We start from the raw sequence: 57,347 nt of genomic DNA, 5'->3' as shown, positions 1-57,347 counted from the left end.
CCCTTGTATCCCCTGTTTTCAGATAAACATCCCACCTGACACTTCCACACGCTGGGCATTCATCCACGCCAGATCGTCGCTGAGCAGCGCCGCCATCGCATTACCAATATCATCCGGCAGCCCGACCCGGCCCAGTGCGGTTTGCGACGCGATATGCTGGTTGATCTGGGTATTGTCGCGCACTACGCCGCCGCCGAAATCGGTCTCGATGGCGCCTGGCGCAATGATATTGACTGAAATCCCGCGCGCCCCCAGCTCTTTGGCCTGATAGCGCGTCAGCACTTCCATCGCTCCCTTCATTGCCGCGTAGGCGCTGTAACCCGGCAGGGCGAAGCGCGCCAGCCCGGACGACACGTTGAGAATACGCCCGCCGTCTTTTATCAGCGGCAGCAGGCGCTGGGTGAGGAAAAACGGCCCCTTGAGGTGGATATTGACCAGCTCGTCAAACTGCTGCTCGGTGGTCTGCTCAAACGGGGTATTAATGCCGATCCCGGCGTTGTTCAGTAAATAATCGAAGCTGTCCCGCCCCCAGACCTCTTTCAGGGTCTCCTTGACCCGACGGACAAACCCTTCAAAACTTGCACTATCGGCGGCGTTGAACTGTAATGCCGCCGCTTTTACGCCTTTTAGCTCCATTTCACGTACAACCTGCTGCGCGTCCTGCTCGCGGCTGTGCCAGGTAATGATAACCCCGGTTCCACGCTCCGCCAGCTTCAGCGCTGCGTTTTTCCCCAGACCGCGACTTCCACCCGTTACGATTGCGATACGTTGTGACATAGAAACCTCGTTTATGGTGTTGTGGTGATTGCTGATGAGCTTATTAGCTGATACATAATCAATAAAGACGGGTAATTACGCTTCACTGTTTCATTATCAACAATAATGTGAAAAAAAATGGATAAAATTCACGCAATGCAGCTTTTTGTCCGGGTGGCTGAACTGGAAAGTTTTTCCCGGGCGGCTGACACGCTCGGCCTGCCAAAAGGGAGCGTCTCACGTCAGATCCAGGCGCTGGAGACGCACCTCGGTACGCGCCTGCTTCATCGCACCACCCGGCGGGTGCAGCTCACCCAGGACGGCATGGTCTACTACGAACGCGCCCGGGATCTGCTGGCCAATATCGACGAGCTGGACGGGCTTTTTTTGCACGATCCTGCCACCATCAGCGGGCGACTGCGGGTCGACATGCCGGTCGCGGTGGCGAAAAACGTGGTGATGCCCCGCCTGCCCGCGTTCCTGCAACAGTATCCCGGCATCGAGCTTGAACTGAGCAGCAGCGACCGGCGCGTGGACGTCATTGGGGAAGGGTTTGATTGCGTGGTGCGCATCGGCACCCTGCGCGACTCCGGGCTGGTGGCGCGTCCGCTGGGAAAACTCACCGTCGTCAACTGCGCCAGCCCCGGCTATCTGGAGCGCTTTGGCTATCCCCACTCGCCGGAGGATCTCGCCTCCCACGCGGTGATTCACTATGCGTTAAACCTCGGGGTTCGTCCTCAGGGCTTCGAGTATTTTCTCAACAATGAGACGCACTGGGTGAAAACCGGCGGCGTGCTGACGGTGAACAGCACCGAAACCTACCACGCCGCCTGCCTCGCCGGGCTGGGGATTATTCAGGTGCCGCGTACCGCCGTGCGCGAGGCGCTGCGCACCGGACAGTTGACAGAAATTCTCCCCCTGTACCGGGCACAGCCGATGCCGGTATCGCTTATCTATCCGCACCGGCGCAACCTCTCGCGGCGCGTCCATCTGTTCATGGAGTGGCTGGGGGACGTATTGAAGGATTACGTTGATGTGTAGCGGTCTATACTTCACTGAACGCTTGAAAACAGAAGGAACAGGGACCGGATGACCCCCGATAACGATAAACGCCCGACGCAGGATCTTGATTACAAACCCGTCGCGCAGCTTGATACCCGCACGTCGGACAGTGAACGGGCCAGCGAACCCAACCGGCAGCCGGAAGGCGCGATTGAAACCCTCACCGACACGGTAAAGAAAATTGAGCGCCGTCCGATGGTGGCGCACTTCCTGCGTGCCATAGAGCGGTTTAACGATCGGCTCGGCAATCAGTTCGGCGCAGCAATTACCTATTTCTCGTTTCTGTCGATGATCCCGATTCTGATGGTGTCCTTTGCCGCCGCGGGTTTTATCCTCGCCTCGCACCCCACGCTGTTGCAGGACATCTTCAATAAAATTCTCACCAGCGTCAGCGATCCGACGCTGGCGGGTACCCTGAAAAGCACCATCAATACGGCGATACAGCAACGCACCACGGTGGGCATTGTCGGCTTACTGGTGGCGCTTTACTCCGGCGTGCACTGGATGGGCAACCTGCGTGAAGCCATTCGCGCCCAGTCCAGGGACGTATTTGAGCTTACCAGCAAGGATAAAGAGAAGTTCTGGATCAAATACCTGCGCGATTTTATCTCGTTGATCGGCCTGCTGGTGGCGCTGATTATCACTCTGACCATCACCTCCGTGTCGGGCGCCGCTCAGCATTTGATCATCTCGGCGCTGTGGCTGGATAACATCGAGTGGCTGAAACCGCTCTGGCGCGTGCTGGGGCTGCTCATCTCCATCGGCGCGAACTACCTGCTGTTCTTCTGGATTTTCTGGCGTCTGCCGCGCCATCGCCCGCGTAAAAAAGCGCTGATGCGCGGTACGCTGCTGGCCGCGATTGGCTTTGAAGTGATCAAGATTGTCATGACCTACACCCTGCCCTCGCTGGTCTCTTCCCCGTCCGGGGCGGCGTTTGGCTCAGTGCTTGGCCTGATGGCGTTCTTCTACTTCTTCGCGCGCCTGACGCTGTTCTGCGCGGCGTGGATTGCCACGGCGCAGTACAAAGACGACCCGCAGATGCCGGGCAAATCACAGCCTTAACCGACAGGCGGACCCTGAAACCGGGTGTTTTTCGGTCCGCCGCCATCCTTCCAGCAGATAAATCCAGCCTGTAACTTTTATTTAACCAATATCTGGTGTTATCCACTGAAATATAAAATCTGTGAAGCATTTCATGGAAGAGAATTAGCAGGCACGAAAATTATCCGCTTTCCGGGCATTTTTTGAGCAGCCCGGCGATTTGTTACACATTGAAATGTCGCTTTTGCTATGCCTAATATGGCTTTTTGACGCCAATATATAAGAAAAGTCTATGCAAGCAACCGCCACCACCACACTCGACACAGAACACGATAGCCCACCGGTAAACTCACGTAGCAAGGTGCTTGTCGCTTCGCTGATTGGCACCGCCATCGAGTTTTTCGACTTCTACATCTATGCCACCGCGGCGGTTATCGTCTTTCCCCATATCTTCTTCCCGCAGGGCGACCCGACGGCTGCTACGCTCCAGTCGCTTGCCACGTTCGCCATCGCCTTTGTGGCGCGCCCGATCGGCTCGGCGGTGTTCGGCCACTTCGGCGATCGCGTAGGACGTAAAGTGACGCTGGTGGCCTCGCTGCTGACCATGGGGATCTCAACCGTCGTTATCGGCCTGCTGCCCGGCTACGAGACCATCGGCATTTTCGCACCAATGCTGCTGGCGCTGGCCCGTTTTGGTCAGGGTCTGGGGCTGGGTGGCGAGTGGGGCGGTGCCGCGCTGCTGGCGACCGAGAACGCGCCGCCGCGTAAACGAGCGCTGTACGGTTCCTTCCCGCAGCTGGGCGCGCCTATCGGCTTCTTCTTCGCCAACGGCACCTTCCTGCTGCTCTCCTGGCTGCTGACCGACGAACAGTTCATGAGCTGGGGATGGCGCGTGCCGTTTATCTTCTCTGCGGTACTGGTGCTGATCGGGCTGTACGTCCGCGTCTCGCTGCACGAAACGCCGGTGTTCGCCAAAATCGCCCAAGCGAAAAAGCAGGTAAAAGTGCCGATGGGCACGCTGCTGACGAAGCACGTGCGGGTGACGGTGCTGGGCACCTTCATCATGCTGGCGACCTACACCCTGTTCTACATCATGACCGTCTACTCGATGACGTTCAGCACCACCGCCGCGCCTGCCGGTCTGGGGCTGCCGCGTAACGACGTGCTGTGGATGCTGATGATGGCAGTGATTGGCTTTGGCATCATGGTTCCCATCGCGGGCGTGCTGGCCGACCGCTTCGGTCGCCGCAAGAGCATGATTACCATCACCTCGCTTATCATTGTGTTTGCGCTGTTTGTCTTCCCGCCGCTGCTGGGGTCAGGTAACGAAGCGCTGATCATGGCGTATCTGCTGATTGGCCTGAGCCTGATGGGGCTGACCTTTGGTCCGATGGGCGCGCTGCTGCCGGAGCTGTTCCCGACCGAAGTGCGCTATACCGGCGCGTCCTTCTCCTATAACGTCTCGTCGATTCTGGGCGCCTCGGTAGCACCGTATATCGCGACCTGGCTGCAGAGCCACTACGGACTGTTCTACGTGGGGATCTACCTGGCGGCAATGGCGGGCCTGACGCTTATCGCCCTGCTGCTGACCCACGAAACCAGCAATAAAGCGCTGTAAGCCTCACGGCCCGGTCGGGGCGCTACCTTATCCGCCCCGAACGCCACCCAACAAAAACGGCTGCATCATGCAGCCGTTTTTTATTGAAGACGCTATCAGAAGCCATCAAACAGAAAATCTATTCCTGCTTTGATCTGCGTACGCCAGGGCATGATGTTGATCCGAGAAATGGCCACAGGCGTCGGTTATCCGGTTGATCTCCTCTAACCCGTCGCGATTGGCCTCCTTCCACTGCACCTGCTCCACCGCGCTCAACTCTTTCTCCAGCGCCTCACCCAGCCGCTGCGAGAGGTTGATGCCGTGGGCTTTAGCGCGCTGGTATAGCGCTTCATCCACTGTCACACTCACCGTCCTTTTAGGTTGTTTCAGCATTGCGCTCATACGTCATCCTCACACTCACCCGTGCCATTAACACGGGTGAGTGACACGTTACGCCCGGGCACATAAAAGTCAATTAACGCTTCATCTGCGAGAGAATGTTCTGGCACTGATTCTCCTGGCCTTCCGACGGTGAGATGAGCGCCAGCAGGGCTGCGGCCGGTGTCACCAGCGCACCGAGGGCAGCAGCCACCGCACCGCGGGCAATCAGCGGCCCGGCTTTCACACCGTACTGCGGGTCCTTGAACGAGCCGCGCACGTAGAGCGGAGAGCGCAGCGTGACGATACGTACCCCTTTGCTTTCCGGGTCGATGGTCAAATCCAGCTGCTCCGAGGCAAAGCTCGCGCTACCGGTGATGTTAATCAGGGCGTTTTCGGTATCAAACGCGAAAATCTGCGGACGGGCGACGCCGTTTTGCAGATTGAGATTAGCCGCCGCGCAGTTTACCCGCACTTCGTCATCGCCGAAGATCTGCCCCACCACGAAGTTACCCACGTTAAGCCCGAGGATCTCCATCAGGTTGCGGCTGATAAGCCCGTCGTTCATCAGCAGCTTGATGTTGCCGTTACCGTTGCCGAGCAGTGCCGCCACCGAGTTGCCGGTGCCGCGGATCTCCGCATCGCCGTTCATCTCGCCGAGGGTTTTCTGCATCAGCTCCACGTCCGGCATCAGCTGCTTAAGCTTCAGCTTGCGGGCCTGAATATCGGCGCTGCCCTGCATCGGTTTCTTGCTGCCGTCGAGGTGGATGGTGGACGAGATCACCCCGCCCGCCATGCCGAACTTCAGCGGCTGAAGGCGCAGATCGCCATTCTTAAGCAGGATATGGGTGCTGAGATCGCTCAGCGGCAGGCTGGCGCTGTGCTCGATGCGCTGGCCTTTGAAGCGCACATCGGCGTCCATCACGTCCCACTTGTCGGTTTCAAAGCGGTCGTAAGGCAACACCTTGTCGGCAGGCTGGGCGCTCTTCTCGCCCTTCTTCGCTTCGGCGTTTTTGCTCCTTTCCGCGTCCTTACCGGAGTCCACGCCAATCAGCGGGCCGAGATCCGCAAGGCGTAGCTGGCGGGAAACCAGGTCACCCTCCAGCTTCGGTCGCGGTTTATTCTGGCTGTAGGTCAGGTTGCCGTGAATATCGCTGTCGCCGATTTTGCCGCTGAAATCGCGATAGTCATACACCGAGCCTTTTTCGCTGTCGATTTTCGCCACCAGGCGGCCATCGGTTTCGAACGGCGGGGTGTCAGGCAGCAGCACGCCGGTCAGCTCATACAGCTCCCCGAGCGAATCGCCGGAAAACAGCAGGCGCAGGTCAACGCCGCCCATGTTCATCGGATCGTTCACCGTGCCGCTAAACGCCACGCGGGTATTACCGGAGCGGAAGTCCGCCTGTACCGGGAACGGCGTTTTCTCGCTTTTCAGCGCCAGCATGCCGCCAATCTTCCCGTCGCCGGTAAGCGGCTGGCCGTTGTAACGCCCCTTCGCTTTCAGGCCGAATACGTAGTCGCCCACCTTCGTGCCCGCTTTCTTATCCCCGGTCACTTCGCCGAACGGCAACGGTTTCCCCAGCGGATCGACCAGAATTTCCAGCTGCGCACGGCTCACATCGTCATCGATCGCGATGCGTCCCTGGTCAAAAAGGATGTTATCGAGCTGAAACGACCAGGATGAGGGCTGCTGCGTGGTCTCTTTGTCGTCGCCCTTCGCCAGATCGAAGGTCCAGTTGTTGTGCTTCTCATCCAGACGGATCAGCCGGGCATCCGGCTTCACGAACTTGATCCACGGCAGATAAACCGTTTTGGTGAGCAGCGCCAGCGGGGCGATGGTGGCTTCCACGCGCGGGAGGTGCACCATGGTGACGTCAGGAATGTCCGGCGGGTTGCCGAGGATCACGTCTTCGGCATGAATGTGTGGCCAGGGTACCCAGCTGCGCCAGCCGGTTTCCTCTTTCTGACGCGCCCACTCCACGCCGAGATCGCCGCGAATAGCGAAGGGCCGATTGAGTTCAGCGGAGACTTTCTGGTTGATGGTCGGTTTGAGCCGATTCCAGTCAAATGTCGCAATCACCACGATAATGATGACGACCAGCAACAATAAAACCCCGGTAATGGTGCCTGCAATCTTGCCTGTTCTTGTCATACCCTTACTTCCTTAATGAACTACCTGCTGTAAAGATAGTTGAGGGAAGCGTAAACGGCATTCAGAGAAGGTTTATCAGCACATTTTCCAGGTTATCAAAGGGTACCGGACGCGACAGGAAGTAGCCCTGCGCGGCATAGGCGGGTGACACCTGCACATCCCGCCACTCTTCCACCGTCTCCACGCCTTCGACGATCACGCCCTGGCAGTAACGGTTCATCAGTTGCAGCAGCAGGATAAACAGGTTGCGGCCCTCGGGGGTTTTACGCAGCATCATGAACAGCTCACGCGCGACCTTGATGTAGTCGTAGCGCACTTCGCTCAGGGCAGAGAAGTTCGCCATCCCGGTACCGAAATCATCCAGCCAGATCGGGCCGAATTCGCTGATGGAGGCGAAGGTGGAGTCCTGCGGCAGGCTGATGTGCTCAACCAGCTCAAAGCGCACCCACGGCAGGCTCTCAATCAGCGCGGTCACCTTGGGCTGGCCGCGCATTGCCAGCAGCGTCGGGCCGTCGACGTTGACCGAGGCCAGAATATCGTGGCGCAGGAAAAAGGCGCTGCGCTGGGCCAGCATCCGCAGCTGCTCTTCCACCACCAGCACGCGATGGCGCACCGGGACGGACGTGAAATAGCGATCCGGGGCGATGCGCTGCGCCGGGTTGTCAGGATGCGTGACGATGGTTAACAGTTCCACCGCCATCAGGCGGCCATCGGTTTTGTAGATCGGCTGATAGGCATAGGATCGGACACACTGAAGCCAGAAGCGTAGCTTCTCAAGGCTTGCAATGTTCGCCTCGGGCGTGGTCAGCCGCTGCGTAACGGGGATTGAATTCATGCTAAGCGCCCTGTGTGTCCTGTGAATACCGACCTGGAATGGTCATAAGGTTATCGGCGCTGCCCCTGAGAACTTTATGTCATCCGCACCGCCAATTTCCGCTAAGAGGGTGCGGTTACTGTGCTGGATCACGCTTTATCGCAATAAAATTTCGAAACGCTGTTTTAGAAAGTCTGGCTCACATATAGTAGGCGAATTCCTCGTTCATTTATTTTAGTCAGGTTCACCACTATGTCTGAAAAGAAGATTGCCGTGATTGGCGAATGCATGATCGAACTGTCGCAGAAAGGCACCGAGCTGAGCCGTGGTTTTGGCGGCGATACGCTTAACACCTCCGTCTATATCGCCCGCCAGGTCAATCCGGCGGCGCTGACGGTGCAGTACGTGACCGCGCTGGGCCAGGACAGCTTCAGCCAGCAGATGCTCGACGCCTGGCATGCGGAGAACGTGAAAACCGATCTGACGCAGCGCCTGGAAAACCGTTTGCCGGGGCTGTACTACATCGAAACCGACAGCAGCGGAGAGCGCACCTTCTGGTACTGGCGTAACGAAGCGGCAGCCCGTTTCTGGCTGGAAAGCGAGCAGTCTGACGCCATCTGTCAGGAGCTGGCCCACTACGATTACCTCTATCTGAGCGGCATCAGCCTGGCGATCCTCAACCCACAAAGCCGTGAACGTCTTATCGCCCTGCTGAAAGCCTGCCGCGCCAACGGCGGCAAGGTGATCTTTGACAACAACTACCGCCCGCGCCTGTGGGCGAGCAAAGAAGAGACGCAGCAGGTCTACCGCGAGGTGCTGAAATGCACCGACATCGCCTTCCTGACGCTGGATGACGAAGACGCCCTGTGGGGTGAAAAACCGGTGGATGAGGTGATTGCCCGGACGCACGCCGCAGGCGTCAGCGAAGTGGTGATTAAGCGTGGTGCGGAGTCCTGCATCGTTTCTCAGGCTGGCGCAGAGAAACTGGAAGTGCCGGCGGTGACCCTCCCGAAAGAAAACGTCGTTGATACCACCGCGGCGGGCGACTCGTTCAGCGCCGGGTATCTGGCGGTACGCCTCACCGGCGGCAGCGCAGAGGAGGCGGCGAAGCGCGGCCACCTGACCGCCAGCACCGTTATTCAGTATCGCGGCGCGATTATCCCGCGCGACGCCATGCCGCAGTAACGGCGCTCCCGGAGCCGCCCATAAAAAAGCCCCTCAGCGAGGGGCTTTTTTTAGTTCTGCGCCGGTGGCGCGTCGCTGGTCTCTTCCGGATGATCGTCTGCCGGCGCGGGCTGCGGGGTTTCCGGCGTCATGATACCGTCCCACGTGGCCTGGAGATCCTTCATGTTGTACTCCGGCTCGCCCACCGGCTGGAGCAGAACCAGCGCTTTCTCCTGGGAAAGCTGCTGACGCAGATCCTGATTAAGCATATCGAGGGTCAGGGAGCTGAGGAATTTTTTGCGCAGCTTCTGGTACTGCTCGGGCGCGATATCGACCACCTGATTTTGCAGGGAGCGTAAGCGCTGGCTTATCAGCACGTCGGTATCGGTGCGGGCATAGGTGGCGAACAGCTTTTGCAGTTCAAGATTCTTTTGCGCAATCAGCGCATCAAACTCTTCCTGCTGGAAGCCGCTGGTGCGGATGCTGAGCAGCTCGCGGGCGATAAGCGACAGGTTGTTTTTCAGCTTGTCGGTCGGGGAGTCCACGTTGATCCCGCACTGCGCGCGCTGGAACAGAACGCGACAGTCGAAGCCGAGGTGCAAATCCTTAACGTTGTTTTTGCCGAGATTCTGCTGCACGTGCCAGTAGAGCGCTTCGCGGGCGAGGTCGGCGCGCCAGTAGCGTTCGAGCGCCGCCGAATCACGAATCGGCTGCCAGGCGGTGTCCCACATGATGGACAGACGGTCCTGGCGCACCATATCCGTCAGAATGCTGACCGCGTCATGCGGCAGCGGCGACAGCGTCGGCATCGGGGCCGGGCTTTCGCGCTTGCCCTTCAGCTCGCCGAAGCTTTTGTTGATCTGCTCCGCCACGCTGCGGCTGTCCACGTTGCCCACTACGATGAGCGTCATGGCATCCGGGGTATACCACTTCTCGTAAAATGCCTTCAGCTGGGCGATATCAACCGGCTGTTTAAGCGTATCGGCCGGATCGTGTCCGAGCAGCGGCGAGCCTTTCAGGCGGTAGCGCCACCAGGCGTCTTTGGTATTGGCAGGCCAGGTGGCAACCATCTCCGGCGCAGCCAGCGCCTGGTTAACGCTTTCCGGCGTGATGGCCAGATGACCGGTGCTGTTCGCCAGATAGCCCAGCGCCTCTTTCAGCAGATCGTTACGGCTGTTCGGCAGGCTGAGATTGAAGTGGGTGTAGTTGTAGGAGACGATCGCGGGCGGCAAAGGGCGTTTCGGATCCACGCTCTGCTGCCACAGCGAACGCGCCTGCGCCCCGGAGAGTGAACCGGGCTGCGTCAGGGCAAGACGGGGAATAAAGTGGCTGAAACCGCTTTGCTGCGTGCTTTCAATCAGGGAGCCGGTGTTCACCACCAGGCGAATTTCGATGCGGTCGCTCGGGCGCTGGGGCGTGGCCAGAACCTGCCATTTCAGGCCGTTGTCGAGCGAACCCTCTTGCCATGCCGGGTCGGGCTGAAGCTTCCGCCTGCACATGGCCGACGGTCGCCATCATCAGCAAGCCGCCCGCTAAAAGTCGAATTGTTGTGCCCTGCATGTGAACCCCTGAAAACGTTCCTGGTTAAATAATTCAAACAGGCCACCGCGGCGTCATCGGGTCGCCTGTATCAGCGTTTCAACACTCCGTTAGACCGCGGCTTTTTTAAAACGTCACCCGGCACAGAAAAATATCCTGTCAGGCGCGGGGTGACGGCGCGTCGTTTTTCGGGCGAAGATGCTAAAAAAGAAGCCAATTATGCGCAGGAGCCCGCAGCCAGGGCAAGCGGCTGCGGGCAATATCATGAAATCAGGAGGAAATTTCGCGGACTTCTGTGCGGTCGGTACGGTTATTGAGCGCATCGTGCAGCTGTTTTTCATCCAGCTCTTTCACCCACTTCGACACCACCACCGTCGCCACGCCGTTACCGACCAGGTTGGTCAGCGCACGCGCTTCGGACATAAAGCGGTCGATACCAAGGATCAGCGCCAGCCCGGCAACTGGCAGATGGCCCACCGCAGAAATGGTGGCCGCCAGTACGATAAACCCGCTTCCCGTGACCCCGGCCGCCCCTTTCGATGACAGCAACAGCACCACCAGCAGCGTGATCTGGTGGAAGATATCCATGTGGCTGTTAGTGGCCTGGGCGATAAACACCGCGGCCATCGTCAGGTAGATCGAGGTGCCGTCGAGGTTAAACGAGTAACCGGTCGGAATAACCAGCCCCACCACCGATTTGCGGCAGCCCAGCTTCTCCATTTTCAGCAGCATACGCGGCAGCACCGACTCTGATGAGGAGGTACCGAGCACGATCAGCAGCTCTTCGCGGATGTAGCGGATGAATTTGAAGATGTTGAACCCGGTAGCACGGGCGATGCTGCCCAGCACCAGCACCACAAACAGGATACAAGTCAGGTAGAAGCACAGAATCAGCTGGCCGAGCTGCACCAGCGAACCGACGCCGTATTTACCGATGGTAAACGCCATGGCACCGAACGCCCCGATGGGCGCCAGACGCATGATCATATTGATGATGCCGAAGATGACCTGCGAGAAGCTTTCGATGACGTTGAAAATCAGCTGCCCTTTATGGCCCAGGCGATGCAGCGCGAAGCCGAACAGCACCGCAAACATCAGCACCTGGAGAATATTGCCGCTGGCAAACGCCCCAACGACGCTGCCCGGAATCACATCCAGCAGAAACGCGACGATGCCCTGCTGCTTCGCCTGCTCGGCGTAAACGGCCACCGCCCCGGCATCCAGCGTCGCGGGATCGACGTTCATCCCCGCGCCCGGCTGAACGATGTTGACGATGATAAGCCCCAGAATCAGCGCCAGGGTGGAGACGATTTCAAAGTAGAGCAGCGCCACGGCCCCGGTGCGGCCTACGGCCTTCATGCTCTCCATCCCGGCAATACCGGTCACCACGGTACAGAAAATAACCGGGGCGATAATCATTTTGATGAGCTTAACGAAACCGTCGCCCAGCGGCTTCATGGCTGCGCCCAGATCCGGGTAGAAGTGACCGAGCAAAATACCAATCGCAATCGCGGTCAGGACCTGGAAATAGAGACTTTTAAAAATCGACAATTTCATACGGGTGTCCTTGAGAGGGGGGATCCACAGGCGCGGGATGTAATCGGGTCGCCAGGGCGCTAAAAGTACCACCCGCCACAGGCGGCAGAAATAAGATTGCTACCTGATTGAAATCAAAATGTAAAAAATTTGAGCTGGCTCGCACCAGCCCATTTTACTTATGGACAGGCGTGTGTGATGCGCCAGGCGCGGGGAGATACTCTTTTTCAAAGCGATCCGGCGGCACGGCGCGGGCAAACAGATAGCCCTGGGCAATCTCAACGCCTGCATCAATAAGCCATTGCCGCTGCTCGGGTTTCTCGACGCCTTCGGCGATAACGCTCAGGTGCAGACCGTGGGCCATACCGATCATCGCCGACACCAGGCTGCAGTCCTCAGGCAGGTCATCGATAAAGCTCTTGTCGATTTTAATCACATCGAGCGGCAGGGATTTCATGCGATGCAGCTGGCGCAGGCTGGCGTAGCCCATGCCGAAATCGTCCAGCGCCACCCGCACCCCGGCATTGCGCAGCGGGCGCAGGATGGCCACGGCGGCATCCGGATCGTCGATGCGGCGGCTTTCGGTGACTTCCAGAATCAGGGTGCCCGGCTCAATGTGGTAACGGTGCAGCAGCGCCAGCAGCGTATCCACCATGTCATCATCCAGCAGCTGAAGCGCGGAGAGGTTCACCGACAGCGGCATCATCACGCCGCGGCTCTGCCAGGCGGCCAGCAGGCGGCACGCTTCCTCCAGAATCCAGCTGCCGATATGCACCATCAGACCGGCATGTTCGATGCGCTCGATCAGATCTTCCGGCAGCGCCCAGCTACCGTCGGGCTGACGCTGGCGCAGCAGCGCCTCGGCGCTCACCACCTCACCGCTCGTCAACGCCACCTGGGGCTGTAGCCAGACTGCAAAGGCGCCGCTGTCCAGCGCGGCAAGCAAATCACTCTCCTCGGTGAGACGCTGCTTGGCCAGCGCCAGCTGCTGTTCATCGAAGAACTGAATCTGGTTCTTTCCGGCCCGTCGGGCGCTGAGCGCGGCGGAAACCGCACGCCGATAGAGCTGTTCGCCGCCGGTATCCCCAAAGTACATGGCGATACCGATGCTGGCGGTGGGGCGCAGCGCGCTATTCCCAAGGGCCACCGGTTCGTTGATCGCCGCCAGCAGCTTCTGGCTCAGGGACATCGCCTGCCAGGGTTCGCGCACGCCGTGGGCGAGGATGGCGAAGTCGTACTGGCTGACCTGGGCCAGCACCATGCGCGGCATCAGCTGCGCCTTCATTTTTTTCGCCATCCCGGTGAGCAGGGCTTCGCGCTGCGCATCGCTCAGTGCGCCGGCGGCATCGTGCAGGGTTTCACACGCCACCACGATAACGGCGCTGGGCTTATGGCTCAGCACCGCCTGCTCAAGCAGCGCCATCAGCAGCGCTTTATTCGGCAGGTCGGTCACCGGGAAACGCGTGGTCAGCGAGTTCATCTCGTCGTACTGGCGCATCACCATCTGCTGATTGCGGTTGTAGCTGCGCACCAGCATGCCTATCTCATCGTCATGGTGCAGCCGCGGAAGCGTAAGCTGATGATGGGCCGCATCCCCGGCGTCGAGCCCGTTCAGCTCCCGGGCAATACGGCGCAGCGGGTGTACGATCAGCCGGTTGATGCACCAGGTGATCGCCACGGTGAGGATCAGCGCGAGCAGGAAATAGGTGGTCACCAGCGTCGACAGGGTGCTGAGGATAAATTTGTACATGCGCCAGGAGTCGGCCTGCAGTACCAGATAGGCCAATGGCTGCGGGTTGCCGGGGCGTTCGGTCGAGTAAAGCGGCAGCGATATCTGCACCGGAATTTCAAACAGCCGCGCCACCATCACCGGAACCGGGCGTTCCGGCAGGAAGCGCACGCGCAGCGCCTGGAACTGGTTGGGTAACACGACATCCGCACGGGCGACGATGCCCGCGGGCTGAATACCGTTGAGAATGGCTTCCGCTTCGGGAATATTGGCTTTCAGAATCGCCGTAGAGAGCGGCTGACGCACCGAACGGGCGATGCTCTCCATTTGTACCGCCGTGTTATAGCGGCTCTGTTGCACAAAGTGAAAGAGCTGAATGACGAGAAAAATAAAAATAAACACCACGGCAACGGCGGCCACCATTGCCATCTGTTTGATCGTTAATGAACGACTGACTCGCAAGTTCACTCTCCATTGATACTCTGCCCGGCAGGAAAATCCTGCCGGGCAGAGTATATCGCATCGGGAAGGCTTTTTAGCGTGCGAAGCCGGACAGATTAATCCGTTTTACCAGTCGGCATACGGCACCAGCGGCTGCGGCGGCATATCCATGTCGCCCTGCCAGCCTGCCTGAGAGTATCGCACGAAAATCAGGGCGTGGCTTGGCGTATAGTCTTTCGCCTCCTGGATGTCGATTCCCGCACCAACGGACCAGTTCGACGAAATTCGCCGCTCGATCAGCGCTCTTGCGGTGTAACCGACGCCAGAGCTGCTGCTGCCCTCTTCCGGCGCGTACTTATCGGTGAAGCGGCGCAGGCGCGGATCGTCGTTTGACACCGGATCGGGGATCAGGCTTTTTATCGGATAACGCGGCTGGGTATCGGTTTTCGAGTGCGACCAGGAGACCGACCCGCCCAGTTCCCACGACCAGTTTTCGGTACGCTGACGCCACATGACCGGCACGGCAAACGAGACGTACTGCTGCGGGCTGTAGTAGCCCCCCTGGCCCAGGCTGTAACCGCTGAGATCCTTATCGTAGTGCCACACCATATTGTTGAGGCCTACCGTCACGCGGCGGTTGTTCTCGTTGATAAGCTTATAGTAGTAGCCGGACATCCAGCGCACGCGCCAGTTATCCTCAACGTTTTTACCGGTGAGCGTGTCGCCGCTCAGGCTTGACCAGACGCCGTGGGCTTCGCCTTTATCGTAGCTCAGGCTCACGCCGCCACCGCTGGCGCGTACCCCGCCCCAGGTGGTGTTGGTGTTGGGATCGGTCTGCCCGCCGAAAGCCAGCATCGAACTGGAAATCGGACGGCGGTGCGCGTTAAGCGTATAGCCCAGCGGACCGAGATCGCTGCTGTAGCTCAGGCTGCCGACCACGTCCACTACCTTAAAGCCCATCGGCGTGGTACCGATGTCCATATCCCAGGTGTCGTTGCGCCAGCCGACCGCGACGCTTGCGCCGCGCGCGCTCTGGTTGGTGCGACCGCTACAGTAAGTTTCGGCGCAGGTTCCCCAGTCTTCACGATACTGCCCGCGGCTGTCGGCGCTAAACTGCCCGACGTCCATATTGACCATATCGCTACGGAAGAACATGCGGCCGTCATACAGCGGCGCGTCGGCCTGCAGCATGGTGGTGTGGGCCTGCAAATCAGAGTAGCCCGGCGTACCGCTGGAGCCCCAGTAGTCGTGCATCAGCGTGACGTTCACGTCCTGCTGGCGATACTGGTCTGCCGCATCGCTGCGAATGCCGCGCTTCAGCCAGTCATCTTTGGCGTCGTTGCGCGTCAGGCGCGTAAAGGTGTCGTTGTCGGCCGGGCGCACCGGGGCAATCCCGCTCGCCACCATCGCATCGCGCCAGGTCTCCAGCGCCTGTTTACCCTGCTGATTCTGGCCCTGTAGCCGTGCCGCGTCGCGCAGCACCAGCGCGCTCTCCTGGGACGGCGGCAGCGCTTTCGCCTGCGGCACGATCCGACTGAAGGTCTGCTGGGCCGCGGCCTGCTCGCCGGTGGCGGCCTGCACCATGGCAATGCGGCGCTGGCTGTTAAGCGTCAGCGGTTCACCGCCCTGGCGTGACGTCAGTTTCGCCAGCTGCGCCTGAGCCGCGGCGTTCTGCTTCTCCTCTGCCAGCACTTCGGCCAGCCCCAGGCGGGCATCGTCACTCTCCGGGTTGCGGGCCAGCACTTTCTCAAACTGCGCCCTCGCCGCGGCGTTATCGCCACGCTGCTGCGCCCAGTCGGCGAGGGTCAGGTCGATACGATCGGACGTCGGCTGCTGCTGAAGCAGCGCGATGGCCTGGGCTTCCTGACCGCTGTCGCGCAGACGGTTGGCGTTAGCCAGCACCTGGCCATTGTGAATGCGGTCCGCCAGCTCAATGATGTTTGGCGTCCACTGGCTGCGCGGCAGCGTATTGAGGTGGTAGAGCGCGGCCCGATCGCGGTCGCTGCCGGAGAGATAGAGCCCGTAGGCATACACCTGCTCCGGGTCGCGAGGTTTTTGCTGGGCCAGCGCGCGGAACAGAGCGTCGGCTTCGCTGCGCTGACCAGCGGCGGCCAGGTCCTGCGCCAGGCGGTAGGTTATCCACACGCTGCCAGGGTCAAGCTGCAGGCGCTGGCGCTGTACCCGCGCGGCTTCGGCATAGCGGCCCGCCTTTTCCAGCGCGGCGGCCTGCTGCTCAAGGCGTTCGTTATTCAGGCTGCGGGTAATGTCGTCCACGCTGCGGCGCTGGCTGGCGGAAAGGGTCGCGAGAAACGCTTCGGCGCGCTCTGGCGACTGGCGACGATAGACGTTTGCCAGGCCACGCACCGCATTGCTGTTATCCGCATCCATACGCAGGCTTTGCTGGTAGAAACGCTCTGCGGCGGCGTCATCGTTACGTGCGACCGCCACATCCCCCAGCCCCAGCACCGCGTAGCTGTCGGTGTTATCCACGCTGCGCGCCTGCTGGTATTTACGTTCTGCGCCGGCGAGATCGTTCGCCTTCAGCGCGGCATCGCCCTGCTCGATCAGCAGCCAGTAGCGGTTAGTCTGGAGCAGACTGTCCCACTTGCTGCGGCTGCTGCTGTTGGGATCCATCGCAATGGCTTTTTCAAGCTGCTCCACGGCTTTCGCACGGTTGCCCTGCTGAGAGTAAGCCTGACCAAGGGCGCCCACGGTTTCGCTGTCGCTCTGCCCGGCTTTGATCGCCGTTTCAAGCGGCGCGATGGCGGTGGCACCCTTCCCGGTGTCAACGTCGGCCAGCCCCTGAGCGCGGGCGCGAAACGCTGGATCGGCCAGCTGCTTCTGCGCCTCCGCCAGCTGCGTTCTGGCTTTGTCTACACTCTGCCCGGAGGAGAACACCTGGAGGAAACGTTGCAGGTCGGCAACGCTCTGGGCGCTGGCAGGCGCCCCCTGCAGCTGCTGATACCACAGGTTGGCGGCACCCTCACGGCCCGCGCTGGACCGCGCCATCTGTTCCAGCACGGCGTAGCCTTCGTCGCGCCGATCGGCTGAAAACAGCAGCTGCGCCAGGTTGGCCTGCAGGGTGGTATTCCCCGGTTCGCTGGCGTTCAGCGCCCGAAGATGCGTAATGGCTTCAGCGCGCCGCGACGGCTCGCGCGCCACCAGCGTCCAGTATTCAACGCCTAAATCGCCGTCGGGAGGCGTGCCGCCGAACAGCTTGTCATAGGCGGCGATAGCCTCCTGATTACGCCCGGAAGTGGCGAGCAGGCGCGCCTGCTGCAACGCCTGGCGTCCATCCGGGGCGGCCAGCAGCAGGGCGGTCCGCGAGGTACGATACGCCGCGGAATCCGGGGCCAGTTCTTTCAGGCGATCCAGCTGCTTCTGCGCCTGGGCGGTGTCGCCCTGGCGCAGGTTATAGCGCAGCCGGGCGGCAATGACGTCCGGGTTGTTTGGATCCATCAGCTCAAGGCGATACAGCGACTGACGCACCAGGTCGTCGCGTTTCGTCGCCTCGCCGAGACGAACTTGTTCCAGCAGCTGTTGCTGCGGTGTGGGCGCGGCCATAGCCTTCGGCATCAGGCTCAGGCCCAGTGTGATAGACAAAAGCGTTAATGAGAACTTGCGCATTCCTGGCCCCACTGAGGTTGTAATTCACCCCGTGCAGTAAATCGATAACGGTACTGATCCCACCCCTGTCCGAAGAGGGTCAGCACAAAGTTGTAATAGGCGTCTTTCGCGGGGAAGTTATCTTCCACCCGCTGACGCTGTAGCGCCTGGGCATCCCGGTCCTGCAGGAACGGTAGCATCGCCGCCGAGAATCCCACCGGGCCATCGCCCTGCACCGCCCCGGTCGTGACGTTGGCCTTTTCCGGCGGCAGTCCGTGCTGGGTGGTGCGGTCGGCCATGCCTTTCAGGCGAGCCAGCAGGCGCCCCTTCTGCGGATCCTTATCGTGCATCATCCCGACCCAGAGGTAGACGCGGATCGCATCGTAGCTGCTGATAAGCGGCTTGTCGGTTTTCAGCTGCCAGCCTTTCCCTTTCTCCCAGCTTACCCAGTCAGGAGAGAACCCTTTGGGCGCCGTTTCACGCAGCAGCCTCAGGTTGGTTTCACGCAGCGTGGTCCATGGCAGGCCGAAACGCGTGAAGTACATTGCCAGCTGCGGCGGAAGATAGCTGGGATTGAAGCGCCAGGCGGTTTTATCGGCAAAGCCGACTTTACCCGGCAACAGCATCAGGCCCAGACCGGGCACATTAACCGTCTCCTCCCTGGCAATGCGTGCCAGCACGGCGCTGCCAAGCGTGGTGTACTCCGGATGTTTCCACAGCCGCCCGGCCTCCAGCAGAGACCAGGCGATCCAGATATCGCCGTCGGACGCGGAGTTGGTATCCAGCACGCCCCAGCTGTTGTCTTCCTTGTGGCCCCACAGCCAGGCGGGAAGATGCTCTTTGAGCGAGCCCTCGGCCAGATTGTCCTGCGTCCAGCCCAGCAGCCGGTCAAAGGTGGCGCGGTCGTTGGCCGCCAGCGCGAAGAACAGCGCATAGCTCTGGCCTTCGGAGGTGGTGATCTGCCGGGCATCGCTCGGGTCAATCACCCGTCCCCCCTCGCTGATGTAGTTCGCTTTGAACTGCTCCCAGGCAGGCCAGGTGCAAGCCGCACGCAGCGGCGCGGCCAGCATCAGGAGTACGGCGACCAACAGCCAACGCCCTTTCATCGTCAGGTCCTTAATCATGGTCCGGGTCGAGACGGCGACGGCTCAGGATACGCAGCAGACGCCACAGCACCCAGGCGAGCAGCAGCACGCTTATCGCAGCGAAGATCGCCAGCAGCACCGGATGGTTAGCAAAGGCATACCAGACGCGCTCGAACCACGGCAGGTGACCGACGTAATAGACATCCCCCACGCGCAGGCTGTTGACGCCCGATTCACGGATGACGGCAACCGAGCCGTACATCGCGGCGCGTTTGCCGCTGTCGTTCAGCGCGTCGTTGAGCAGTTCGTATCCGCGCGGGCTGTCCGCCAGCAGCGCGACCACGCTGCGCTGGTCGTTAAACGGTGACTGGAAGCCCACCACCGCTGCCATCGGCGCCGTGGAGGTGACGGTAGTCTGCACGTTCGCGGTGCGATCCTGATCGTCCGGCATGATGGACGGCAGGGAGGAGTCGCGCTGCGGCGTCTTCACCCAGCTCTGGGCGGCCTGCACCAGCAGATCGATACGCTTGTCGTCTTTCAGCTGCGCCGGCAGCGTGCCGATGATGAGGATATCGCGATCGCTGCCCTGTACGCTGGCACCGTCGTCGGTGATGCTGACGTTAGTGGCCGGCAGACCGGTCTGCGCGCCCACGTTAGCCAGCGTATCAAGCAGGGTTGTTACCTGCGCGGCGGTAGGTTGCTTCGCCACCACGATGGTGGTGTCGGAGAGATCCGCCATGCGGCTGAACGGGAAACTGGCGTTGGCAAAAGCGCGCAGATCCGGCATAGCGATAAAGTGGTGATAGTGTGAAAAATCGATGGTGGAGTCATCCCCGATCACCACGCGGTTCTGCACCGGCTGGAAGGTGACGCAGTTATTCACCGAGCCACCCGGCATCGGGTTGGCATACTGGAAGTCAAAGCGCAGCTGATTGAGCGCGCCCAGACGCAGCGCCGGAATCGACACTTCGGTTTTGCCATCCAGCAGGCCCTGCAACACCGGCAGACGCAGCAGCAGGTTGTTATTTTCTTCTTTCGTCGTCAGGTTGAACGACTGCAGGAACTGGTTGTTCAGGCTGATATCCATGCGCGAATTGTCATTCGTCGCCGGCGTGGTGTAGCGGTAGTTGAGATTCATATCAATACCGCTGCTGCGCAGCAGGTAGAGATCCGGTGGCAGGTTCAGCGCCAGGCTGATGGCCGACGGCTCCATACCGCTGGACTGAAGCTGCTCTTCATAGGTTTTCAGCTCACCGAAGGTGATGGCGCGGTCGGTGCGCACCCAGTTTGGCGCGTCGTAAGGCTTACGCGCAAGCAGCGGCTTAACATCGTCAATCACCACTTTCGAGCCGCGGAACAGCACGTTGCCCTGGGCGATACCTTTGGCGGCCTGCACCAGATCCTTATCGTTACGTCCCATCACCACCAGCAGCTTCACGTACGGGTTGTCCGGGTGGTTAATCATCTCAACGGTCGGCGCTTCTACCGCCGGAAGATCGCGCAGGAAGTCCGGGCGGTTGTCGTTGGTCGCGAAGACAATGGCATTGCGGTCCGGAAGCTGGTTGAACAGGGTCGGGAAGGTCTGCCCGCGCCACGCGGCACGGGAACCAAACCAGGACGCCACAATCGCGGCGGCGTGCTGCTGCTCCAGGTTCGGCGACGCGGCAAAGACCATCGGCAGTTCCACGGCGCGGGTATCGCGCGCGTCAAAGAACGGCACCGGGAAATGCGAGAGATCGTTTTGTACCGACAGGGTCTGGTAGGTCAGATTCAGGGCGCTGCTGCGGCCCACGTCCATCCACAGCGTGGAGCTGGCCGGGTTTTCACACACGTCGGTATAGTGGCTGACAAACTCCAGCCGCACGCGGTTGAAATCGGCGATATAGAGCGGATCGATGGGCACCTGGGCGCGGGTTTTCTTCCCGAGCTGCTCTTTGGTGACCGGCAGCACGTCCATCAGTTCGTCGTTGAGATAGACCTTCAGCTGGGACTGCACCGGCAGCAGGGACGGCGACGGGGTGTACTCCAGGTTCAGCATCGCTGAGGAGACCACTTCATCGCTGCGCATTCCAAATTCAATGGCACCGTTCGGATTAGTGCCGCGCAGCACCATGCTGCCCGGCGGAGGCGCGATCTGGGCAAAGCTCAGGGTGACATCCCGCGACGGGGCATCCTGCGCGACAATCGGAGCGTTGGCGCGTGGCACGCCCGGCTGCACCTGGCCAATCACCGGCGACGGGTTAACCGCCGCAGGCGTCGCGCCATTGGCAGCAGGGGTCGCCGGCATCAGCCGCTCTGTTCTTGTCTGATCGGGCGTCACAACGCCTTGCGTGGCGGTCGCGACGGCCGGGGCCGCGGGTGCCGCAGTGACCGCCGGATCCGCCGGGGTAACGCCCGGTGCTGCATAACTCATCATTGCGGGGAAAGCGCTCATCCCCACAGCCATTGCGTAAATCCAGGATATTTTTCTTTTCATCGCATTGTCATCATTGTTGAGCCATAACCGGGCCAGGAAAGACCTCTGTCACCGCGCGCGACGGGCGGCGGGGAATAAAAGAGACAATCCAGGCAACCAGCGTGGTAAGAGAACGGAAAATCAGTTTCAACGACGGAGGGGCAAACTCCGCGAGATGGCGATAGCCCCGGAACCCCATTTTTAGAATGTCCAGCAGGCTTTCCAGCGGTCTGTCTTCCGGGAAGCTGTCCTGCCAGAGTGCCCAGGTGTCAGCGCGCGCGAAGGTGCACTGCACAAAATCGATATGCTGCTGGGTGGTAAGTTGTCCGAGCTGCAGGCCCACTTCTGAACCGAACACGCGCACGACCTGCGCCGGGAAGGCGTATTCATGCGGCCCGCGCTTGAGCAACAGGCTGACGTGCTGGCCTTCCAGCATCTGCGCCCCGCCGTTGATCTGCACGCCAATACCGCCGTCCGAAAAGTCGTGAACCGTACAGGAGAACAGGTGACCATCCTCGCGGGCAATCGCCGCCGGCATGCGGATCTCGACGCGATGCGCCCGACGCACCTGCTTGCTCTCTACCGATACCGCCACCGCGCCGCCAAGAATAATCAGGTTATAGAACACCCACAGCAGGCTGACGAGCACGGTGAGGGTTTCATTCGCCGGCCCGGTGAAATAGCGCCAGATGCCGAACCCCACCCCAATCAGGTTAATGACCACCAGCCAGAGATAAGGACGGGAGATCACCCAGTCGACGTACTCGTTCTCGACCAGGCCACCCTTGGCGGTGACGTTGAACTTCCCTTTGTGCGGGTTAAACAGCGCCACCATGGTGGGACGGGCGATATACCAGGCCAGCACCGTTTCATAGATCTCACTCCAGAAGGAGTGACGGTATTTGCCCTGAATCTTCGAGTTGGTCAGGCTGGCGTGAACCATGTGCGGCAGTACGAACAGCGCAATCATGATCGCCGGTGCATAAATGATATAGGCGTGCAGCAACAGGAACGCCAGCGGGGCGGTCAGGAAGATCAGCCGTGGCACCCCGGAGAGGAAGTGGAACATGGCGTTGACGTAGCACAGACGCTGCGCCAGCTTCAGCCCCTTCCCAAACAGCGGGTTGTCGAGACGGAAAATCTGCACCATGCCGCGCGCCCAGCGGATACGCTGCCCGATATGGGATGACAGGCTCTCTGTCGCCAGCCCCGCCGCCTGCGGAATACGCATGTAGGCAGAGGTATAGCCCCGGCGGTGCAGGCGCAGCGAGGTGTGGGCATCCTCGGTCACGGTTTCCACCGCGATACCACCGATCTCATCCAGCGGGCCGCGGCGGATCACCGCACAGGAACCGCAGAAGAAGGTGGCGTCCCACATGTCGTTTCCGTCCTGCACCAGGCCATAGAACAGCGTGCCTTCGTTCGGCGTCTGGCGGAAACGGCCCAGGTTGCGCTCAAACGGGTCGGGCGAAAAGAAGTGGTGCGGCGTCTGCATCATCGCCAGCTTTTTATCCTTCATAAACCAGCCCATGGTGAGCTGCAGGAAGGAGCGCGTCGGCACGTGGTCGCAGTCGAATATCGACACGAAATCGCCTTTCGCATACTTCAGCGCGTTGTTGATGTTCCCCGCTTTCGCATGGTTATGCTCGGTACGGGCGATGTAGTTGACGCCAACCGTGTGGGCGAACGCCTTAAACTCTTCGCGACCGCCGTCGTCCAGCAGCCAGATTTGCAGCTTATCCTTCGGCCAGTCGATACCGAGCGAGGCGTAGATAGTGTTCTTCACCACGTTCAGATCTTCGTTGTAGGTCGGCACGAAGATATCCACCGACGGCCAACTGTTCATGTCCTTCGGCAGCGGCACCGGCTGGCGGTTGAGCGGCCAGATCACCTGGAAGTAGCCCAGCACCAGCACAATCCAGGCGTAGGTTTCTGCAAACAGCAGGATCAAGCCGCACACCAGGCTGACCGGATCGTTCCAGTTGAGCGTCGAGGTGTAGCGCCACCAGATGTAGCGGCAGGAGACGGTGAGTGACAGCACAATCAGCATCAGCGCCGAGAAACGCCCCGGGATACGGCGCACAAACATCGCCACTGCCCACAGCAGGATCAGGAAGGTAAACTGCGCCAGTGGGTTAAACGGTTGCGTGACGCACAGAATCGCGAGGATCAGCGAAAATGCCACTATCACACCGAGGATAATGCGCCGTACGCCCTGGCTGAGATGGCCCAGCTCCTTCTCGTTTTCCAGATGCTGCGTGTCATCGTTGAAACGCGTCGGCAGCGTATCGAGCCAGGTGTGGTAGCGCAGCATCCACCGTTGCACGAATGACACCGATCGCCAGTGAGGACCCACGCGGCTCTCCGCAGGACGCATCGCCAGCAGCCAGGCACCCTGCAACAGGTAGCGCACCGCATCCAGCGGACGCGGACGATCGGGATTAATATGGGGGAACAGGGTCGCGTGGCGCGCGCGGATGGCCGCCCAGCGGGAGTTCTCCAGCGGCAGCAGCGTCCAGGCCAGCGCCAGACACAGCGTACCCAGCCAGATGCTGAACAGGGGCGTACCGTTAGTGCGCCAGACCCGACACCGTTCCTGAAGCCGCTGGCTGACCTGCGGCTGTAACAGCCATTGGTTTACGCGGCTCATTCTGTTCTCCCGGAACAGCGCAGCAGGCACCAGTTGGCCAGCGTCATTATCTCTTCCGCGCCCAGGGAGTCCGGACGATACTCGCCCAGCGGCTGCTTCGCGGCGGCACACTCGGCCATGGCCTCGTCGCGGTGAATCAGTATCGGCAACAGGTTACGCTGGCTTTGCAGCCAGAGCTGGAAGATATCGTCCTGCACCTGGCTGCCAACCCGCAGGTAGTTGAGCAGCAGGTGGCTGTTTGCGGGCAACGCCTGCTGGTGCAGGCGTACATGGCAGTTGGCGTCCGGACGCACCACGACCAGGGTGTGGTCAGCGGTTTCGCCCATCTGCTGCGTCAACGGCGCCGCGCCGTGAGGCAGGTCGAGAAGGATCCACTGGTATTCGCCGCTGGATTTCAGCGTCTCCAGCGCCTCGCGAAACCCATTTAGCGCTGTCGATCCGGTGGATAACGCGGTACGCTCATCGTCGCTCATCTGCCCGAACGGCAGCACATCAAGGTGACGGGTATAACGCCATGCCGCGCTGCGCCAGTCCTGAGAATCGAGCAGCGCCCGGCCCCATCCGCCGCGATGCGCAAAGTCGATATTGAAGGAGAGGCGTAGCAGGTTGTCAGGCGAGCCGTCGATCAGCAGCACTTTTTCATCAAGCATTTGCAGCGCCCAGGCCAGCGCCGCGCTTACGGTGGTGGTGCCAACACCGCCGTGAATACCCTGTAAAGCCAGAATAGCCATGGTGTTTCCTGCTACTTATTGGTCAATTCTGCCAGCAATGGCCAGCGCTTAAGCGCTGATACCAGCTGTTCACGTTGAGAAATATCGGTGTAATCAATTTCTGGCAATGAAAATGCACGGCGTAAGGCCAGAATGTCATTCTGAAAACCATAAAGGCCGGGGTTATCTTGAGTATCGTTAGTATTGTGGTCTTGCATTCAGGCCGCATCCCTTTGAGAAAATCGCACGCTCAGATTTGGTAAGATTCTGCTCGGCGAATTATGATTTACATGCTAAATGCGATGTTCTTTAATTTCAATGTTAGGTTTATTTCCACGCTTTCGCTAGTAAACTGAGAGACAGACAATTTCCTTTCAAGAGGGATGCATGAACCCCATATTTCCGATTGGTATTCATTCGCTTTGGGATGAATTAAATCATATGCCTTCGGGCAGTCTGTGGTGGGTAAACACAGACCAGGATGTCGATGCTTATCGCCTTGCCAACCAGACGCTTGCGGCACAGCAGGCTGATGCACGTGTGGCGGTCATAACGATGGGGGCGCCGCCCCGAACCGTGATTCATGAACCCACCGTGGGCGGGCCAGATAACATTCGCTTATTTTCCGCGCGTTCTTCGCCGGATAGTCTACACTTTTTGACCCGCGATGTTATGTCATCCATAGATCCTTATCATTATTTAATAATTATTATTAACTCGATTAATTACTGGCAAAATATATCATCTTCTCTGATACATAACTGGATCAAAAAAACCAGTAGTTGGGCAAAAGAAAATAATTGCGCCGTGCTAATGATTAACCCCGATAATAACAGTGATAAGCAGTCCTCACTGTTAGTCAGCGAGCACCGTTCTTTAGATGGCCTGGCCACCTTGCGCCGTCAGGGTGAAATGCATCTTCTTGATATTGCTTACTGGTGTAATGAAAAAGGGGTGAGCGCTCAGCGCCAGATCATGCTGGAAACTACCGCCGCCGGGTGGAACGTGACGGCCGCGGAAGATCACGCCCCGCAGCCGCGCAGCGACGAAAAACAGGTACTCAGCCATATCGCCGTGCTGGAAGGTGCTCCCCCGCTCTCCGAGAACTGGCACCTGTACGACAATAATGAAACGTTATTTAACGATGCGCGCACCGCGCAGGCGGCGACGGTGATTTTTTCACTGGCGCAGAACAACCAGATTGAAGGGCTGGCCCGGCATATTCATACGCTGCGTCGCCAGCGCGGGACCGCGCTCAAAATCATCGTGCGTGAAAATCAGGCCAGCCTGCGTGCCACCGACGAGCGGCTGCTGCTGGGATGCGGCGCGACGATGATCATTCCGTGGAACGCCCCGCTGTCGCGCTGCCTGACGCTTATTGAGAGCGTACAGGGGCAGGTGTTTTCGCGCCACGTGCCGGAAGATATCACCCTGCTGCTCGACGCGATGCAGCCGCTCAAGCTGCGCGGTTACCAGCCGTGGCCAACGTTTTGCCAGGCGGTGGGCGCGCTGATGACCAACCCGCTGCTGCCCCTGGATGGCAAAGGCGTGATGGTGGCACTGCGCCCGGTGCCGGGTATTCGCGCCGAACAGGCGCTGACGCTGTGCCGTCCGGTACGTATGGGCGACATCGTGACGGTGGGCGACGGTCGGCTGGTGTTGTTCCTGTCGTTCTGCCGGATCAACGACCTCGACACGGCCCTGAACCATATTTTCCCCCTGCCTGTCGGCGATATCTTCTCCAACCGCAAGGTGTGGTTTGAGGATTCGCAGATCGCGGCAGAAATTGTGCAGATACGAGACATGAATCCAGAGAAATGGGGTAACCCCCTGAAAGGCCCCGGGGATATCAGCGCGGTGGTTAACGCCCAGCATGACAGCCACGCCTGGCGTCGCGTGCCGCAGCCCATCACCTTGTTAGATGCGTCAGACGAAGGAACGTCCGTATGATGTCGCTTACCGATATTATTCAGCTGATCGTGCTGTGCGCGGTAATCTTCTTTCCGCTCGGGTACCTGGCGCAGCGGCACGCCACGCGCATCGCAGCCTTTCTGCGTCTTATTTTTATAAAACCACGCTATGTTAAGCCGGACGGCATTTTGCGCCGGAACTCAGTCAAGGCAGACCATCGACATGACTAAACAGAATAAAACGGCCCCGGTGGCTACACCCCTTTTCCCATACTGGCGCGGACTTTCCGGCTGGAACTACTACTTTTTACTTAAGTTCGGCCTGCTGTGGACCGGGTATCTCAACTTCCACCCCATGACGAACCTGGTGTTTATGGCCTTCCTGCTGGTGCCGATCCCCAACTTTCGTCTGCACCGTCTGCGCCACCTGATCGCCATTCCGCTTGGCTTTGCGCTGTTCTGGCATGACACCTGGCTGCCCGGCCCGCAGAGTATGATGACGCAGGGCTCGCAGGTGGCAGGATTCAGCGCCGACTACCTGCTCGACCTGGTCACGCGCTTCATTAACTGGCAGATGATTGGTGCCGCCTTCGTGCTGCTGGTCGCCTGGCTGTTTCTCTCCCAGTGGCTGCGCGTCACGGTCTTCGTGGTGGCGATCATGCTCTGGCTTAACGTGTTGACCATTACCGGCCCGGTGATGGCCCTGTGGCCGAACGCAGGGGCAGCCAACCCCGCCACCGTTACCACCACCGGCGGCGGCGCGGCGGATACCGTGGCCCAGGCCGCGGGCACGCCGGTTGTCGGCGACATTCCGGCCCAGACCGCACCGGCGAGCAGCCAGAGCATCAATAACTGGCTGACCAGCTTCTATGCCTCTGAGGCGAAGCGCCAGACCCACTTCCCGGAGAGCTTGCCTGCGGATTCACAGCCGTTTGAACTGCTGGTGATCAACATCTGCTCGCTGGCCTGGTCCGATATCGAGTCCAGCGGGCTGATGTCGCACCCGCTGTGGTCGCATTTCGACATCCTGTTCAAGAACTTCAACTCCGGCACCTCCTACAGCGGCCCGGCGGCGATCCGTCTGCTGCGCGCCAGCTGCGGTCAGCTGTCGCACAAGAACCTGTATCAGCCCGCCGGTAATCAGTGCTATCTGTTTGAGAACCTCTCGAAGCTGGGCTTCTCGCAGCACCTGATGCTTGACCACGACGGCGTGTTCGGCGGCTTCCTGCAGGAAGTTCGCGAAGGCGGTGGGATGCAGTCGCCGCTGATGGACCAGACCGGTCTGCCGGTGGCCCTGCGCTCCTTCGATAACTCGCCCATCTATGACGATGCGGCGGTGCTGGATCGCTGGAACAAGTCCGAAGACCGCACTCAGAACCCGCGCAGCGCGACCTTCTTTAACCTGCTGCCGCTGCACGACGGGAACCATCTGCCGGGCGTGAGCAAAACCGCCGACTATAAAATGCGCGCCCAGAAGCTGTTCGACCAGCTTGATGCCTTCCTGACGGATCTGGAAAAATCGGGCCGCAAAGTGATGGTGGTGATTGTGCCGGAGCACGGCGCGGCGCTGGCCGGGGACAGAATGCAGGTATCCGGCCTGCGTGATATCCCGAGCCCGTCCATTACCCATGTGCCGGTCGGCATTAAGTTTATCGGTATGAAAGCCCCGCATCAGGGCGACATGATTCAGATCGATCGGCCCAGCAGCTTCCTGGCGATATCTGAACTGGTGGCTCGCTCGGTAGACGGCAAAAACTTCGTGGCCGATAGCGTGGACTGGGACGCGTTGACCAGCAACCTGCCGCAGTCTGCGCCGGTATCGGAAAATGCCAACGCCGTGGTGGTGCAGTATCAGGGTAAACCCTGGGTGCGCCTGAACGGCGGCGACTGGGTACCGTATCCGCAGTGATGATGGTGAGCAATAGCGCCTGCCGCTGAACACACAGCCCGACCCGTGAAAACGCGTCGGGCTTTTTTATTCCTGATTGTGAAGCGGTTTCCAGTTATCCCACTCTCTTGTATATCCCTTTGACATATCCCATTGCATCACTAAGATGATAAGGATAAAAAACGTACAACGCAGGAGGGGCGATGGAAAAAACCACGGTGTTTCGTAGTAATCGCAGCCAGGCCGTTCGCTTACCTAAGGCAGTAGCGCTACCGGAAGATGTGAAGAATGTAGAAATCGTTGCTGTCGGAAGGACCCGGATTATCACACCGGCAGGAGAAGGCTGGGACAACTGGTTCAATGGCGACAGCGTGACGTCGGACTACATGTCTGACAGGGATCAACCAGACGATCAAACCAGGGAAGAATTTTGATGCTCAAGTTTATGCTGGATACCAACATCTGCATTTTCACTATCAAAAACAAACCGCAGATTGTTCGCGAGGCGTTCAATAAATATTACGGGCAGATGTGCATTAGTACCGTCACGCTAATGGAATTGATCTACGGCGCAGAGAAATCACAAAATCCGGAAAAAAATCTCGCCGTGGTAGAAGGGTTTGCAGCCAGGCTGGATGTGCTGACCTTTGATAATGATGCCGCTACGCACACGGGTCAGATTCGGGCCGAGCTCGCCAGAAAAGGCACCCCCATTGGGGCATGGGATACGATGATTGCGGGTCATGCCCGTTCACGGGGATTGATCGTGGTATCCAATAACCGGCGTGAATTCGAACGCGTGTCCGGCCTGCGAACCGAGGACTGGATTGCTGGATTGCTGGAGAGTCCGTTATAAGCGTGAGCGAACGTATAATTTTCATCATCCTCTCACGCAGTAACTGCAACAACATGCGGTCTTCTTTGCAGGATCGTGTTACTGATTCCATAGTGCCCCAAAGAACCATCAAAAGTGATTACTGCTCTGGGGCGTTATTATTTACATCATCGGCGTTGCTTCCCGAAATAACCGCGTCAGTGAACCTGCGGCAGCGGCTCCCCTTCCAGCGTCACTAACCCGGTCGGCGTTCGCAAAAAACGTGGGGCTTTCAGATCGTGGGCCAGCAGGTCAATAAGCTCGTACAAAACACCGATGATCATCTTCTCCTGCTCCGGCGACTCCTGGTGATTAAGCAAAATCAGAATCAGCGCAGCGCAATATTCCCGTAGCGTTTCTGAATCACAGGCGATCAAGCCAGGCAGCTCCTGGGCATCTTCCACCGTTAAGCGAGCAATCAGATGGGGAGGTAATGGCGCGTTTAACAACCCTCGCATCACTTCCATCCCGGCGAGCAGGCGCCCGCACAGCGCCATACGCGCGGTAATATCGTGGGTTTCAATCAGTTCGTCAGCGTAGCGCTGACACCCTTCCAGCACCTGAAAAAGATCGTGCCTGGCGCCCAGCGGCGTAGCCATCAATGCGGTGAGTGTCGTGCCAGGGGTGTGATCCGGCAGGGTAAATTCAGGGCGAGCGTTTGTGTTACTATCGGCATTAGCCATAGCGTTAGTCCTCATAACGTTGTGGTCAGACGCTCCGGCGGTGTTGGCGCACTTCCGGGGCGTTGTTTATGGTGGCCTGATAAAGTATAAGTGGCCACTTAGATATGAAAATTAATCTTTAGGTGGCCCCTTGTCAATGATTAAAAGGGATAAAAAATCGACAATCGGGGGACCAACCCCGCAATTTAAAATGCGTATCGACCCTGCATTACGCGCGCAGCTTGATGCCGAGGCCGCTGCGCAGGGGATCAGTCTTGCCAACTGGTTTAAGAATCTGGCGCGGGAAGCGTTGAAGAAAAAAGGGATTGAACCGAAGGGGTAATGTAGCCTGAGTCTGTAACCCTGCAGCACTGACACGGCAGGTGCGCAGGCTTATCCGCCCTGCCCTATTCTGCGACTCATATGCCAACCATCTCCGCCTCATCCACGTTTATCATCCGCTTCAACCGCTGTTGATAGCACTGCAACACGCGCTCGCTGTCTCCGGCAGGCATAAACGAGGCGCGATACACCGCTTCGACAGTTTTTGCTTCGCTCAGCATCTGTGCAAACAGGCGCAGCACCACGGGTTTCGCCAGGCCCATTGCTTCACCGAGCACCAAAAAATCCTTTCCGAGATACTCCCCGTATTGCGTTTTCATGCCCGGTGCCAGCTCGCCATCGCCCTCTTCACAGCACAGCAGTGGCAGGGCCAGAAACCCGCTGTTAAATACCGGGGAATAAGGGGCGACGCTGACAAAATCATATACCGGTGCCAGTTCAGGCTTGCCGAGCGGCGGCAAGATCAGGCCGAAATTGCGCAGATGCATATCGTTGTTTCCCAGCAGGTAAGCATAAGCGATACGCCGGAACAGATCGATTTTGAACGCCAGGTTGTCGTTAACGTTTGCAAGTAAAAAGGTTGCCAGCCGTTCATAGCTGACGTACTGCTTACCATCCGCAGCGGTTTTTCCGTACTTTTCCCCAATATCCATTGCAGCGTCCAGCTGCTCCTGGTGCAGTGCATTGCCCTGCTGGTCACGATCGTAGCGGCGGATGACAAAGGCATACTCTTCGGGATCGTCAGGCTGCGCTTTGGCAAATCGCACCAGGCCGTGCGGTGGCACATCAAACCCAAGTCGCGCCATCAGGGTCATGGTGGCGTGTTCGTTTTCCGCTAAAAATGGGAACTCCGCCGGGGAAGGTTTGAGGATGTATTCCCCCTGATGTTCCACCACGCTGAAGATACCTTTCTCAAGTACCATTTGTAGCTTCGGCTGATAGCCGGAAATGCTCATCCCCGCCTGCACCCTCGGCAGTTCGCTAATGAATTCGCTACGGGTAAACGGAAGCTGTGGGCTGGCGCGCCCGGTGCCGGTAAGCCGCTTCAGACCACGCGCTGAGTAACCCGCGGCTTCATCCCGCCCAGTAAGCGGCGTTAACAGAATACGACATAGCGCCATTACGCATCCTCCGGTTCAATCTGAACGGCACCAATCAGGTTTTTACCGTTATGAATAAGCATCCCCAGCAGGTCTTTTTCATCAAGATGCTGTATCTGGCTGTAACGGCGATTCAGCCAGCCTTCCGGCGCGAGGGAAACAAAAAATGGATGCAGCGTGCCGCGCGGAAACCTGCGCTGACTCACCGGCAGGCTTAATGAGAGCGGCGGCCCCTGATAATCCGCGTGATAGGTAAAGCAGAACCCCGCGTCGCTCTGCTCCAGCACGCCTACCGGCTCACCGTAGAGCCACACGGTTACACGGCGGAGCATAGCGTCACACCCAGCGCGCGGGCCACCGCCATCACCGTGCCAAATTTCACCTGCTCTGGATTTTTAAATACCCTTTTTAATGTCGAAACCGACACCCCGGTTTGCAGTTCCAGCAGTGCCAGATCGATACCCAGCGCTTTACGACGCGCATTGAGCTGCGCACCAAACGCGGCCAGATCGTCAATCGATGCCGCATTGCCGGGTGCGCTTTCAGCTGCTGCCGTCAGCAATTCACTGCGCATCTTGCTCAGCTCCTCACTTACCGACTGCAGCTTCCATGTCAGCGACGTGATGACGTTATCGTTCATATAAGAACCTTGACGTTAAAAATGACTTCATAAAGTTCATACCTAAACTGAATGACTCTTAAAAGCTCAAATATGAGATATAAATAATTTTATAACAGAGTATAGCTCAATTACGAGCCAATCACTATTAAAAGCTCATTTAGTAGCCATTTAAATATTAATAAAAAAATATAGTTCAAATATGACCTGCAACAGATCTCGTGTTGCCATAAAAAAACCGGAGCCAGGGCTCCGGTTTTTTACGTCGTCTTACCGCGTTACTGCTGCGGCAGTGCTTTCTCGCCGTTCTCGTCCTGATCGACCGCGAAGCAGGCAACCAGCTGGCCGTTGTACTCTTTGAGCTGCGGTTGCAGCTGGGTGCACGGTCCGAAGCGGCGACGGCAGCGGGCGTTAAACGCACAGCCCGGCGGCGGGTTGAGCGGGCTTGGCAGCTCGCCGGTAAGCTTGATGCGCTCGCGGCGGTCGTCCGGGTTCAGGCGCGGCGTCGCGGAGAGCAGCGCCTGGGTGTACGGATGGCGCGGGTTCGAGAAGATCTGGTCCTTGGTGCCCTTCTCCACGCAGCGGCCGAGGTACATCACCATCACTTCATCGGCGATATGCTCCACCACCGACAGATCGTGGGAGATAAACACGTAGGAGAGGCCCATATCCTGCTGCAGATCCATCATCAGGTTCAGAACCTGCGCGCGTACCGATACGTCGAGCGCCGATACCGGTTCATCGGCAATCACCACGTCCGGATCGAGCATCAGCCCACGGGCGATGGCGATACGCTGGCGCTGACCGCCGGAGAACATGTGCGGATAGCGATCGTAGTGCTCGGTTTTCAGGCCGACCTTCGCCATCATCGCCAGCGCTTTTTCACGGCGCTCTGCTTTGCTCAGGCTGCTGTTGATTTGCAGCGGCTCTTCCAGAATCTGTCCGACTTTCTTACGCGGGTTCAGCGAGCCGTAGGGGTTCTGGAACACGATCTGGATTTTCTGACGGCGCAGCTTCTCCGCCGTGGCGTCCGGTTTAAGCAGATCCTGACCCTGATAGTACAGCTCGCCGCCGGTCGGGGTTTCGATCATGGTCAGCAGGCGACCGAGGGTCGATTTCCCGCAGCCCGACTCACCCACCACCGCCAGAGTTTTACCGCGCTCAAGCGTGAACGACACGCCGTCGAGCGCTTTCACCAGGCGTTCCGGGGCAAACAGCCCTTTCTTCACCGGGTAGTGTTTTTTCAGATCGATTGCGTTTAACAGCAAAGGGGCTGTGGCCTCATGCGTACTCATAATTAGGCCTCCCGGCGTCATCGAGTGGGTAGTGACATTTTGACTGACGGCCGTTGTCTACCGGGTTCAAGTCCGGTTCGTCAACGCGGCAGCGGTCGGTGGCGTACGGGCAGCGCGGGTTCAGCAGACAGCCGTTCGGGCGGTCATATTTCCCCGGTACCACGCCCGGCAGCGACGCCAGCCGCGCTTTATCCTGGGCAAATTCCGGCAGGGCTCGCAGCAGCGCCTGGGTATAGGGGTGACGCGGCGCGCGGAAAATATCGCGTGCGGCACCGGTTTCTACAACCTGGCCGGCATACATCACAATGATTTTATGTGCCGCTTCGGCCACCAGCGCGAGGTCATGGGTGATGAGCACCAGCGCCATGTTCTCTTTTTGCTGAAGCTCCAGCAGCAGCTCGATGATCTGCGCCTGGATGGTTACATCCAGTGCGGTGGTCGGTTCATCGGCAATCAACAGCTTAGGACGGCAGGCAATCGCCATCGCAATCATTACGCGCTGGCTCATCCCACCGGAGAGCTGGTGAGGGTAAACGTCCAGACGCGACGCCGGGTCAGGGATACCGACCTGATTCAGCAGGTCGATGGCGCGCTGACGGCGGGTCTTCTTGTTGCCGCCCTGATGCACCTTGATGGCTTCCATAATCTGAAAGCCCACGGTGTAGCACGGGTTGAGGCTGGTCATCGGGTCCTGGAAGATCATCGCCACTTCAGCCCCCACCAGGTTGCGGCGCTCTTTCTCAGAGATGCGGTTCAGATCCTGGCCGTTAAAGCCGAGGTTATCCGCCATCACGCGGCCTGGATAATCAATCAGCCCCATGATCGCCAGCGAGCTGACCGATTTCCCGGAGCCGGATTCCCCGACGATACCGACCACTTCACCCTGATCCACGCTGTAGCTCACACGGTCCACGGCGCGGAACGGTGCGTCTTCGTCGCCGAAGTGCACCGATAATTTATCTACATTCAATAACGCCATCTCGCGCCTCTCTACTGCTTGAGTTTAGGATCGAGCGCGTCACGCAGCCCATCACCCATCAGGTTAAATGCCAGCACCGTCAGCAGGATCGCCAGACCCGGGAAGGTCACGACCCACCAGGCGCTCTGTGCGAACTGCAACACGTCGGAGAGCATAGTGCCCCACTCCGGCGTCGGCGGTTGCGCACCCATGCCAAGGAAGCCAAGGGCGGCCATATCAAGGATGGCATTAGAGAAGCCGAGCGACGCCTGAACGATCAGCGGAGCAAGGCAGTTAGGAAGAATGTTCACGAACATCTGACGCATCGCACCCGCTCCCGCCACGCGAGAGGCGGTGACGTAGTCGCGGTTTACTTCCACCAGCACCGCGCCGCGCGTTAAGCGCACGTAGTGGGGGAGCGCCACGAAGGTCAGCGCCAGCGCCGCATTGGTGATGGAAGGGCCGAACACCGCCACCAGCACCAGGGCCAGCAGCAGACTTGGCAGCGCCAGCATGATATCGACGATACGCATGATGATGTTGTCCACCAGGCCGCCGAAATAGCCCGCCAGCAGACCCAGCACCACGCCCATGATCAGCGACAGTACCACCACCAGGCAGCCCACCAGCAGCGACAGGCGCGCACCGTACATCAGACGCGACATCACGTCGCGACCCACGTCGTCGGTACCGAGAATGTGCGCCCAGGTGCCGCCATCCTGCCAGACCGGCGGGGCGAGCAGCGCATCGCGGAACTGTTCCGCCGGGTTGTGCGGCGCAATAAAGTTGGCGAACACGGCAATAATCAGTACGGCGACGACGTAGATAAGCCCGATCACCGCGCCTTTATTGCGTTTGAAATAGTGCCAGAACTCCTGCACGGGCGTCATCGGCACCGGCGCAGAAACCACTTTGCTTTCTGTAACTTGTGACATGATGGCCCCTTACTTCTTGTGTCGAATACGCGGGTTCACCACGCCGTAAAGCAGGTCTACCAGCAGGTTGACGAGGATGATCATCGTCGCCACCAGCAGCACCCCACCCTGCACCACCGGATAGTCGCGGCGTTGCAGTGCATCGATCAGCCAGCGTCCCAGGCCCGGCCACGAGAAGATGGTTTCGGTGAGGATCGCCCCGGCCAGCATGGTGCCGACCTGCAACCCGATCACCGTCACCACCGGCAGCATGGCGTTACGCAGCGCATGAACGATGATGACGCGCATCCGGGTCAGCCCTTTGGCGCGTGCGGTGCGGATATAGTCCTCACCCAGCACTTCGAGCATCGCCGAGCGGGTCATACGCACGATAACCGCCAGGGGAATGGTGCCCAGCACCATCGCCGGCAGGATCATGTGCGCCAGCGCATCAATGAAGTTGCCCTCTTCGCCCCAGATGGCGGTATCTATCAGCATAAAACCGGTGAGCGGATTGGTGTCGTCCAGGAACACCATATCGCTGACGCGCCCGGAAACCGGCGTCAGGTTAAGCTGCACCGATACCAGCATAATCAGCATCATGCCCCACCAGAAGATAGGCATGGAGTAGCCCGTCAGTGCGATACCAACGGCCGTGTGATCGAAAATGGAGCCGCGTTTTACCGCTGCCAGCACGCCCACGGGGATCCCCACCGCAACGGCGAAAATCATGGCGCACACGCCCAGCTCAAGGGTGGCCTGGAAGCGGGGAACAAACTCTTCCCATACCGGGAGACGGCTTTTTAATGAAATACCTAAGTCACCGTGCATTACGCCCCAGATGTAGTGCAGATACTGCTGCCACATGGGCTTATCCAGACCGAGTTCGGCCAGCAGCTGCGCATGACGTTCAGGGGAGATGCCTCGCTCGCCGGCCATAATCATTACCGGGTCACCAGGAATCATATGGACGAAGGCGAAGGTGAGTAGGGTGATGCCTATAAACGTCGGGATGACAAGGCCCAGACGTCGGAGGAAGAACTGCAACATATCCCGGATTCTCTTTAAGGATGCCAGGCCAGACGGCACCGGGCATCGGTATTGCTCACAAATGTAAATCCCCCGCTCCACGGGGGCGGGGGCACGCCGTTATCCTTCCCGACAGCGGGAAGGATCAGGCTTCGTACTTATTATTCAACAGACACGTTTTCGAAGTGGTGTTTGCCCAGCGGATCGACCACGTAGCCTTTCACTTCCTTACGCACTGGCTCATACACGGTGGAGTGCGCGATGATCAGCGCCGGCGCCTGGTCGTGCATCACAACCTGAGCCTGTTTGTAAAGTTCGATACGCTTGTTGTGGTCGTCGGTGGCACGCGCCGGCTGAATCAGATCTTCAAACGGCTTGTAGCACCAGCGAGAGTAGTTGGAGCCTTGCTTGGCCGCGTCGCAGCTGAACAGGGTCGCGAAGAAGTTATCCGGATCCCCATTGTCGCCGGTCCAGCCCATCATAACGGCCTGGTGCTCGCCTGCTTTGGCGCGCTTCAGGTACTCGCCCCACTCGTAGGTCACGATCTTGGCCTGTACGCCGATCTTCGCCCAGTCAGACTGAATCATCTCAGCCATACGGCGCGCGTTCGGGTTGTACGGACGCTGTACCGGCATCGCCCACAGGTCAACGGTGAAGCCTTTTTCCATGCCCGCTTCTTTCAGCAGCGCTTTCGCTTTCTCAACGTCGTAGCCGTAATCCTGCACCGCGTCGTTGTAGCTCCACATGGTCGGCGGGATCAGGTTTTTCGCCGCGGTGCCCGCGCCCTGGTAAACCGCTTTGATGATCGCTTCTTTGTTCACCGCGTAGGTCAGCGCCTGACGCACTTTCACGTCGTCAAACGGCTTCTTCTCGGTGTTGAAAGAGAGGTAGCCCACGTTCAGACCGGCCTGCTCCATCAGGTTGATGTTTTTGTCCTGCTTCATGCGCGCGATGTCAGCCGGGTTCGGGTACGGCATCACCTGGCACTCGTTTTTCTGCAGTTTGGCGTAGCGAACGGACGCGTCCGGGGTGATAGAGAACACCAGACGGTCGATCTGCGGTTTGGTACCCCAGAAGCCATCAAACGCTTTGTACAGAATACGGGAGTCTTTCTGGTACTGCTGGAGCTGGAACGGACCGGTACCGATTGGGTTCAGGTCGACCTTCTCCGGGGTGCCGGCTTTCAGCATGTTGTCCGCGTACTCTTTAGAGAGAATTGACGCGAAGTCCATCGCCAGGTCAGCCAGGAACGGGGCTTCCGGACGGGTCAGCACGAACTGAACGGTATTGTCGTCCACTTTCTTCACTTCGGCGATCAGCTCCGGCAGCGCCATGCCTTCGAAGTATTCGTAGCTGCCGCCGGACACTTTATGGTACGGGTTCTGATCGTTTTTCTGGCGATCGAAAGAGAACACCACGTCGTCGGCGTTAAATTCGCGCGTCGGTTTGAACTCTTTATTGTCCTGCCACTTCACGCCTTTACGCAGGTGGAAGGTATAGGTTTTGCCGTCTTCGCTGATTTCCCACTTTTCAGCCAGGCCCGGAATAACTTCCGTGGTGCCGATTTTGAATTCAACCAGACGGTTATAGATAGGTACGGAGCTGGCGTCGTAAGTGGTGCCAGAGGTGAAGAGCTGCGGGTTAAAACCTTCCGGCGAACCTTCTGAACAGTACACCAGGGTCTTGGCATTTACGCTTGCTGCGACAGTCATGGCCACCAGGCTCAGGCCAAACTTCAGCATCCCTGACTTCTTCAAGGAAATACTCATTATTCTGCTCCAATGTGATATGTGTTGTGTTACCCGCCGTCTTTCGACTCGCAGCGTAAGGCTGTTATCCGAAATACTTGAGGTGGTCCGTCAGACCTTATTTTGTTTTTTACCCGGTCTGATCGGTTCTGCCCGAAGGCTCGAATGAGGACGGGGAATCCTTTCACAATGTCGACGCAGTCGCAGTACAGACTGTCCTTAAAGTGCCCCTCACGCCCTACAATCTGTCAACAGAATGTGAAAACGTCAATACAGGTGTCCGGGTTTTACAAGGAGTGTGAGAAAGGGCAAACAAAGATTAAAAAAACTTCAAGCTACTATTTCCAGCAGGGAAATTTATGCTAGCGGCATAATGCCAGAACAATTATCTGGTTAATCCACTCTGAGCAGTGGTTGTCGTTTGTGCAATTTGTGAAAAATTTCTTGAACAATGATGAAGAACTGAACGAATACGTTTCGAAATAGGTGGGGTTACAGCGAAATATGCTGAGGCGAACCATAAGGGAAGGTAAAACGAGAGTCGTGTTTTCATAATAATTTACAATGGAAAATGCCATAAAATGCTCATCAGGCAGCGAAATACGCAGCTGCCTGGCATTTGCCTGAAACGGCAATGCTAACCCCTTGTTGGCTAATAGATGAAAACCCGATGCCGCACGTTTTTAAGTTGGGAAACACTTTTGAATGAAACCTTCTTCTGCTGGCGTTTCATTTTCATAAACCCCAGATGCAAAAAACCCTGCTCATAGAGCAGGGTTTTGAATGTGGTCGGTGCCAGAGGATAACTCGCCACGCCGTGGCTCGCCCTGCGGGCCGTTGCTGCGCAACGTTCTCTCGCTCACGCTCGAGTCGAACCTCCTTGCCCCCGGAGGTTCTCATCCTCATAAACGCCAGATGCAAAAAACCCTGCTCGTTGAGCAGGGTTTTAAATTTGGTCGGTGATAGAGGATTCGAACCTCCGACCCCTTCGTCCCGAACGAAGTGCGCTACCAGGCTGCGCCAATCACCGAATGCGGGGCGCATATTACTGCGCACCACTTCGACCGTCAATCCCTTAACCTAAAAAAGCCTTTTGATCGCCTGGAAAGCCAGCAGCGCTAGGGTGTAGCGGCGGTTTTTGCGTCTCCGACGTGGCACCAGTTGTTGTTCTGGTTGATGCCGCCGTCCGGCGACGTGTAGCCAAGACAGCCAAGCACGGTGTCATACAGCTCCACATGGCGACGCGGCACTTTCATCTCCGCCTCTTTTTTCAGCTTCGCAAACGCCTGCGCGTGATCCGGGTTCGCCAGATACTTATCCGACATCCATACCATCATCGGTACGCGGAACTGCTCCGGGGGTGCCATATGGCGCGGCGTACCGTGCAGATGCTCGTTATCGTTGATGGATTCCCCGTGGTCGGCGGCGTAGAAGACAATCGCTTTCTTATCGCGCACCTGGTCAATCACCTTGTCGATGAAGGTGTCGACGTAGAGCACCGAGTTGTCGTACGCGTTGATGAACTCTTCGCGGCTGCACTTGGTATCAACGTTCACACACTCTGGCGTCCAGCGGGCGTAGCTGCGCGGATAGCGCTGTACGTAGTTGTAGTGCGAGCCTTTGGTGTGCAGCACGATCAGATGCTTGCCTTCCGGATGGTTCGCCAGCGAGTTCTGGATCTCTTCCACCAGCAGCATGTCATCCACGGTTTTACCGCGATTGCGCGGATCGGCACCAATCTGCTCACGGTAGGAGATGTTGTCCGCCATCGCGTTGCTGTAGAACCACATTTCGCTCTGCATCGCATAGAGATCGGAACTGAAGCCGAGCTGTTTCAGGACAGCAAACACGTTCTGCTCTTTCAGGGTACGCTGCGGGTTATCCGACGCGCCGCCCTGACGGACAAACATGCAGCGCAGCGACAGCTTGGTGGCGGTATCGCACGAGTAGCCGCGGAACGCCGCAAGGTTCGGCTCTTTGCCAAGCTTCGGCGTGGTGTCACGCTCGTAGCCCAGCATGCCCATATGATCCCAGCGCGTGGTCTCGCCGATGATAAACACCACGTAGGTGTCGTCGAGATCTTCCGAGGCGGTGTAGGTGAATTTTTTCGCCGGGTTCAGCAGCGAGCTGCTGTCCGAGGACTCATCGACCTGCGCCCAGGCATACAGCCCCAGCGCGGAGAGCCAGTTAGACGGCAGATAGGAGTTTGCTACTACCCCGCCGTAGCTCGGCATGTCGACGCCGGTCGCGCGCTCAACTTTCTTCTGCTGCATATCGAGCAGGCGAATCGGCGCCCATACCAGTATCCCCGCCAGCGCCACGGCGATGACGCTGCGAAAGCGCTGCCCGCGGGTGCGCAACTGGCGCAGCAGCGTATAGCGGCAGCGGTTATTCCAGATAAACAGCAGCGGCGGCGCGCTGATCAGCACAATCCACAGTGCGAAGCCCCAGCCCACCACCTCTTTCGACAGGTCGATATCCGTGGTCATCACCGAGGCCACGATGCCGTAACCGATCACCACGTTCAGGAAGGTCATGTAGTAGCTGGCCCCGGCGGAAAACAGCACGATAAGCGAGGTCAGCACCTGCCAGGCACGGCGTCCGAGCAGTGAAATCAGTCGTAACAGGAAGAAGGTGACTAAAACGGTGGCACACAGTTCCACGACAGCGGCGAATCCATTCCAGGCCGTAAAATGTTCTACATAACCGTCAAAGCGGCGGAAAAAGACCGCGATGTTCAGAAACAGGCCGATGTATACCGCAAGCAGGAAGCTGAGCTTCTGCTGGGTCATCGATTTTATGTAACTCATGCAAGCAATCCCGGAAAACAGAGAAAAACGAATCCACTGCTTTGATAGGCAAAGCATTCTTGTGGAAAAAGTAAGGTACGCACAGGAATCAGGAGGATTCAAACGTCAGGCGTGGTTAGTAGACCACAGCGGCGGGGAAAAGTGTCCTGGCGGAGTGAGATCCAGCTCATTATTTACAAACTGTCGAGCTGGATCCGCACGTTTTGCTCAACGCATTCAGGAATAGCGTACTAAGCGGTGATGACGTTGAGTTTCACGTCGATATTGCCGCGGGTGGCGTTGGAGTAGGGGCAGACGATGTGGGCCTTTTGCACCAGCGCATCGGCTTCGGCCTGGTCCATGCCCGGCAGGTGAACGTTCAGCTGCGCCTCAATACCAAAGCCGGTCGGCAGTGGGCCGATGCCAACTTCGCCCTCAATCCACGCGTCCTGCGGGATCTTTTTCTTCTCCTGGGCGGCAACGTGCTTTAACGCCCCGAGGAAACAGGCGGAATAGCCCGCGGCGAACAGCTGTTCCGGGTTGGTGGCCTCTCCGCCCGCGCCGCCCATCTCTTTCGGTACGCCCAGCTTCACGTCCAGCACACCGTCGGAAGAGACGGCGCGGCCATCGCGCCCACCGGTTGCTTTTGCTTTAGCGCGGTACACCACTTTTTCTAAAGACATCGCGTGTTCCTTCTGTTGTGAATGTTTAGAAAGCATAGTCGCGATGCGCGAGGTGGTGAAAAAAGCGCCGCTGGCATAAAAAAAACGCCACGCGGTAAGCGTGGCGCGGGAGAACATGGACAGTGATCAGGCGTGAGCGTGAGTGTGGCGCACCGCTTCACGACGCGGCTGGCGAATGGTGGTGGAGAGCGCCAGAGAGACAATCAACAGGGCAAAGATAACCACGAAGGTGACGTAGAAGCCGCCAAACAGCGAGGCGATAAGCGACCCGCAGATGCTGCCGATACCGAAGCCCAGGTAGATGACGCCGTAGTTTTTCGCCAGGTTATTCAGGCCGAAGAACTCGCTCACCAGCGACGGGTAGACGGTAATGGTGCCGCCAAAGTTAAAGGCCACGCAGGCGATTGCCGCAAAGAAGGTCACGGCGTTCAACGGGGCGAACAGCAGGGCCGCCATACCCACCAGCGAAATGACCTGGCCAATAGTGATGACGCGGATACGGGCGATTTTATCAGAGAGAATACCCAGCACCAGGCGGCCACTCAGGTTGGCGATGGAGATCACCGTGACGGCGTTGGCCGCATCCAGCGCGCTCAGCTTCACCATCCCCTGGGCGATATCTTTCGCCACGCCAATCACGTACAGGCCGGACATGCAGGCGGTCAGGAACATCAGCGCCAGCATCCAGTACTGCGGCTTACGCATTGATTCGGGGAGGGTAAAGTCCTGCGCCGTCTGCCCGCTGGCATTGGTCGCCGGCTGCATCGGCGCGTCTTTCATCATCATCGCGCCGAACACGATCATCACCAGCGCCAGGGCGCCCCAGATGACGAAGGTTTTTTCCAGCCCGACGGTATTGAGCAGATGGGTGTCGATGAACTTAAAGCCCAGGCTACCCAACCCGTAGGAGCCGATGGAGAAGGCAGAAATCAGCCCTTTACGCTCCGGGAACCATTTTACGCAGTTGGAGAGCGTCAGCAGGTAGCCGGCACCATCGGCCAGCCCCACCAGGATACCCGCGCACAGCCAGAGCATCATCAGGCTGTTGGCGTGCGCCGTCAGAAACAGTCCCAGACCAAGCAGCAGCCCTGACGCGATGGTCACGCGCTTCACGCCGAAGCGCTCCTGAAGCTTACCGGCTACCGACGACGAGAGCGCCAGCCCGAGGCTGAGCAGGCCAAAGGAAAAGGCGACCTGGCTGACCGGCGCGTCGAGTTTCTCGGATAGCGCGCCGTTAAACAGGCTCCAGGTATAAACGGAACCCAGTGCAAACTGGGTGATAATGGTCCCGATGAGGGTCAGCCAGCGAGTACGATTAGCAGTGGATGAAAGGTTCATGACGGTATTCCTGTAAGGAAATTAACTGTCCTTACCATAGCGAAGGGGGGGTTATTGCGGGTTGAAAACGGCATGAGATGCATCGGGGGCGGAATGAAATGCCACGAAGCGGGAATGAATGGCCTCGTCAGCACATCATGAAAAGCAAAAGTGAGTACCCACTATCGCTCAGGTTGTTGTTAATACTGTGATCGTCGCGTAACGCAAATGTTGATAACCGTGCTGCACGCCGCGTCGTTCATGCATCATCAGCTCGCTACAGCCACAGCGAACCGAATTTCCTGAGAATTTCCGCCGTACCGCTGCCTTTCTGACAAAAATGCGCGTAAAATCTGGACAATATTAACGTGTAAATTAATATTACCTTAAAAAGGTTAGTGGATATTCACATCAAGGACGGTGAGTGACGCACGCGGTAACATCAGTATCTTCCGGCAGCCACCGCATCATTCGTCAATCAGGCGAGCGCGGCGGCGTCTACGTTTTTTAAACCGAGCTTTAAGAACAATAAAACCGATACCCCCGGGCGGGCGACCCTGCGGATCAGGATCGGAGGAGATGGCATGGCAAAGGTAATCCCCTTTACCCACGATGCATTGATGGAACAACCCTACCAGATGACAAGCATGACGCTGAGCGAGGATGACATCTCTGAAGAGGTCGCCCTGCTCAGGCAGCTCACCCAGTGGCGCGAATCCGCAGGCCTGAGCCGCGCCCAGGTCGCTGAACGCATGGGCGTGAAGCCGCCCGCCATCTCTCGCCTGGAGCGCAATATCACCCGCGCCACCTGGAACACCCTGCGCCGCTACGCTGAAGCCTGCGGGGTGAAAATCGCGCTGACCAACCGCCCTTAACGCCGTCGGCCCTTAAAAGTTCGCGCTGACGCCCAGGTTATACATCATGACGTCTTCGCTGCTGGTCATGCCGTCGCTCTGCGACAGCGATGTCCAGGCCGCGAGATGCCGGGTAAGCGGCATATCCACCCCGACGCTGACGTCCATCCAGTTACCGTACTGGATGCTGGCGGGCATCAGGTGCAGCCCGGCCTGGGATTTCCAGACGTTATCGCCGAACTGCTGGTTGTAGCTCACCTGCGCCCAGGGGCGCACCGGCCCGATGCTGGAGTCTACGCGCCAGCCGAGCGTGCTCACCGGCGCGTGCCATAGCGAATCGCTGCTGCTTGCCGCTGTCGGGTCGCTGTACATCGCCGTGCTGCTGCCGTCCCAGCGCCAGCCCGCTACCGGGCCGGTGGTGACGCCATAAGGCATCGGCAGACTCCAGCCGACGTTCATCTGCGAAGCACGGTCCGGAGCAGGCGGCGAGGCGATGGCCTGCAGCGCCCGCTCCTGCGAGTGGATACGCTCGGCGAGCACATCTTCATACCGGGGTTGGTGATCGCTGTCCCAGGTGTATCGCGCAACGCTATCGCTGTGCGGGCCATCGGCGATATATTCCTGCTGCCAGGCATACGCATTTGCGGTTAACGTCAGGCACCACAATATCAACGCCCTGCGCATGCACGCAGAACGGCCACTGCATAAATGAGTCATCATTAACGCGACCCCAGAAGAGCCTGAACCGGCGGATTATCGTCGTTTTTTCGTCGGATGGGCGAAAGTCCCTGTCTTAACTATTGTCTCTTTATCAGACACGTCAAGCCGGGTGAACAGAATTCCACCGTCGCGTAACTGGAAGGAACGAGAAACCGATGCAACGATGCGGATGGGTCACACAGGACCCGCTTTATATTGCCTATCACGATAACGAATGGGGCGTGCCACAGCGCGACGCTAACGCGCTGTTTGAAATGATCTGCCTGGAAGGCCAACAGGCGGGGCTGTCGTGGATTACCGTGTTGAAAAAGCGAGAGAATTACCGGCGCTGCTTCCACCATTTCGATCCACAGCGCGTGGCGGCAATCGCCCCGGAAGAGGTGGATGTCCTGATGCAGGACGCCAGCATTATTCGCCATCGCGGCAAGCTGGAAGCCATCATCACCAACGCGCGGGCGCTGCTGGCAATGCAGGCAAACGGTGAGTCATTTTCAGATTTTGTCTGGGGGTTCGTGGATAACCAGCCGCAGGTCACCACCGCGAGCACTTCGAGAGAGATCCCGGTAACCACCCCCGCCTCCGACGCGCTGTCGAAAGCTCTGAAGCAACGTGGCTTTAAATTTGTCGGCTCCACCATCTGTTACTCGTTTATGCAGGCTTGCGGGTTAGTGAACGATCACATCACTACCTGCCATTGCCATCCGGGAGCGCGGGGATGATTCGCGAGGCGTCCCGCGACGACCTGCCGGCGCTGCTCGACCTGTGGCTGGTCAGCACTACGGCGGCCCATCCGTTTATTGACGCCAGCTACTGGCAGGAGAGCCTCGGCCTGGTGCGCGAAGTCTATCTCCCCGGCGCACAGACCTGGGTCGATGAAGAGGATGGACTGCGCGGGTTTATCAGCGTGATGGATGGGCGCTTCGTGGGGGCGCTGTTTGTCGCGCCGGACGCGCTCGGGCAGGGTATCGGCGGAGCGTTAATGCGCCACGTTATGGCGCGCGTTGACGATCTCAGCCTGGAGGTGTACCAGAAGAATACGCGGGCGGTGAATTTCTACCACCACCTGGGCTTTCGCATTGAAGAAAGCGCCTGGCAGGAGGAAACCCACCACCCGACGTGGATTATGCGCTGGCAGGCGGATCAAACGCCGTAACGGTCAGCGCCGGGCCGCGATACTTCTCCATCCACACCAGCGACGAGTTGGCCGCACAGCCGTTTGACAGCCGTGAGGTCGGCACATCGCGCGTCAGCACGTTTACCGCACCGTTTTTACACACGCCGCCGTTGTCGCGATCCAGATCGGGCCACGCCCCCTGGTGCAGACAGACGGTGCCCGGCCGGATGCCATCGGTGACCACTGCCCCGGCCAGCACCTGCCCGCGATCGTTCCACACCCGCACCACATCACCGTTTTCAATGCCGCGCGCCCGGGCATCCTCCGGGTTCAGCGTCAGCGGCTCACGTCCCGCCACCGCATACTGCTCGCGCAGGTGCGCATAGTTAAGCTGACTGTGCAGACGGTGCGCCGGATGCGAGGAGAGCAGCTCCAGCTGACCTGGCTCGGCGCTACCGTGCCACTCATCGGGCGCAATCCAGCTCGGGTGCGGCGGGCAGTCGGCGTAGCCAAACGCGGCGATACGTTCGGAGTAAATTTCAATTTTACCGCTGGGGGTGGAGAGCGGATTGCCCTGCGGATCCTCGCGGAACGCGGCAAAACGCACGAACCGGGCGTTCTTCTCGCTCTCCGGCATCTCAATGAGCTGGTTGGCCTCCCAGAACTCGGCGAACGGCGGCAGGGTGACGCCCTGGGCCGCACCGCGCTCACCGGCAATGGTGTAGAAGGTTTCCAGCCACGCCATTTCATCTTTCCCTTCGGTGAAGCGCGCCATCCCGCCCGCTTCCCAGCGCTCGCTCAGTTCAGCAAACACGTCAAAATCATTACGCGCTTCGCCCTGGGGCGCCACCACCTGCTTCATCGGCACCAGATGCTGGTTGCTGTAGTCGCCGGTCATGGTGAGATCGTTGCGCTCAAACGAGGTGGTAATCGGCAGCACGATATCCGCATGGCGCGCCGCGGCGGTCCAGAAGCACTCGGAGATCACCACCAGCTCCGGCTTCTGCCAGGCTCGGATCAGGCGGTTGGTGTCCTGATGATGAGTGAAGTTGGCGCCGCCCGCCCACCAGACGAAGCGGATGTCGGGGAAGCGTTTCTGCTGGCCGTTATGCTGGTACTCGCCGCCGGGGTTTTCCAGCGCCTCAACGATGCGCGCCACCGGAATTTTCTCTACCGCGTCGGTGCCATCCTTTACGCTGCCCTGCATCGAGGCCAGCACCGCCGCACGGCGTGTCGGGTTGCCGCCGTTGGCAAAGTGGTACGACAGACCGAAGCCGCCGCCGGGGGTGCCGATCTGCCCGAGCATCGCCGCCAGCGTGACCAGCATCCAGTGTTTCTGCTCGCCGTACTGCTGACGCTGCATGCCCCATCCGCCCATCAGCAGCGTGCGGTTCTGGCTGAACAGCTGCGCCAGTTCGCGAATGGTGGATTCCGGAATGCCACAGATCGGTGCCGCCCAGGCGGCGTCTTTGGCAACGCCATCGCTCGCGCCGGTCAGGTAATCGGCAAAGATAGCGTATCCGTGGGTGCAGGCCGCCAGAAACGCGCGGTCGTGCCAGTCGTTTTCCACCAGCGTATGGGCGATGCCCAGCATCAGCGCCACGTCGGTACCCATGTGCGGGGCCAGCCACTCCATGCTGTCACCAAAGTAATCAACGGTTTCGGAGCGCATCGGGTCGATGCAGATCAGCCGTTTACCGCTGCGCTTCAGCTTTTCAAACCAGCCGATGCCCTGCTCGTCAGAGGCGTTCCAGGCAATTTTCAGGGTGTTGAGCGGGTTGGCGCTCCAGAGCACCACCACATCGCTGTGCTCCAGTACCAACGGCCAGCTGGTCTGCTGCTGATAAACCTCGTTGCCGCCGAGCACGTAGGGCATGATCACCTGCGCCGCGCCGGTGGAGTAATCCCCCGAATGACCGGTATAGCCCCCTGCCAGGCTCATGTAGCGCTGCAACAGGGTAGCGGCCTTATGGAAGACGCCGTTCGAACGCCAGCCGTAGGAGCCAGCGAAAATCGCTGATGGCCCGGCGGACTCGCGGATACGGCGATGCTGGGTGTCAATCAGGCGCAGCGCCTCATCCCAGCTGATACGCACATACTCATCCTGCCCGCGCACCCCCTGCGGCTTATCCGGAGACGCAAGAAAACCCTTACGCGCCATCGGGTAGCGCACACGGGTTTTACTGTGTACCTGGTCAGGCACCGCCGTTTGCAGCGAGTTAAGGTGGCGGCTCTCCAGCGCGCCCCGGGACGAGAGCACGCGCTCGCCGTCGGTTTCGACGAGCATGGGTCCCCAGTGGGCGGCGGTAAGCACCGGTTTAGATGAAGATGAGTTAGCCAAAACGCGCTCCTGAGTACGTATGCAGGTGAAGGGGTGTCTTACAGGCACCGACTTATGACTTTTTCCGTCAGGCTCCCAACGCACGGTCATCCGGCGCTGAAAAAGCCCGCGTTCGCGTAAAAATTAAGACGAAAGGCATGAATTTTCATCACATTTACAAGGCATAATCAACCGCCCTTTACAGGGGACTTAGCAAAATACGTGATTAAGGGAAAAGAATGAAAAAACGTGTGGTTATTATTGCCGCCGCTGTCTGCGGCGCGCTGGCGTTATCTGGCTGTACAACTAATCCCTACACCGGCGAACGCGAAGCGGGTAAATCGGGCATCGGTGCCGGTATCGGCTCGCTGGTCGGTGCAGGCGTAGGCGCGCTCTCCTCCTCGAAAAAAGATCGCGGCAAAGGCGCGCTGATTGGCGCAGCGGCCGGTGCGGCACTGGGCGGCGGCGCAGGCTACTACATGGACGTGCAGGAAGCGAAGCTGCGCGACAAAATGCAGGGTACCGGCGTGAGCGTCACCCGCAGCGGCGATAACATCATCCTGAACATGCCGAATAACGTCACCTTCGACAGCAGCCAGGCGAACCTGAAACCGGCGGGTGCCAACACCCTGACCGGCGTGACGATGGTCCTGAAGGAGTACCCGAAAACCGCGGTTAACGTGGTGGGCTACACCGACAGTACCGGCGGCCAGGCGCTGAACATGAAGCTGTCGCAGCAGCGCGCAGACAGCGTTGCCAGCGCGCTCATCACCCAGGGCGTCGCCGCCAACCGTATCCGCACCAGCGGAATGGGCCCGGCGAACCCGGTTGCCAGCAACAGCACCGAAGACGGTAAAGCGCAGAACCGTCGCGTAGAGATTACCCTTAGCCCGCTTCAGTAACGGGCGAATGCCTCATCGGGCGCAATCCCGATGAGGCAGCATCAGGCTTTAGTGGTGCAGCATCTCATCAACCACCTGCGCTTTGCTTAACTGGTACGGATAGTAGGTCGGCCAGTTATCCATCTCTTTCAGCAGCGCCTCATGTGAGGTATTGCCCATATAAATATGGTAGTGCGCGGACTTACGCGGCGCGATGGTGTGGTCGCTGAACTGCACGAATTTCGGCGCTTTTGACGTGCTATCGGTGCATTCAAACAGATAACGCACACCTTTCTTGCCGGAGGTGTAATGCAAAATTTTGTAGCCGTTATAGGTATAGGTGCAGGCATTCACCGTTTTTCCGACGTGAAACTCCATCACGTTGTTCTCAATACCAATCATCTCGACGTCCGTGGCGTACCCTTTTTGGTAGTAGGCGCGATACTCCTCCACGGTTTTACCGGCTGCTTTCGCTTTTTTCGCCAGTACCGGATCGAGATCGCCGCTCAGCAGGTACGGATAAATCGACTGCCAGACGCCGTCCCAGTCGCTCAGCGGACGATCTTTCACGTCGCTGTCGTTAAAAACGCCTTCGCTGGCCTGACGTTCCGCTTCGGTCAGCGGCGTGCCGTGATGATGTCCGTGAGCCATGCTGTGACCGCTGGCCAGCAACAATCCCATCCCCGCGACTAAGGCTACCTTCTTCATGTCGTTCACTCTCCTGTATGCGCATTTGTTATGAATTGATACGTTATAACATAATTATAAATAGCGCTACACAATCGTGATGGACGGCAGATCCCCGACGGATAATGCCCGCCCGACACATCGCGGCTTTACGGCGGCTACCCAAATCATCTAATAATAAAAACAATCACCTGACGCACTGGCGTTTTAGCCTGAAAAGGAAGTCTCATGACCCCAAAAACGTCCCGCCCGACCATCAGCGATGTCGCCCGCGCTGCGAAAACCGGTAAAACCAGCGTCTCGCGCTACCTGAACGGCGAAAAGCAGCTGCTGTCCGACGATCTGCTGGCGCGCATCGAACAGGCCATCGCGGAGCTCGACTATCGCCCGAACCAGATGGCGCGCGGCCTCAAGCGCGGCCGTACCCGCCTGATTGGCCTGATCATTGCCGATATCACCAATCCCTATTCGGTTGATGTGCTGAGCGGTATCGAAGCGGCCTGTCGCGAGAAAGGCTTTACCCCGCTGGTGTGTAACACCAATAACGAAGTGGATCAGGAGCTGCACTACCTCGACCTGCTGCGCAGCTATCAGGTGGAGGGCATTGTGGTAAACGCGGTGGGGATGCGCGAAGAGGGGTTGAACCGCCTGCAGCAGTCGGCGCTGCCGATGGTGCTTATCGACCGTAAAATCCCGGATTTCGCCTGCGATGTGGTGGGGCTGGATAACACCCAGGCCGCGACCACCGCCACCGAACATCTGGTGAGCCAGGGGTTCGAAGCCATTCTGTTTCTCAGCGAACCGCTCGGCACCGTTAACACGCGTCGCGAGCGGCTGGCGGCGTTTTACCATACGCTGGGTCGCCATCCCGGCGTGCAGGCGCAGAACGCCGAAGTCACCCTGCACGACAGCGATCTGCTGGACACCACGCTGCGTCAGTTTCACACCGCCCACCGCGGGATGCGCAAAGCGCTCATTACCGCCAACGGCGCGCTGACGCTGCACATCGCCCGTGCGTTGAAGCGTATCGGCCTGAACTGGGGCGCGGATATTGGCCTGCTGGGGTTCGATGAACTGGAGTGGGCCGAGCTGGCCGGCGTCGGCATAACCACCCTGAAACAACCGACCTGGCAGATGGGCTATGCGGCCCTTGAACAGGTGGTGAAACGTATCGAAGGCAGTCAGGAAGCGGTGCGCGAGCAGGTGTTTTCCGGCGAACTGGTGGTGCGCGGCTCCACGTCCCGCTAACCGATACCCCGTGACGGGGATCATAATTTCAGCATCTGCTCCTTCTCTTTGGAACCGGTTCCATCTAGCGTAATAACTAATGTTATTCAGATGTAAACGCGCCGGAGAGACCGATGCCGAGAGAAATCATTGTTGTTACAGCCGCTTATGGAAACGATCGCATTCAGGCGGCTGGCGGGCAACGTAACCTGCTGGCGGTGATTGCCGCCGCAGGCGCGGACGGGGTGGAAATCCGTCGCGAACTCTTTACCCCGCAGGAACTCGATGCCCTGCCCGCCTTCGCTCATACCCTGTCACTGCTCGGTCTGTTCGCCTGCTACTCCGCCCCTGAACCGCTGTGCAGTCCCGACGGCAAACTTAACCCGCTCCTGCCCACGCTGTTAAGCGAAGCCGCGCAGCTCAACGCCCGCTGGCTGAAAGTTTCCCTCGGTCACTTCCGCAATGCCACCGCGCTCGCGCCGCTGAAAGGCTGGCTGGCGCAGCACAGCGTGGCGCTGGTGGTGGAAAACGACCAGACCGATTGCGGCCGGCTGGCCCCCATGTCGCGCTTCAGCGCGGCGGTCACCGAGCAGGCGCTGCCGATCGCACTGACCTTTGATATGGCGAACTGGCTGTGGGTGGGGGATTCCGCGCAGGACGCCGCCCGCGAGCTGGCCCCGCTGGTGCGCTATATCCACGTCAAAGCCGCCGTGCCCCACCACTATCACTACCGTGCCGTCGCGCTGGATGAGGCGCCGCCCAGCTGGCGCGATCTGCTGCGCCAGCTTCCGGCTGATGTCCCACGCGGCATTGAGTTTCCGCTGGAGAGCCGCGACCTGGTCGCCGTTACCCGCCATTACGTCAACCTGCTGCGCGAGGAGTAAGCCATGCATAACTCACTGGACGTCATCACCCTCGGCGAAGCCATGGCCATGTTTGTTGCCAGCGAAACGGGCGATCTTGCCGACATAGAGCGCTTTATCAAACGCGTTGCCGGCGCGGAACTGAACGTGGCTACCGGCCTGGCGCGGCTGGGTCTGAAGGTCAGCTGGGTCAGCCGCGTTGGAAACGATGTGCTCGGCCAGTTCGTACTTAACTGCCTCGAAAAAGAGCGCATTTCCACCCAGGGCGTGACCATTGATGACCGTTTTCCCACCGGCTTTCAGCTGAAATCGAAAGTCGAAGATGGAACCGATCCCACCGTAGCCTACTTTCGTAAAGGTTCCGCTGCCAGTCATTTAAGCACCGACGACTTCAACGCCCCGCTGTTCTACAGCGCACGCCATCTGCATCTCAGCGGCGTGGCGGCGGCGCTCTCAAACAGCTCGCTGGAACTGCTGAACCATGCCGCTCGCGCCATGAAAGCGCAGGGCAAGACTATCTCCTTTGACCCGAACCTGCGCCCGGTGCTGTGGGAGAGCGAGGCCAAAATGGTGCGCGAGCTTAACCAGCTCGCGTTTCAGGCCGACTGGGTGCTGCCAGGCCTGAAAGAGGGCGCGATCCTCACCGGGCAGGGCACGCCGGAAGGGATCGCGGACTTTTACCTCGATCGCGGCGTGCAGGCTGTGATCCTGAAAACCGGCAACGACGGTGCCTGGTATAAAACCGCCACCGGCGAGCACGGCGCGGTCGCCGCTATCACAGTGGAAAACGTGGTGGATACCGTTGGGGCAGGAGACGGCTTTGCGGTTGGCGTCATCAGCGCCCTGCTGGAAGGCCGCACCCTTGACCAGGCGGTACACCGCGGCAACCGCATCGGCGCGCTGGCGATACAAGTCCAGGGCGACAGCGAAGGGCTGCCGACCCGCGAACAGCTTGGCGAGGCATAACAACTCAACCCGCCATGTCCTGACCCTATTACCGCGCATCGACCTCTGCCCTACACGCCGAATCGATGCCGCCCTCAACCTGCGAGGAAAGACGATGAATAGCGCAACAAATGCAGTAAAACGCTGGTGGTACATCATGCCAATCGTGTTTATCACTTACAGCCTGGCCTATCTGGATCGCGCCAACTTCAGCTTTGCCTCGGCGGCAGGGATCAATGAGGATCTTGGCATCACCAAAGGCATCTCATCGCTGCTTGGCGCCCTGTTCTTCCTTGGCTACTTCTTCTTTCAGATCCCGGGTGCGATCTACGCCGAACGCCGTAGCGTACGTAAGCTCATCTTTATCTGTCTGATCCTATGGGGCGGCTGCGCCTCCCTGACCGGCGTGGTGAATAACATCCCGTTACTGGCCGCCATCCGCTTTATCCTCGGCGTGGTGGAAGCCGCCGTGATGCCGGCGATGCTCATCTACATCAGCAACTGGTTTACCAAATCGGAGCGTTCGCGGGCCAACACCTTCCTGATCCTCGGAAACCCGGTCACCGTGCTGTGGATGTCTATCGTCTCGGGCTACCTGATTCAGGCCTTCGGCTGGCGTGAAATGTTCATCATCGAAGGGATCCCGGCGGTGCTGTGGGCGTTCTGCTGGTGGGTGCTGGTGAAGGATAAACCGGCTCAGGTGAGCTGGCTGTCCGAGCAGGAAAAAAGCGCGCTGCAGGCCCAGCTTGAGAAGGAGCAGCAGGGCATTAAAGCCGTGCGTAACTACAGCGAAGCCTTCCGGTCGCGCAATGTAGTGCTGCTGTGCATGCAGTATTTTGCCTGGAGCATCGGCGTCTACGGCTTCGTGCTGTGGCTGCCGTCGATCATCCGCAGCGGCAGTGAAAGTATGGGCATGGTGGAGCTCGGCTGGCTGTCGTCGGTGCCCTACCTTGCTGCGACCATTGCGATGATCGCCGTCTCCTGGGCCTCTGACAAAATGCAGAACCGCAAGCTGTTCGTCTGGCCGCTGCTGCTGATTGGCGCGCTGGCGTTTATCGGTTCGTGGGCCGTTGGCGCGAACCACTTCTGGGTCTCCTATACGCTGCTGGTGGTGGCAGGTGCGGCAATGTATGCCCCGTACGGCCCCTTCTTCGCCATTATCCCGGAGATGCTGCCGAAAAACGTGGCCGGCGGCGCGATGGCGCTTATCAACAGCATGGGTGCCCTCGGCTCGTTTATTGGCTCCTGGGTGGTAGGTTACCTGAACGGCGCGACCGGCAGTCCGTCAGCATCGTATATATTTATGGGGGTGGCGCTTTTCGCCTCGGTATGGCTTACTTTGATTGTTAAGCCCACGACAAATCAGGCACTTCCCGCAGGTGCTCGCCACGCCTGAAGACCGGGCGGCACTGCGCCGCCCCGCTCTCTCTTCTTACTTAATCGATTTACGGAGTACTACATGAAGCCGTCCGTTATCCTCTACAAAGCCCTGCCCGATGACCTGCTTGCCCGACTGGAGCAGCACTTCACCGTCACTCAGGTAAACGACCTCAGCCCTGAAACCGTGTCACAACACGAAAGCGCGTTTGCCAGCGCCGAAGGGCTGCTGGGATCGAGCGAGAAAGTGGATAGCGCGCTGCTGGAGAAGATGCCAAAACTACGGGCGACCTCCACCGTCTCGGTTGGCTACGACAATTTTGATGTGGATGCCCTGAACGAGCGCCGCATTCTGCTGATGCACACCCCGACCGTGCTGACCGAAACCGTGGCCGACACCATGATGACGCTGGTGCTGGCCACCGCGCGCCGCGCGCTGGACGTTGCCGAGCGCGTCAAAAAGGGCGAGTGGACCGGCAGCATCGGCCCGGACTGGTTCGGCATCGACGTGCACCATAAAACTCTCGGCATCATCGGCATGGGCCGTATCGGGCTGGCGTTGGCGCAGCGCGCCCACTTCGGCTTTAGCATGCCGGTGCTCTACAACGCCCGTCGCCATCACCCCGAGGCGGAAGAGCGCTTTAACGCGCGCTACTGCGATATCGACACGCTGCTGGCAGAGTCTGACTTTGTGTGCGTGGTGCTGCCGCTGACCGACGAAACGCGCCATATGATCGGCAAGGCGCAGTTCGAGCGCATGAAAAACTCGGCAATCTTCATCAACGCGGGCCGCGGCCCGGTGGTAGATGAGCAGGCGCTGATCGCGGCGCTGCAAAGCGGCGAGATTTATGCCGCCGGGCTGGACGTGTTCGAGCAGGAGCCGCTGCCGACGGACTCTCCGCTGCTGACGCTCCCGAACGTCGTCGCGCTGCCGCATATCGGCTCCGCCACCCACGAGACGCGCTATAACATGGCGGCCTGTGCGGTGGATAACCTGATTGATGCCCTGAACGGCAAGGTTGAGAAAAACTGCGTGAATCCGCAGGTGGCCAACTAATCCACCTGGCAGAGAGGCTCCGCTAACGGCGAGAGCTTCTCTGCCCTTTTTTATCCTCCTGTTTTTCCATTCTGCGAAGCCCCTTCCAGGGTTTCGTCACCCACCATCTCTTCACTTCATGCGCAGCCTGTTAACCTATTTGCCAAACAGGGAAATGGGTTGATAGTATGGTGAATGAAAAATGGACGCCTCATACGCGCCTTCACGTCGTGAAGCAATTAGTCCTGGAAGGTAAGGTACGTACCACGGGTAGCACGTTACGCTATGCGCTGGCAGCAGGCTACCGCGAACCGGTACTGCAGCAGATGTGTGACGCGATTCTGCGTCTGCAGCCCGGTGACTTTTACAAAAGCATGACGACGCTGGCCGACCACACCATCTGGCAGGACGTCTGGCATGGCCATGACGGCTGCATGGCGCTCTATATCAAATTGACCGTCATCGACGATCTGTTAATCGTCTCTTATAAGGAGCTATGAATGAAATGTCCGGTATGCGGCGGTGCAGAACTCATTCATGACACCCGCGATATTCCCTGGGTCTACAAAGGCCAGCAAACCGTATTGCCGGCGATTACGGGCGACTATTGCCCGTCCTGCGGGGAAATTATCCTCAACGAGGAGCAAAGCAACGGCTACGCGCGGGCGGTCCGGGAAGCACAGAAGTCGATAAACGCCCAGCGCGTCGACCCGGCGTTTATTGCCCGGATACGGCAAAAAATGGCCCTTGATCAACGCGAAGCGGCCGCGCTGTTTGGCGGGGGAACGAACGCATTTTCACGCTATGAAACCGGCAAAACGCAGCCGCCGGTGGCTATGATCAAGCTGTTTAAGCTGCTCGACCGGCACCCGGAACTTATTCCTGAAGTCAAAACGCTGTAATAAAAAAGGGCCGCATCGCGGCCCTTATTACAACGTTATTCCAGTGTGCGGTTACTGCATCGCATTGGTGGCGGTGGTGTACGCCTGGGTAAACGCACGATGCTGCTCGGCCAGCGGCCCAATCAACGCATTGTACTGGCTTGCCTGCTCCGAGGTCGGGAACTGAATACCGTTCGCCACGAAGCTCACCTGTGTGCCCTGCTGCGCGATAAAGTCGCCTACCTGCACCAGCTGCTGGGTAAAGGTCTGCGCGGCGGGGATCAACGGTTGCATCGCGTTCGCCGGCGCGGTCACGACTTTGTCCCAGGCTTTGTCATACACCGGCTTCAGCTCTTCGTTCTGCTTCAGCGCGCTGCGGGAGCTGTCGGCCTGCATTTTGGCGCTCTGCAGCTGCTGGCTCAACACGTTCAGCGAGCCGTTAGCCTGACGCAGCGCATCACGCTGGGTCATGTAATCCTGCGGCACGCGGATGGCGTTAACGCTCTCCACCACCGGGCGAATACCGGCATCCATCGCCTGATTCAGCTGCTGCGAGTAGCCGTAGAGGATGGCGTAGTCAGAGACAAACGGGCCGAACTGTTTTTTCTGATCGGCAGTCAAAGTGGGGAGACGCTCACCGCTGCGCATCACGGTATTTTGCAGAAAATCGATAAACGCTTTGCGTTGATCGCCTTCTTTATCAAAGCACCCACTCAGGCTTACCACCATCAGCAACGCCGCAATCGGCGCGAACCAGCGAGAGCAGGACTTACCTGTCGCCATTTTTATACTCCTTTCAACCGTATTGGCGGCACGCGTGTGCCTTTTATCGCCCACAAGAATAGTCCAGGTGGGGCCTCACATGATACCCCTTCGGGCAACTCTTTTCCCACCGCCGCCCTCGCCACATCCTCGTGACCCGGATCGCCCCGATCCGGTGGCAGACAGGATCCGCGTAGCCCAGCGCCAGCAGGGCATCTAATGCAGGCCAGTGAGCGGCAGATGACCATCGAACAGGCCGCCGGATCCTGGGGGCAGGGATCCCGAACGATCCTTATGCGTTATTTATATGACGATTTACAAAAATATACCTGGCGAGGCCGCAATTTGATTATTCAATCGGTTAGCACGATCGCTAGTGAATTTATACGCACTCAGGCTGCATAAAAGGCGTTTTTAAAGGAAATTTATTTTCGTGACCACTCACACGTTTTTTTTTTACCGTCTATTCTTAAGAGGCTTCTTAGGTGTTCACGTTCCCGCTGTGTGTGGTATGAGGAGTTCTCAATGGAATATAAAGAGCCAATTGCTGAGTTATTGAGCAGTCTTGAACAAATTGTTTTTAAAAATGAATCCGATACGCCTGTTCGCACGCAGAAGCCTGGTACCTTTACCGAGTTTGAGCTGGTCAGAAAGAGTACGGGCCTGAAAATAGATGATTTTGCACGCGCGATGGGTGTCAGCGTGTCGATGGTGAAGGAGTGGGAATCGAAACGTGTAAAACCCTCTTCTACCGAACTGAAGCTGATGCGCCTGATTCAGGCGAATCCACGCCTCAGTAAGCAGTTAATGGACTGATTACGCGTTACCGTTTTTACC

At 58.8% G+C, this 57,347-nt stretch carries 50 protein-coding genes, 1 tRNA gene, 1 other RNA gene and 1 pseudogene; 22 read left to right on the top strand and 31 right to left on the bottom strand.

Annotated features, from left to right (window positions below; all coding sequences use genetic code 11):
* Positions 1-18 precede the first annotated feature (18 nt).
* Positions 19-777, bottom strand: a complete 759-nt coding sequence (locus tag DW58_RS18980; RefSeq protein ID WP_024547866.1) for an SDR family NAD(P)-dependent oxidoreductase — start codon at positions 775-777, stop codon at positions 19-21.
* Between the two features lie 117 nt (positions 778-894).
* On the opposite strand from DW58_RS18980, the gene DW58_RS18975 reads away from it, so the two are divergent.
* The 3 genes from DW58_RS18975 to DW58_RS18965 all read left to right on the top strand — a co-directional run bounded on the left by DW58_RS18975 (position 895) and on the right by DW58_RS18965 (position 4,477).
* Positions 895-1,797: a LysR family transcriptional regulator gene (locus DW58_RS18975; RefSeq protein WP_024547867.1), complete on the top strand. Its 903-nt coding sequence runs from the start codon at positions 895-897 to the stop codon at positions 1,795-1,797.
* A gap of 48 nt (positions 1,798-1,845) precedes the next feature.
* Positions 1,846-2,880, top strand: a complete 1,035-nt coding sequence (gene yhjD, locus DW58_RS18970) for an inner membrane protein YhjD (RefSeq protein WP_024562533.1) — start codon at positions 1,846-1,848, stop codon at positions 2,878-2,880.
* 271 nt (positions 2,881-3,151) lie between these two features.
* Positions 3,152-4,477, top strand: a complete 1,326-nt coding sequence (locus DW58_RS18965; RefSeq protein WP_024550541.1) for an MFS transporter — start codon at positions 3,152-3,154, stop codon at positions 4,475-4,477.
* A 105-nt stretch (positions 4,478-4,582) separates the two neighbouring features.
* On the opposite strand, the gene DW58_RS18960 is transcribed toward DW58_RS18965, so the two are convergent.
* From DW58_RS18960 to pdeH, 3 genes are all read right to left on the bottom strand, one after another.
* Positions 4,583-4,858 (bottom strand): type II toxin-antitoxin system CcdA family antitoxin, encoded by a 276-nt coding sequence (locus DW58_RS18960; protein WP_024550540.1) that lies wholly within the window; start codon positions 4,856-4,858, stop codon positions 4,583-4,585.
* 73 nt (positions 4,859-4,931) lie between these two features.
* Positions 4,932-6,986 carry an AsmA family protein gene (locus tag DW58_RS18955; protein WP_024549470.1) on the bottom strand — a complete coding sequence of 685 codons (2,055 nt, stop codon included), beginning with the start codon at positions 6,984-6,986 and terminating at the stop codon, positions 4,932-4,934.
* Positions 6,987-7,047: 61 nt separating this feature from the next.
* Positions 7,048-7,821: a cyclic-guanylate-specific phosphodiesterase gene (gene pdeH, locus DW58_RS18950; protein ID WP_024549469.1), complete on the bottom strand. Its 774-nt coding sequence runs from the start codon at positions 7,819-7,821 to the stop codon at positions 7,048-7,050.
* A gap of 231 nt (positions 7,822-8,052) precedes the next feature.
* Between pdeH and kdgK the strand changes: the two genes are divergently transcribed.
* Positions 8,053-8,985, top strand: a complete 933-nt coding sequence (kdgK, locus tag DW58_RS18945) for a 2-dehydro-3-deoxygluconokinase (RefSeq protein ID WP_024549468.1) — start codon at positions 8,053-8,055, stop codon at positions 8,983-8,985.
* Between the two features lie 50 nt (positions 8,986-9,035).
* On the opposite strand, the pseudogene DW58_RS18940 reads toward kdgK, so the two are convergent.
* The 9 genes and pseudogenes from DW58_RS18940 to bcsR all read right to left on the bottom strand — a co-directional run bounded on the left by DW58_RS18940 (position 9,036) and on the right by bcsR (position 24,933).
* A pseudogene (locus tag DW58_RS18940) lies at positions 9,036-10,524 on the bottom strand (M16 family metallopeptidase).
* Between the two features lie 249 nt (positions 10,525-10,773).
* Positions 10,774-12,060 (bottom strand): dicarboxylate/amino acid:cation symporter, encoded by a 1,287-nt coding sequence (locus tag DW58_RS18935; RefSeq protein WP_024549467.1) that lies wholly within the window; start codon positions 12,058-12,060, stop codon positions 10,774-10,776.
* A 154-nt stretch (positions 12,061-12,214) separates the two neighbouring features.
* A complete protein-coding gene (gene hmsP / locus DW58_RS18930) occupies positions 12,215-14,230 on the bottom strand; it encodes a biofilm formation regulator HmsP (RefSeq protein WP_024549466.1) in 2,016 nt (671 codons plus the stop codon).
* Between the two features lie 105 nt (positions 14,231-14,335).
* On the bottom strand, positions 14,336-17,836 hold the full coding sequence (bcsC, locus tag DW58_RS18925) for a cellulose synthase complex outer membrane protein BcsC (protein ID WP_029593340.1): 3,501 nt from the start codon (positions 17,834-17,836) through the stop codon (positions 14,336-14,338).
* Positions 17,818-18,921 carry a cellulose synthase complex periplasmic endoglucanase BcsZ gene (gene bcsZ / locus DW58_RS18920; RefSeq protein WP_024549970.1) on the bottom strand — a complete coding sequence of 368 codons (1,104 nt, stop codon included), beginning with the start codon at positions 18,919-18,921 and terminating at the stop codon, positions 17,818-17,820. The genes bcsC and bcsZ overlap by 19 nt, the downstream gene beginning before the upstream one ends.
* Before the next feature lie 10 nt (positions 18,922-18,931).
* Entirely contained in the window at positions 18,932-21,376 is a 2,445-nt protein-coding gene (gene bcsB, locus DW58_RS18915) for a cellulose biosynthesis cyclic di-GMP-binding regulatory protein BcsB (protein WP_024549969.1), read from the bottom strand.
* A 10-nt stretch (positions 21,377-21,386) separates the two neighbouring features.
* A complete protein-coding gene (bcsA, locus tag DW58_RS18910; RefSeq protein WP_024549968.1) occupies positions 21,387-24,005 on the bottom strand; it encodes a UDP-forming cellulose synthase catalytic subunit in 2,619 nt (872 codons plus the stop codon).
* Positions 24,002-24,736: a cellulose biosynthesis protein BcsQ gene (gene bcsQ / locus DW58_RS18905; protein WP_024549967.1), complete on the bottom strand. Its 735-nt coding sequence runs from the start codon at positions 24,734-24,736 to the stop codon at positions 24,002-24,004. The genes bcsA and bcsQ overlap by 4 nt, the downstream gene beginning before the upstream one ends.
* A gap of 11 nt (positions 24,737-24,747) precedes the next feature.
* The gene (gene bcsR / locus DW58_RS20495) at positions 24,748-24,933 is read right to left on the bottom strand and encodes a cellulose biosynthesis protein BcsR (protein ID WP_024549966.1); all 186 of its coding nucleotides are present in this window, start codon (positions 24,931-24,933) and stop codon (positions 24,748-24,750) included.
* A gap of 169 nt (positions 24,934-25,102) precedes the next feature.
* Between bcsR and bcsE the strand changes: the two genes are divergently transcribed.
* The 5 genes from bcsE to vapC all read left to right on the top strand — a co-directional run bounded on the left by bcsE (position 25,103) and on the right by vapC (position 29,369).
* Positions 25,103-26,665 carry a cellulose biosynthesis protein BcsE gene (gene bcsE, locus DW58_RS18900; RefSeq protein WP_024549965.1) on the top strand — a complete coding sequence of 521 codons (1,563 nt, stop codon included), beginning with the start codon at positions 25,103-25,105 and terminating at the stop codon, positions 26,663-26,665.
* Positions 26,662-26,856 (top strand): cellulose biosynthesis protein BcsF, encoded by a 195-nt coding sequence (gene bcsF, locus DW58_RS18895; protein WP_024549964.1) that lies wholly within the window; start codon positions 26,662-26,664, stop codon positions 26,854-26,856. Before bcsE ends, bcsF begins: the two co-directional genes overlap by 4 nt.
* Positions 26,849-28,534 carry a cellulose biosynthesis protein BcsG gene (gene bcsG / locus DW58_RS18890; RefSeq protein ID WP_024549963.1) on the top strand — a complete coding sequence of 562 codons (1,686 nt, stop codon included), beginning with the start codon at positions 26,849-26,851 and terminating at the stop codon, positions 28,532-28,534. Before bcsF ends, bcsG begins: the two co-directional genes overlap by 8 nt.
* A gap of 182 nt (positions 28,535-28,716) precedes the next feature.
* Positions 28,717-28,947, top strand: a complete 231-nt coding sequence (vapB, locus tag DW58_RS18885; RefSeq protein WP_024549962.1) for a type II toxin-antitoxin system VapB family antitoxin — start codon at positions 28,717-28,719, stop codon at positions 28,945-28,947.
* The gene (gene vapC, locus DW58_RS18880; protein WP_024549961.1) at positions 28,947-29,369 is read left to right on the top strand and encodes a type II toxin-antitoxin system tRNA(fMet)-specific endonuclease VapC; all 423 of its coding nucleotides are present in this window, start codon (positions 28,947-28,949) and stop codon (positions 29,367-29,369) included. Before vapB ends, vapC begins: the two co-directional genes overlap by 1 nt.
* A gap of 176 nt (positions 29,370-29,545) precedes the next feature.
* Here vapC and DW58_RS18875 read toward each other — a convergent pair whose 3' ends face one another.
* Positions 29,546-30,070 carry a hypothetical protein gene (locus DW58_RS18875; RefSeq protein WP_024549960.1) on the bottom strand — a complete coding sequence of 175 codons (525 nt, stop codon included), beginning with the start codon at positions 30,068-30,070 and terminating at the stop codon, positions 29,546-29,548.
* Positions 30,071-30,200: 130 nt separating this feature from the next.
* Here DW58_RS18875 and DW58_RS18870 point away from each other — a divergent pair, with 130 nt between their 5' ends.
* Positions 30,201-30,392 (top strand): toxin-antitoxin system HicB family antitoxin, encoded by a 192-nt coding sequence (locus tag DW58_RS18870; RefSeq protein WP_024549959.1) that lies wholly within the window; start codon positions 30,201-30,203, stop codon positions 30,390-30,392.
* Positions 30,393-30,468: 76 nt separating this feature from the next.
* Here DW58_RS18870 and DW58_RS18865 read toward each other — a convergent pair whose 3' ends face one another.
* The 13 genes from DW58_RS18865 to DW58_RS18810 form a co-directional block, all read right to left on the bottom strand.
* Positions 30,469-31,512 (bottom strand): type II toxin-antitoxin system HipA family toxin, encoded by a 1,044-nt coding sequence (locus tag DW58_RS18865; RefSeq protein ID WP_024549958.1) that lies wholly within the window; start codon positions 31,510-31,512, stop codon positions 30,469-30,471.
* On the bottom strand, positions 31,512-31,823 hold the full coding sequence (locus DW58_RS18860) for a HipA N-terminal domain-containing protein (RefSeq protein ID WP_024549957.1): 312 nt from the start codon (positions 31,821-31,823) through the stop codon (positions 31,512-31,514). Before DW58_RS18860 ends, DW58_RS18865 begins: the two co-directional genes overlap by 1 nt.
* The gene (locus tag DW58_RS18855; RefSeq protein ID WP_029696344.1) at positions 31,808-32,131 is read right to left on the bottom strand and encodes a helix-turn-helix domain-containing protein; all 324 of its coding nucleotides are present in this window, start codon (positions 32,129-32,131) and stop codon (positions 31,808-31,810) included. Before DW58_RS18855 ends, DW58_RS18860 begins: the two co-directional genes overlap by 16 nt.
* A 257-nt stretch (positions 32,132-32,388) precedes the next feature.
* Entirely contained in the window at positions 32,389-33,405 is a 1,017-nt protein-coding gene (gene dppF / locus DW58_RS18850) for a dipeptide ABC transporter ATP-binding subunit DppF (protein ID WP_024549955.1), read from the bottom strand.
* Positions 33,392-34,384, bottom strand: a complete 993-nt coding sequence (gene dppD, locus DW58_RS18845) for a dipeptide ABC transporter ATP-binding protein (RefSeq protein WP_024549954.1) — start codon at positions 34,382-34,384, stop codon at positions 33,392-33,394. The genes dppF and dppD overlap by 14 nt, the downstream gene beginning before the upstream one ends.
* Before the next feature lie 11 nt (positions 34,385-34,395).
* Entirely contained in the window at positions 34,396-35,298 is a 903-nt protein-coding gene (gene dppC, locus DW58_RS18840; RefSeq protein WP_024549953.1) for a dipeptide ABC transporter permease DppC, read from the bottom strand.
* 9 nt (positions 35,299-35,307) lie between these two features.
* Complete coding sequence (dppB, locus tag DW58_RS18835) at positions 35,308-36,327, bottom strand: dipeptide ABC transporter permease DppB (RefSeq protein WP_024549952.1); 1,020 nt, start codon at positions 36,325-36,327, stop codon at positions 35,308-35,310.
* 140 nt (positions 36,328-36,467) lie between these two features.
* Positions 36,468-38,075: a dipeptide ABC transporter periplasmic-binding protein DppA gene (gene dppA / locus DW58_RS18830; RefSeq protein ID WP_024549951.1), complete on the bottom strand. Its 1,608-nt coding sequence runs from the start codon at positions 38,073-38,075 to the stop codon at positions 36,468-36,470.
* A gap of 765 nt (positions 38,076-38,840) precedes the next feature.
* Positions 38,841-38,975, bottom strand: a non-coding RNA gene (locus DW58_RS20490) — RtT sRNA.
* Between the two features lie 32 nt (positions 38,976-39,007).
* Positions 39,008-39,084, bottom strand: a tRNA-Pro gene (locus DW58_RS18825).
* Positions 39,085-39,172: 88 nt separating this feature from the next.
* Positions 39,173-40,864, bottom strand: coding sequence for a kdo(2)-lipid A phosphoethanolamine 7''-transferase (gene eptB / locus DW58_RS18820; RefSeq protein WP_024549950.1), 1,692 nt, complete (start codon positions 40,862-40,864; stop codon positions 39,173-39,175).
* A 230-nt stretch (positions 40,865-41,094) separates the two neighbouring features.
* On the bottom strand, positions 41,095-41,526 hold the full coding sequence (locus tag DW58_RS18815) for an organic hydroperoxide resistance protein (protein WP_024549949.1): 432 nt from the start codon (positions 41,524-41,526) through the stop codon (positions 41,095-41,097).
* Between the two features lie 126 nt (positions 41,527-41,652).
* On the bottom strand, positions 41,653-42,864 hold the full coding sequence (locus DW58_RS18810; RefSeq protein WP_024549948.1) for an L-lactate MFS transporter: 1,212 nt from the start codon (positions 42,862-42,864) through the stop codon (positions 41,653-41,655).
* A 617-nt stretch (positions 42,865-43,481) separates the two neighbouring features.
* Here DW58_RS18810 and DW58_RS18805 point away from each other — a divergent pair.
* Positions 43,482-43,718 (top strand): helix-turn-helix domain-containing protein, encoded by a 237-nt coding sequence (locus tag DW58_RS18805; RefSeq protein WP_081706474.1) that lies wholly within the window; start codon positions 43,482-43,484, stop codon positions 43,716-43,718.
* A gap of 12 nt (positions 43,719-43,730) precedes the next feature.
* Here DW58_RS18805 and DW58_RS18800 read toward each other — a convergent pair whose 3' ends face one another.
* Positions 43,731-44,363, bottom strand: coding sequence for an autotransporter domain-containing protein (locus tag DW58_RS18800; protein ID WP_160319221.1), 633 nt, complete (start codon positions 44,361-44,363; stop codon positions 43,731-43,733).
* A gap of 209 nt (positions 44,364-44,572) precedes the next feature.
* Between DW58_RS18800 and tag the strand changes: the two genes are divergently transcribed.
* Both tag and DW58_RS18790 read left to right on the top strand, forming a co-directional pair.
* Positions 44,573-45,136, top strand: a complete 564-nt coding sequence (gene tag / locus DW58_RS18795; protein WP_029593335.1) for a DNA-3-methyladenine glycosylase I — start codon at positions 44,573-44,575, stop codon at positions 45,134-45,136.
* A complete protein-coding gene (locus DW58_RS18790) occupies positions 45,133-45,570 on the top strand; it encodes an N-acetyltransferase (RefSeq protein ID WP_024549945.1) in 438 nt (145 codons plus the stop codon). Before tag ends, DW58_RS18790 begins: the two co-directional genes overlap by 4 nt.
* Here DW58_RS18790 and DW58_RS18785 read toward each other — a convergent pair.
* Positions 45,539-47,872, bottom strand: coding sequence for a molybdopterin guanine dinucleotide-containing S/N-oxide reductase (locus tag DW58_RS18785; protein ID WP_024549944.1), 2,334 nt, complete (start codon positions 47,870-47,872; stop codon positions 45,539-45,541). The genes DW58_RS18790 and DW58_RS18785 overlap by 32 nt on opposite strands.
* Before the next feature lie 218 nt (positions 47,873-48,090).
* Between DW58_RS18785 and DW58_RS18780 the strand changes: the two genes are divergently transcribed.
* Positions 48,091-48,753, top strand: coding sequence for an OmpA family lipoprotein (locus tag DW58_RS18780; RefSeq protein ID WP_024549943.1), 663 nt, complete (start codon positions 48,091-48,093; stop codon positions 48,751-48,753).
* 48 nt (positions 48,754-48,801) lie between these two features.
* Here DW58_RS18780 and zinT read toward each other — a convergent pair whose 3' ends face one another.
* Positions 48,802-49,440: a metal-binding protein ZinT gene (gene zinT, locus DW58_RS18775; RefSeq protein WP_024549942.1), complete on the bottom strand. Its 639-nt coding sequence runs from the start codon at positions 49,438-49,440 to the stop codon at positions 48,802-48,804.
* Positions 49,441-49,647: 207 nt separating this feature from the next.
* On the opposite strand from zinT, the gene DW58_RS18770 reads away from it, so the two are divergent.
* The 7 genes from DW58_RS18770 to DW58_RS18740 all read left to right on the top strand — a co-directional run bounded on the left by DW58_RS18770 (position 49,648) and on the right by DW58_RS18740 (position 55,769).
* The gene (locus tag DW58_RS18770; RefSeq protein ID WP_024549941.1) at positions 49,648-50,667 is read left to right on the top strand and encodes a LacI family DNA-binding transcriptional regulator; all 1,020 of its coding nucleotides are present in this window, start codon (positions 49,648-49,650) and stop codon (positions 50,665-50,667) included.
* A gap of 113 nt (positions 50,668-50,780) precedes the next feature.
* Positions 50,781-51,530, top strand: a complete 750-nt coding sequence (locus DW58_RS18765; protein ID WP_024562381.1) for a sugar phosphate isomerase/epimerase family protein — start codon at positions 50,781-50,783, stop codon at positions 51,528-51,530.
* 3 nt (positions 51,531-51,533) lie between these two features.
* Positions 51,534-52,475: a sugar kinase gene (locus DW58_RS18760; RefSeq protein ID WP_024548412.1), complete on the top strand. Its 942-nt coding sequence runs from the start codon at positions 51,534-51,536 to the stop codon at positions 52,473-52,475.
* Positions 52,476-52,569: 94 nt separating this feature from the next.
* Entirely contained in the window at positions 52,570-53,850 is a 1,281-nt protein-coding gene (locus DW58_RS18755) for an MFS transporter (RefSeq protein WP_024548411.1), read from the top strand.
* A 63-nt stretch (positions 53,851-53,913) separates the two neighbouring features.
* On the top strand, positions 53,914-54,888 hold the full coding sequence (gene ghrB, locus DW58_RS18750; protein WP_024548410.1) for a glyoxylate/hydroxypyruvate reductase GhrB: 975 nt from the start codon (positions 53,914-53,916) through the stop codon (positions 54,886-54,888).
* A gap of 167 nt (positions 54,889-55,055) precedes the next feature.
* Complete coding sequence (locus DW58_RS18745; RefSeq protein WP_024548409.1) at positions 55,056-55,367, top strand: type II toxin-antitoxin system MqsR family toxin; 312 nt, start codon at positions 55,056-55,058, stop codon at positions 55,365-55,367.
* Complete coding sequence (locus tag DW58_RS18740; RefSeq protein ID WP_024548408.1) at positions 55,368-55,769, top strand: type II toxin-antitoxin system MqsA family antitoxin; 402 nt, start codon at positions 55,368-55,370, stop codon at positions 55,767-55,769.
* Between the two features lie 51 nt (positions 55,770-55,820).
* Here the strand turns inward: DW58_RS18740 and DW58_RS18735 are convergent, their stop codons facing one another.
* Positions 55,821-56,531 carry a DUF3053 domain-containing protein gene (locus DW58_RS18735; RefSeq protein WP_024548407.1) on the bottom strand — a complete coding sequence of 237 codons (711 nt, stop codon included), beginning with the start codon at positions 56,529-56,531 and terminating at the stop codon, positions 55,821-55,823.
* A 504-nt stretch (positions 56,532-57,035) separates the two neighbouring features.
* Between DW58_RS18735 and DW58_RS18725 the strand changes: the two genes are divergently transcribed.
* Positions 57,036-57,326, top strand: a complete 291-nt coding sequence (locus DW58_RS18725; RefSeq protein WP_024548405.1) for an HTH-type transcriptional regulator — start codon at positions 57,036-57,038, stop codon at positions 57,324-57,326.
* Positions 57,327-57,347 lie beyond the last annotated feature (21 nt).

The sequence above is a fragment of the Siccibacter turicensis LMG 23730 genome, assembly GCF_000463155.2.
In the GTDB taxonomy this organism is placed as follows: Bacteria; Pseudomonadota; Gammaproteobacteria; order Enterobacterales; family Enterobacteriaceae; genus Siccibacter; species Siccibacter turicensis.
This window is presented reverse-complemented; position numbering and strand designations above follow the sequence as displayed.

Excerpts from the sequence above, each read along its gene's own strand:
- bcsA (WP_024549968.1), bottom strand. The coding sequence starts at position 24,005 with ATGAGCCGCGTAAACCAATGGCTGTTACAGCCGCAGGTCAGCCAGCGG.
- DW58_RS18745 (WP_024548409.1), top strand. The coding sequence starts at position 55,056 with ATGGTGAATGAAAAATGGACGCCTCATACGCGCCTTCACGTCGTGAAG.
- bcsE (WP_024549965.1), top strand. The coding sequence starts at position 25,103 with ATGAACCCCATATTTCCGATTGGTATTCATTCGCTTTGGGATGAATTA.
- DW58_RS18865 (WP_024549958.1), bottom strand. The coding sequence starts at position 31,512 with ATGGCGCTATGTCGTATTCTGTTAACGCCGCTTACTGGGCGGGATGAA.
- bcsB (WP_024549969.1), bottom strand. The coding sequence starts at position 21,376 with ATGAAAAGAAAAATATCCTGGATTTACGCAATGGCTGTGGGGATGAGC.
- vapB (WP_024549962.1), top strand. The coding sequence starts at position 28,717 with ATGGAAAAAACCACGGTGTTTCGTAGTAATCGCAGCCAGGCCGTTCGC.
- DW58_RS18780 (WP_024549943.1), top strand. The coding sequence starts at position 48,091 with ATGAAAAAACGTGTGGTTATTATTGCCGCCGCTGTCTGCGGCGCGCTG.
- DW58_RS18805 (WP_081706474.1), top strand. The coding sequence starts at position 43,482 with ATGACAAGCATGACGCTGAGCGAGGATGACATCTCTGAAGAGGTCGCC.
- DW58_RS18965 (WP_024550541.1), top strand. The coding sequence starts at position 3,152 with ATGCAAGCAACCGCCACCACCACACTCGACACAGAACACGATAGCCCA.
- DW58_RS18815 (WP_024549949.1), bottom strand. The coding sequence starts at position 41,526 with ATGTCTTTAGAAAAAGTGGTGTACCGCGCTAAAGCAAAAGCAACCGGT.
- DW58_RS18955 (WP_024549470.1), bottom strand. The coding sequence starts at position 6,986 with ATGACAAGAACAGGCAAGATTGCAGGCACCATTACCGGGGTTTTATTG.
- bcsF (WP_024549964.1), top strand. The coding sequence starts at position 26,662 with ATGATGTCGCTTACCGATATTATTCAGCTGATCGTGCTGTGCGCGGTA.
- eptB (WP_024549950.1), bottom strand. The coding sequence starts at position 40,864 with ATGAGTTACATAAAATCGATGACCCAGCAGAAGCTCAGCTTCCTGCTT.
- zinT (WP_024549942.1), bottom strand. The coding sequence starts at position 49,440 with ATGAAGAAGGTAGCCTTAGTCGCGGGGATGGGATTGTTGCTGGCCAGC.
- DW58_RS18760 (WP_024548412.1), top strand. The coding sequence starts at position 51,534 with ATGCATAACTCACTGGACGTCATCACCCTCGGCGAAGCCATGGCCATG.
- ghrB (WP_024548410.1), top strand. The coding sequence starts at position 53,914 with ATGAAGCCGTCCGTTATCCTCTACAAAGCCCTGCCCGATGACCTGCTT.
- dppC (WP_024549953.1), bottom strand. The coding sequence starts at position 35,298 with ATGTCACAAGTTACAGAAAGCAAAGTGGTTTCTGCGCCGGTGCCGATG.
- dppB (WP_024549952.1), bottom strand. The coding sequence starts at position 36,327 with ATGTTGCAGTTCTTCCTCCGACGTCTGGGCCTTGTCATCCCGACGTTT.
- DW58_RS18725 (WP_024548405.1), top strand. The coding sequence starts at position 57,036 with ATGGAATATAAAGAGCCAATTGCTGAGTTATTGAGCAGTCTTGAACAA.
- pdeH (WP_024549469.1), bottom strand. The coding sequence starts at position 7,821 with ATGAATTCAATCCCCGTTACGCAGCGGCTGACCACGCCCGAGGCGAAC.
- DW58_RS18975 (WP_024547867.1), top strand. The coding sequence starts at position 895 with ATGGATAAAATTCACGCAATGCAGCTTTTTGTCCGGGTGGCTGAACTG.
- DW58_RS18740 (WP_024548408.1), top strand. The coding sequence starts at position 55,368 with ATGAAATGTCCGGTATGCGGCGGTGCAGAACTCATTCATGACACCCGC.
- DW58_RS18810 (WP_024549948.1), bottom strand. The coding sequence starts at position 42,864 with ATGAACCTTTCATCCACTGCTAATCGTACTCGCTGGCTGACCCTCATC.
- vapC (WP_024549961.1), top strand. The coding sequence starts at position 28,947 with ATGCTCAAGTTTATGCTGGATACCAACATCTGCATTTTCACTATCAAA.
- tag (WP_029593335.1), top strand. The coding sequence starts at position 44,573 with ATGCAACGATGCGGATGGGTCACACAGGACCCGCTTTATATTGCCTAT.
- dppF (WP_024549955.1), bottom strand. The coding sequence starts at position 33,405 with ATGAGTACGCATGAGGCCACAGCCCCTTTGCTGTTAAACGCAATCGAT.
- bcsQ (WP_024549967.1), bottom strand. The coding sequence starts at position 24,736 with ATGGCTATTCTGGCTTTACAGGGTATTCACGGCGGTGTTGGCACCACC.
- dppD (WP_024549954.1), bottom strand. The coding sequence starts at position 34,384 with ATGGCGTTATTGAATGTAGATAAATTATCGGTGCACTTCGGCGACGAA.
- DW58_RS18960 (WP_024550540.1), bottom strand. The coding sequence starts at position 4,858 with ATGAGCGCAATGCTGAAACAACCTAAAAGGACGGTGAGTGTGACAGTG.
- DW58_RS18875 (WP_024549960.1), bottom strand. The coding sequence starts at position 30,070 with ATGGCTAATGCCGATAGTAACACAAACGCTCGCCCTGAATTTACCCTG.
- DW58_RS18935 (WP_024549467.1), bottom strand. The coding sequence starts at position 12,060 with ATGAAATTGTCGATTTTTAAAAGTCTCTATTTCCAGGTCCTGACCGCG.
- kdgK (WP_024549468.1), top strand. The coding sequence starts at position 8,053 with ATGTCTGAAAAGAAGATTGCCGTGATTGGCGAATGCATGATCGAACTG.
- DW58_RS18735 (WP_024548407.1), bottom strand. The coding sequence starts at position 56,531 with ATGGCGACAGGTAAGTCCTGCTCTCGCTGGTTCGCGCCGATTGCGGCG.
- DW58_RS18980 (WP_024547866.1), bottom strand. The coding sequence starts at position 777 with ATGTCACAACGTATCGCAATCGTAACGGGTGGAAGTCGCGGTCTGGGG.
- DW58_RS18855 (WP_029696344.1), bottom strand. The coding sequence starts at position 32,131 with ATGAACGATAACGTCATCACGTCGCTGACATGGAAGCTGCAGTCGGTA.
- DW58_RS18755 (WP_024548411.1), top strand. The coding sequence starts at position 52,570 with ATGAATAGCGCAACAAATGCAGTAAAACGCTGGTGGTACATCATGCCA.
- DW58_RS18770 (WP_024549941.1), top strand. The coding sequence starts at position 49,648 with ATGACCCCAAAAACGTCCCGCCCGACCATCAGCGATGTCGCCCGCGCT.
- DW58_RS18765 (WP_024562381.1), top strand. The coding sequence starts at position 50,781 with ATGCCGAGAGAAATCATTGTTGTTACAGCCGCTTATGGAAACGATCGC.
- dppA (WP_024549951.1), bottom strand. The coding sequence starts at position 38,075 with ATGAGTATTTCCTTGAAGAAGTCAGGGATGCTGAAGTTTGGCCTGAGC.
- DW58_RS18790 (WP_024549945.1), top strand. The coding sequence starts at position 45,133 with ATGATTCGCGAGGCGTCCCGCGACGACCTGCCGGCGCTGCTCGACCTG.
- bcsZ (WP_024549970.1), bottom strand. The coding sequence starts at position 18,921 with ATGAAAGGGCGTTGGCTGTTGGTCGCCGTACTCCTGATGCTGGCCGCG.
- bcsR (WP_024549966.1), bottom strand. The coding sequence starts at position 24,933 with ATGCAAGACCACAATACTAACGATACTCAAGATAACCCCGGCCTTTAT.
- yhjD (WP_024562533.1), top strand. The coding sequence starts at position 1,846 with ATGACCCCCGATAACGATAAACGCCCGACGCAGGATCTTGATTACAAA.
- DW58_RS18860 (WP_024549957.1), bottom strand. The coding sequence starts at position 31,823 with ATGCTCCGCCGTGTAACCGTGTGGCTCTACGGTGAGCCGGTAGGCGTG.
- bcsC (WP_029593340.1), bottom strand. The coding sequence starts at position 17,836 with ATGCGCAAGTTCTCATTAACGCTTTTGTCTATCACACTGGGCCTGAGC.
- bcsG (WP_024549963.1), top strand. The coding sequence starts at position 26,849 with ATGACTAAACAGAATAAAACGGCCCCGGTGGCTACACCCCTTTTCCCA.